The organism is Aromatoleum toluvorans, assembly GCF_012910905.1.
Lineage (GTDB): Bacteria > Pseudomonadota > Gammaproteobacteria > Burkholderiales > Rhodocyclaceae > Aromatoleum > Aromatoleum toluvorans.
In genome coordinates this window covers 112,646-162,614 of the sequence record NZ_WTVN01000006.1, presented here as the reverse complement: position 1 = coordinate 162,614, position 49,969 = coordinate 112,646, and the positions used below count along the sequence as shown (strand labels likewise).

Here is a 49,969-nt window from a genome sequence, read left to right as displayed (position 1 = left end):
ATGCTGGGGAGGGAATCGGTGTTCATGGTCGCGGGCATTGTATTCAGAGATCGCGTGCCGTCGTTCGGTTCAATCGGGCAAGGGGAGAGAGGCAAGGGATTGGCGAGCGCATCACGCGTGCCGCATGCCGACGAGCGCGGCGTCGCGGCGCACCTCGTCGAGCAGCCAGGCGCGGAATGCTGCGGTCGGCAGGGCGTCGGGGACGGCGTCTTGCGTGACCAGGTAGTACGCGAAGCGCCGCCGCACGCTGATCGCGAAGGGCACGACGAGCCGGCCGGCCGCGACTTCAGCGGCGACGAGCGGCTTCGACAGCAGCGCGATGCCGAGCCCGTCGAGCGCCGCGGCGATCGCGAGGCCGGAGTCGCCGAAATGCAGGCCGGCGGTGCGGATGCCGGCGACGCCGGCGGCGGCGAGCCACTCGGACCAGGTCGGCCGCTCGCGCGTGTCGGGCACCGTGTCGTCGTAGATCAGCGTGCGGCGTCTCAGGTCGGCGGGCTCGCGCAGCGGCAGCTTCGCGCGCAGCAGCGCCGGACTGCAGACGGCCGTGTATTCGGGCTCGACGAGCAGCTCGCTGCGGTAGCCGGGGTAGCGGCCGGAGCCGAAACGGATCCACAGCTGCGCCCCTTCCGCGCGCGGCGCCGGCGGGTCGATGCCGAGACCGCCCGCTTCGACACCGTCGATCGCCCGGGTGGCGCTCGCCAGGTGCAGCTCGACCTGGGGATGCGTCTCGGCGAAGCCCTGCAGCCGCGGCACGAGCCAGCGCGACGCGAACGACGGCGGCGCCACGACCGACAGCCGGCTGACCGGCCGCATCGCGCGCACCGTTTCGACCGACGCGGTGATCGCGCTCATCGCCTCGCGCAGCTTGGGCAGCATGGCCTCGCCTTCGGGCGTCAGTTCGAGCGCACGCGTGAGGCGCCGGAACAGCGGCACGCCGAGGTCGTCCTCGAGCCCGCGGATCTGGTGGCTGATCGCAGTCGGCGTGACCGACAGCTCCTCGGCGGCGAGCTTGAAACTAAGGTGTCGCGCGGCGATCTCGAAGGCGCGCAAGGCGTTGAGCGGGGGAAGGCGGACCGGCATACGGATGAATTTTTCTAAGGCATCGCATGATGAACGATCGTTTGTTGCGACGCAACAATATCCGTACAGTCGCGTCCATGCCCACACGACGGGCTGCAACGCCAAGGAGCCGCAAAATGGACAAGGATTACTTCTTCTATCAAGGCTACATCCGCGAAGCGCAGCGCCTGCGCAACGAAGCCTTGGGCCAGATCCTGGCCGACGGCTGGCACGGCACGAAGCGTCTCGTCACCCGCCTCGCCAACGCCGTGCTCGACCTTCTGATCGGCTCCAGCCCCCAACCCCACTGAGTCACGAGCTGAGTATCAGCGCCCCACGAGGGCGCTGATCAATCGGTCGCCCTGCGCCGCTGTCGACGCAGGGCGACGATTCCGTACACCGCCACGTTGACCGCCACGACGGCGAGCCCGAGCACCACCTGCACCGCGGGCGTGAGCCCTGGCGGATAGATCAGCGCGACCAGGTACTGCTCGATGAATCCCCCCTGCAGGTCGACGCCGTCGCCTCCGGCCCGCCGCAATGCGTTCTCCAGCGGCGTCAGCGGGCAGGTCCAGCCGATCATCTCGATGGCCACCCCGTACACCGCAGCGGGCAGATGCACCCACGCCGCGCGCGGCCAGTGAATGGTCAGCAGCCCGCCGAGCAGCACGAAGGCGATGAAAAGGGCGTGCACCAGCACGACGAAATCGGCCGCCATCAGAGCAAACACAGTCTTCTCCCTCGAAATCCGGTCAGGCCGGACGGAACACGCGCACCCCCAACAGCACGCCGACAATCAGCAGCACGATACCGGCCGCCTCGCCCGCGCTGGGCCAGCGCCCGTACCACAGGAAAGCATAAAGCAGCGCCGCCAAAGTTTCGAACACGATGAGCTGGCCGGCAAGCGCGGGCGGCAACAGGTGGCTCGCGCGGTTCCACAACAGGGTGCCGAGCCAGGATGCGGCCAGGCCCACGAGCAGCATCAAGCCGACGAAAGCCACCGGCCGCGGGCCGAAAGGCCAGTCGAACATGTCCGCCGGCGCAGTGACGCCCTGCCACAGCGCGAAGCCGGCTGCGCCAAGGAGCGCGAGCGGCAACGTCACGAGCCCCTGCGCGGTCGCCCACGGCCGTGCGAGCCCCGGCTCGCGCGCGCGCAACCAGCGGGCGTTGCGGATCGGGTACCAGGTCCACGACGCCACCGCCGCGACGCCGAGCAGCAGCCCGAGCGCGTAGCGCGGCCCGTCCTGCGCCGCGCCCCCCGCCGCTGCGGCCGCATGCGCGGCCGGATCGAAGTGCACCACCAGCAGCCCGCCGAGGATCACCGCGAGCGGCAGCGCGATGCGCCGCCACGCGACCGCCCCCGCGGCGTTGCCCGCGCGGCGCTCGCCGAGGTTCGCGCAGATCGCGATGACGACCGGCAGCGTGCCGATCATCAGCGTCGGCACCGGCGCACCGGCGAGCTGGATCGCGCTCGCGAGCGTGGAGTAGTAAACCAGGTTGCCGATCAGCGCGAGCTTGCCGGCCTCGATCCAGTCGGCGCGCGTGAGGCGCACCAGCGCGGCACGATCGAACCATGCCAGCGCGAGCGCCAGCACGCCGAACGCGATGTAGCGGCCGAACGCAAGTGCGATGCCGGGGTAATCCCCGAGCATCAGCGGCACGACGAACACCAGTCCCCACATCAACCCCGCACCCAGCGCGGCGAGCAAACCAGCCAGCATGAACCCGATCCCGAAACGAAGCGCGCAGTGTGCCACGCATGGCGCCCGAGGGCACGGGTGGCGGCGCATGGCATCGGGAAAACCCTGAGCGCGGTGAACGGTCCGGCACCAGCTGCTATGCTGCGAGGCACATGAATCAGGCTCATCGCAGCGCTGAAAATCCCTCGCGGCGCGGCGCGGCGGCCCCTGTTAACATCGCGCCACCTATCCCGAACAAGAAGCGGAGACCTCCCACATGACCGAAACGCCCACCCGCGGGCCGCGCGTCGGACTGTTCGCCACCTGTCTGATGAACGTATTCCGTCCGAACGTCGGATTCTCGGCGGTGAAGCTGCTCGAAGACGCCGGCTGCACCGTCGAGGTGCCGGCGAACCAGACCTGCTGCGGCCAGCCGGGCTACAACAGCGGCGACTACGACGCCGCCCGTGCGCTCGCGCGCCAGGTGATCGAGGCCTTCGAGCACTACGACTACATCGTCGGCCCGTCCGGCTCGTGCATGGCGACGATCCGCCACGACTACCCGGTGCTGTTCCAGAACGACGACGTGTGGCGACCGCGCGCGCAGGCGCTGTCGGAGAAGAGCTGGGAGCTGCTGTCCTTCCTCGCCGACGTGCTGCACGCCGCGCCCGCCGACGCCCGCTACGACGGCACCGTGACCTACCACGACTCCTGTTCGGGCCTGCGCGGGCTGGGCATCAAGGGCCAGCCGCGCGCGCTGCTGGGCGAGGTCGACGGCCTCAAGCTCAAGGAGATGGAGGACAGCGAGGTGTGCTGCGGCTTCGGCGGCACCTTCTGCGTGAAGTACCCGGAGATCTCCGAGAAGATGGTCGAGGACAAGGTCAGGAACATCCTCGCCTCGGGCGCCGACACGCTGGTCGGCGGCGACCTCGGCTGCCTGATGAACATCGCCGGACGCCTGAAGCGCATTCACGCGCCGGTGAAGGTCTTCCACACCGCGGAAGTGCTCGCGGGGCTGGCCGACGGCCCCGGCCTCGCGGGCGCGGCGAAGGAGGCCGACTGATGGAGATCCGTTCGAAGGAATTCAAGGACCGCGCGGTCTTCGCGATCCACGACGCGAGCCTGCAGCAGGCGCTGGGCAAGGCGCGCGGCGGCTTCGTCGGCAAGCGCGCGCAGCAGGCGGCGGAACTGCCGGAGTTCGAGCAGCTGCGCGAGGAAGCGAAGAACACCAAGAACCACATCCTCGACCACCTCGACCACTACCTCGAACGCTACGAGGCGGCCGTGACGGCCGCGGGCGGCCACGTGCATTGGGCGCGCGACGCCGAGGAAGCGAGGAAGATCATCCTCGACATCTGCCAGCGCGTCGATGCGAAGACCGTCACGAAGGGCAAGTCGATGGTGTCGGAGGAGATCGGCCTCAACGAAGCGCTGATCGACAACGGCATGGAAGTCATCGAGACGGATCTGGGCGAATACATCATCCAGCTCGCGCACGAGCCACCGTCGCACATCATCGCGCCGGCCGTGCACAAGACCAAGGACCAGGTCTCGGATCTCTTCGAGGCCGCCCACGGCGGACCCAGGAAGACCGAGGTGCCGGACCTGGTCAACGAGGCGCGCATGGTGCTGCGCGACAAGTACTTCCGCGCCGACGTCGGCATCACCGGCGGCAACTTCCTCGTCGCCGAGACCGGCTCGTCGATCATCGTCACCAACGAGGGCAACGGCGACCTGACGCAGACGCTGGCGAAGGTGCATATCGTCACGTCCGGCATCGAGCGCGTCGTGCCCACGCTCGACGACGCGACGCTGTTCCTGCGCCTGCTGGCGCGCAGCGCGACCGGCCAGGAGACCGAGACCTACACGACGATCTCGACCGGCCCGCGCCGCGCCGACGACCTCGACGGCCCGGAGGAGTACCACGTGGTGCTGGTCGACAACGGCCGCTCGAAGATGCTCGCCGGGCGCTTCAAGGACATGCTGCGCTGCATCCGCTGCGGCGCGTGCATGAACCACTGCCCGGTGTATGGCGCGGTCGGCGGCCATGCCTACGGCTGGGTGTATCCCGGCCCGATGGGCTCGGTGCTGACGCCGCTGATCAAGGGGCTCGACAACGCCTACGACCTGCCCAACGCGTGCACCCTCAACGGACGCTGCGCCTCTGTGTGCCCGGTGAAGATCCCGCTGCCGGATCTGCTGCGCGAGCTGCGCCACATGCAGCATCAGCAGGACCTCACGCCGGTGATGCAGAAGCGCGCGCTCAAGGTGTGGCGCTACGTCGCGACGCGGCCGAAGCTCTATCACGCGCTCGAACAGGTCGGCGCGCGCGTCCTGTCGGCGATCGCCAGGAACGGCAGCATCCGCCGCCTGCCGCTGGCGAGCGGGTGGACCGACGTGCGCGACCTGCCGGCGCCGGCGGGGCGCACCTTCCTCGAACTGTGGCAAGGCAAGCGAGGCCAGAAATGAGTACCAGCAATGCAAGGGACGCGATCCTCGGCTCCGTCCGCAACGCGCTCAGGCGCGGTCCGCTCGACGACACGCGGCGCGCCGAGCTCGACGCCCGTGTCCCGCGCCACACCCGTCCCGCGCAGGGCGAGGACCTCGTCGCGCGCTTCATCCGCAAGTTCGAGAGCCGCGCCGGCACGACCGCACGCGTCGCTAGCCGCGCCGACGTGCCGGCCGCCGTCGAAGCCTACCGCGCCGGCAAGGGCCTGCCTGCGCGCGCCGCGGTCGGCGCCGCGCTGCAGGACCTGGCGTTTCCCGGCCTTGAGATCCACCACGGCGCGGCCGGCGTCAGCGAGATGCTGTCGGTGTCGCAGGCGCTCGCCGGTATCGCCGAGCCGGGCAGCCTGATGATGGCATCCGGTCCGGCGAGCCCGATCACGCACAACTTCGTCCCGGACGACCACGTGGTCGTGCTCGACGCGGGCGCCATCGTCGGCCACTTCGAGGAGGCGTGGGCAGTGCTGCGCGCCCGCGCCGAAGGCATGCCGCGCGCGACCAACATCATCTCCGGCCCGTCACGCACGGCCGACGTCGAGCAGACCATCCAGCTCGGCGCGCACGGCCCGCGCCGCGTCCATGTGATCATCGTCGGCTGAGGCCGGCGTGCTCGTCCGGGGGCAGCCTCATGCCCCCGGCTTAGCCTCCTTCATGCATATTCGCTTACAACTCGGCGACAACGTCTGCGGCCGATCTCGCGTTTAATGCGCATGGGGATAGCGGTGCGCGCTGCGTGTCGGTGTCCGGTCCGCCAGGAGAACAACCATGAAATCGAAGACCCTCAAACTGCTTGCCGCAATGATCGCCGGGGGCGCCCTGATCGCTGCCACGCCGGCCCATGCCGACCGTGACGGCTGGCGCGGGGACGGCTGGGGCGAAGGCCACCGTCACGGCCATTACAAGAAATTCCGCGACGAGCGCGTCGTGATCCGCGAGCGGATCGTCGAGCGCCGCCCGATCGTGCGCGAGTATCGCTACTACGAGCGCCCGATCGGCTATTACGCACCGGCGCCGGTATATGCCCCGGTCTACGCGCCGCGCTACTATCCGCGCGACCCCGCGATCACGATCGGCGTCGATATCCCGCCGCTGGTCATTCCGTTGCGTTAACGCAACACCCTCGCAACACCCTCGCAACACACCGCGACACCGTCAGCCGGGTCCGCGCCGGGCCCGGCAGTCCGCGGCGAACGCCTCGGCCGCCGCGATGAACTCGAAGAAATCCGCCTCGAAGCCGGCATAATCGGCGAGGAGTTCGGCGCCGCTGCCGGTCAGCGGATTCTCGCGGCGCAGCCGCTGCGCCATGCGGTCGAGCGCCATGCCGATGACGTCGGCCGAGCGGTAACTCCCCAGCCAGTCCGATTCGCGCATGCGCGGCAGGATCGCCGCCAGCCGCGGCGGCAGCAGCCCGCCGTTCGCCTCCATCAGCGCGTACATCGCCGCGCTGAAATGCTCCAGCGGCACGCCGTGGAAGCGGTCCCAATGCAGCGCGAGGAAATGGTCGTAGAACATGTCGACCATCACCCCCGCGACGCGACGCCGTTCGGGCGAAACCCGCGCACGGCTGCGCTGGAAGGCGGGATGGGTTTCCGCGAACACGTCGATGCGGCGATGCAGGCGCACCCCTTCCGCGACGTCCGGGGGCAGGCCCGCGGGCAGCATCCCCTTGACGAAGTCCCCCATCAGGCCACCCAGGCGGTCTGCGGGTAATTCTCCGGCAAGCCAGGCGTGGGCGAGAAAGTTCATGCTTGCGCCCCTACCCGAATGCCGCCGCGAGCCAGTCGATGAATTCCTGCACCGCCGCGCGCTTGCTCTGCGCGGGCGTCGTGACGGCGTAATAGGTGAAGGGTGCCGGCGCACACACACCGAAGAGCGGCACCAGTCGTCCCGTCTCGACCCACGCCGCCGACAGGCGCCGCGTGCACACCGCCGCCCCCAGGCCGGCCGCGGCGATTTCCAGCAACATGCCCAGGTCGTTGAACACGGCGCCGCGCTCGGGCTCCGCCCAGTCGAGCCCGGCGGCGGCAAAGCACGGCCGCCACGGCAACAGCGGCGAACGCAGCAGCTCCAGGCCGGCGAGCTCCGCCATGCCCGCCGGCGCGTGCGCGGCGATCCATGCGGGCGCGGCGAGCGGCACCATCGTGTCGTCGAAGAGCTTGCGCACGACGCGGTCGGGGTAGTCGCCCGCGCCCCAGCGCACCTCGACGTCGGCCGCCTCGGCGGTGACGTCCTGCAGCGGGATCGACAGGTGCGCCTCCAGCTCCACCTCCGGGTGCGCGCGCAGGTACTCGGGCAGGCGTGCCATCAGCAGCTGGCGCGCGAAAGTCGGCGGCATCGACACGCGCAGGCGCTCGCGTTCGGGCTGCAGCACGGCGCCCGCCTGCGCGAGCTTGTCGAAGGCCTCGCGCACGCTGTCGAGATACAGCCGCCCGGCGGTGGTCGGCCGCACGCCGCCCGCGGCGCGCTCGAACAGCGCCGTGCCGAGCTGGGTTTCGAGCTGGCGGATGCGGTGGCTCACGGCGCTGGGCGTCACGCACAGCTCCTCGGCCGCCTGCGCGAAGCCGCCCAGGCGCGCGGCCGCCTCGAAGGCTGCCAGCGCATGCATCGGCGGCACGCGGCGCAGCGGCGCGCTCAAGCGCATCCCCGCGTGCGTGCGAGCGCGGTCACGGCGTCGTGGCGCGGGCAGCTCACGACATGGTCGTTGGTCATCCCCGCCGCCTGCATCAGCGCGTAGCAGATCGTGCTGCCGACGAACTTGAAGCCGCGCGCCTTCAAGGCCTTGCTCATCGCGTCGGACTGCGGCGTCGTCGCGGGGATCTCCCCGAGCGCGGAAAAAGCGTTCTGCACCGGCTGGCCGCCCACGAAGCTCCACAGCCAGGCGACGGGATCGGTGCCCGCCTCCTGCAGATCGAGCCAGGCGCGCGCATTGACGATCGCCGCGTCGATCTTCGCGCGGTTACGGATGATCCCCGGATCGGCGAGCAGTTCCGCCTTCTTCGCGTCGCCGTAGCGCACGATGCGCTCAGGGTCGAAGCCGTCGAACACGGCGCGGTAGCGTTCGCGCTTGCGCAGCACGGTGATCCACGACAGCCCGGCCTGCGCGCCTTCGAGGACGAGGAACTCGAACAGCGTGCGCGCGTCGTCGGTCGGCACGCCCCATTCGGTGTCGTGGTAATGGATGTACAAGGGATCGCTTCCGGCCCACGCGCAACGCTGGGTCATGCTTCCTCCAACAGTCGCACACGTGCGACCGACGATTCGATTCGCGAAGTGTAGCCGCACCGCGGTCCCGCCGCCCCAAAGGCATGCCCCGACGCAGTCCCCTTACGGGCGCGTTTCGTGTCGAGGCGTCCGCCACGCGCCAACGAGGCGCGAAACACGCCCGCAAGGGGGCGGATTCGTCGCCACGGACGCGCGGGGGGTATTCAGCCGAACAGCGCCGCCACCGCCGCCGGGTCCGACGGAAAATAGAAATGCACGTAGGACGCCGTGAGCCGCCCCTGCCGGTAGATCGCCTCGCCTTCGCGCCCGTCCGGCGTCTGCGCGCGCACGAGGGGCGCGAGCGGCGTGTCGCTCTTCGAATAATGGAAGGTGTGGCCGGCGAGCCGCCCTTCGGGCAGTTCCGCCACCTGCATCCCGAGCGCCGCCAGCCGTTGCTGCATCACGGCGCGTCCCGGCAGCAGGCCGGCGAAGGCGTGCGCCTGCCCGGCCTTGTCGACGACCGTCTCGAACAGGCTCATCATCCCGCCGCACTCGGCGAGCAGCGGCTTGCCGGCTGCCGCGTGCGCGCGCAGGCCGGCGAAGAACTGCGGGTTGGCCGCGAGCGCCTCGCCGTGCAGTTCCGGATAGCCGCCGGGCAGCCACGCGGCGTCGCAGTCGGGCAGCGCGTCGCCGGCGAGCGGCGAGAAGAATGCGAGCCGCGCGCCGAGCCCGCGCAGGGTATCGAGGTTCGCGGGGTAGATGAAGCCGTAGGCGGCGTCGCGCGCGATCGCGACCGTGCGCCCGGCCAGCAGCGGCGGCAGTTGCGGCGGCTGCGCGGCGGAAAATTCGACCGGCTCCGGGAGATCGGCCGCGCCGGTCGCCGCGATGCCGTCGGCGAAACGGTCGAGGCGCGCTTCGAGATCGGCGATCTCCGCGGCCTGCAGCAGGCCCAGGTGGCGCTCCGGCAGCCCCGCCTGCACGTCGCGCGACAATGCACCGTACCAGCGCATGCCCGCGGGCAGCGCCGCGCGCAGCATCTCCGCATGACGCGCGCTGCCGACGTGGTTCGCCAGCACGCCGGAGAACGGCAGCCCCGGCTGGTAGTGCGCGAGCCCGTGGGCCACGGCGCCGAAAGTCTGCGCCATCGCGCGTGCGTCGATCACCGCCATCACCGGCAGGCCGAAGCGGCGCGCGATGTCCGCCCCGGACGGGTTGCCGTCGTAGAGGCCCATCACCCCTTCGACGAGGATCAGGTCGGCGTCGCGCGCGGCCTCGTACAGCCGCCACGCCGCGTCGGCCGCGCCGCACATGCCGAGGTCGAGGTTGTACACGGGCGCGCCGCTCGCGACCGCATGGATCTGCGGGTCGAGGAAATCGGGTCCGCACTTGAACACGCGCACGCGCCGCCCCTGCCGCGCGTGCAGGCGGGCGAGCGCCGCGGTGACCGTGGTCTTGCCCTGCCCCGACGCGGGCGCGGCGACGAAGAGCGCCGGGCAGCGGACAGCATCCGCCACGGCGCCGCTCATTCCGGCTTCCCACCGGGATGCACCGCCGTGCAGCCCGCATGCGGCGGATGCGCGGCCGGCGCGTTGTCGGGCGAGAACCATGCGAGCCGCGGATACAGGCCGACGACGTCGCCGACGATGGTGAGCGCCGGCGGGCGGATGCCCTCCTCTTCGACCACCTGCGGCAGGTTCGCGAGCGTGCCGACGGCGACGCGCTGCGCCTGCGTCGTACCGCGCTCGACGACGCCTGCCGGCGTGTCCGCCGGCAGGCCGTGTGCGACCAGTTCGCGGCAGATGTCGGGCAGGCGCGAGATGCCCATGTAGATCACCAGCGTCTGGCCGCGCCGCGCGAGCATCGGCCAGTCGAGATCGAGCGCGCCGTCCTTGAGGAAGCCGGTCGTGAACACCACCGAGCGCGCGTGGTCGCGGTGCGTGAGCGGGATGCCCGCATAGGCGGCGATGCCCGCCGCGGCGGTGACGCCGGGCACGACTTCGACGGTGACGCCGGCCGCGACGAGGACTTCCATCTCCTCGCCGCCGCGCCCGAAGATGAAGGGGTCGCCGCCCTTCAGGCGCACGACGCGCTTGCCCGCCTGTGCGAGCCGCACCAGCAGCTGGTTGATGTCTTCCTGCGGCAGCGTATGGTCGGCGGCCTTCTTGCCGACGTAGTGGCGTTCGGCCGACGCCGGCGCCAGATCGACGATGGCCGGGCTGACGAGATTGTCATAGACGAGCGCATCCGCGCCGGCGACGAGGCGCGCACCGCGCAGCGTCAACAGCTCGGGGTCGCCGGGGCCGGCGCCGACGAGGTACACATGGCCGGCAGCGGGGCCGGGACGGGGATTGGGAAGTTCGGGAAGGGACATGCGGGTCTCTTCTGGATGATCGTTGAGTCTGGTTTTTGACAATACTAAGGGCGATCCGGCTTCAGAACCGCTGATTTGCCCCGAAACCGACCCCGACGGGGCGTGTCTCGCGCCTCGTTGGTGCGTGGCGGACGCCTCGGCACGAAACACGCCCCGCCGGGGGCTGCGCTTTCCTGTATGTCAGGGCTTGCACGAGTAATGGCTCCGCTCGTCAGAATTCCACGCCGGGCATCGCCTTCACGCCGGCGGCGAACGCATGCTTGACGACGCCCATCTCGGTCACCGTGTCGGCCGCTTCGACGAGTTCCGGCGGCGCGGCGCGGCCGGTCACGATCACGTGCTGCTGCGCCGGCCGCGCGCGCAGGTCGGCGACCACCGTCGCCACGTCAAGATAGCGGTATTTCAGCGCGATGTTGAGTTCGTCGAGCACCACCAGTCCGATCGCCGGATCGCGCAGCAGCGCACGCGCCTGTTGCCACGCGGCTTCCGCAGTCGCGACGTCGCGCGCGCGGTCCTGCGTGTCCCAGGTGAAGCCGTCGCCCATCACGTGCCACACGACGTCCGGCTGGCGACGGAAAAAGGCCTCCTCGCCGGTATCGGAGCGGCCCTTGATGAACTGCACGACCCCCACCTTCATGCCGTGGCCGAGCGCGCGCGCGACGACGCCGAAGGCGGCGCTCGACTTGCCCTTGCCGTTGCCGGTGTTGACCAGCAGCACGCCGCGCTCGACCTGCGCCGCGGCGATCTTCTCATCGACCACCGCCTTCTTGCGCTGCATGCGCTCGGCGTGGCGGGTGTTCCTGTCCTTGTCCTGTTCGTCCATGTTCAGTCCGGAATGAAGAGTGTCCGCCCATCTGCGTCGAGGCGGCGGATCGGGTGATCGAAAGCGCGGCCGAGGTGCTCCGCCTGCAGGATCTCCGCGCTCGTGCCGGCGAGCACGCCGCCCTTGCCGTCGAGCAGGATCACGTGGTCGGCGAAGCGCGCCGCGAGGTTGATGTCGTGCAGCACCATCACGACGCCCCGCCCCGCGCCCTTGAGGCGAGCGAAGAGATCGAGCACGGCGATCTGGTAGTGCAGGTCGAGGTGGTTGGTCGGTTCGTCGAGCAGGAAGAGCTGCGGGGCCTGCGTCAGCAGCGTCGCGATCGACACGCGCTGCCGCTCCCCGCCGGAGAGGTTCAGGATGTCGCGCTCGGCGAAATCGGCGAGGCCCAGTTCGCCGAGCGCCGCCCGGGCGAGGGCGACGTCCGCGGCGCTCTCCCAGCCCCAGCGTCCGAGATGCGGGTGCCGGCCGATCAGCGCGGTCTGCAGCACCGAGGCGGAGAAGTGGTCGGGCTGCTGCTGCGCGAGAAGCCCGCGGAAACGCGCGGCGGCGAGGCTGTCCCACTCCGCGTAGGGACGGCCGCCGAGGCGCACCGCACCCACCGTGGGCGCGCGCAGGCCGGCCAGCGTATGCAGCAGCGTCGTCTTGCCGGCACCGTTGGGCCCCAACAGCACGAGACATTCGCCGGCGGCGAGGCGCAGGCTGAATTCGCAGCACAGCCAGCGTTCGCCGACCTGCAGCGCGAGGCGCTCGGCTTCGAGCAGGACGAGGGAAGCATCCGGCGCAGCCATCACGCCCTCCGGGCAAGGTCGGTTGCGGGCACGGGGCGCACCATCTCAGCGCGGATTCCGCGACAGCAGGAAGAGGAACACCGGCACGCCGATCAGCGCGGTCAGCACGCCGACCGGCAACTGCTCCGGCGCGACCACCGTGCGTGCGGCGGTGTCGGCGAGCGTCAGCAGCGTGCCGCCCGCCAGCGTCGCCGCAGGCAGCAGCAGGCGCTGGTCGTTGCCGACGGCCAGGCGCATCAGGTGCGGCACGATCAGGCCGACGAAGCCGACCGAACCGACCAGCGTGACGGCGGCGGCCGTCAGCAACGAGGCGAGGATGTACAGCAGGTAACGCAGCCGCTGCACGCGCACGCCCAGCGCCTGCGCCGCGATCTCGCCGCGCGCGAGCACGTTGAGGTCGCGCGCGACGGGCATCACGACGACGAGGCCGACGAACAGCACGCCCAGCGCCGGCCACGGCCGGGTCGCCCCGCTCGCGTCACCCATCAGCCAGAACAGCATCGACTGCAGGCGCGTGTCGGTGACGAGCGACAGCATCAGCGTCACCGCCGCGCCGCAGCCGGCGGCGACGATCACCCCGGTGAGCAGGAGCCGCGTCTGCGTCCACGAACCGTCGCCGTGCGCAAGCCCGAACACCAGCAGCGTCGCCGCCAGCGCGCCACCGAAGGCCGAGGCGTCGACGAGCCAGGGCGCGAGGCCGACCAGGATCGCCAGCAAGGCCCCCACCGCCGCCCCGCCGGAGATGCCCAGCACGTAGGGGTCGGCGAGCGGATTGCGAAGCAGCACCTGCATCAGCGCACCGGCGAGCGCGAGCAGCCCGCCGCACACGAAGCCCGCCACCGCGCGCGGCAGGCGCAACTCGCGCACGACGTCGGCCGCCATGCCGTCGGCGCCGCGGAAGAGCGCAGCGAAGACCTCACGGAAGCCGATCGGGAGGTCACCGGCGGACAGGGCCCAGCCGAAAGCGAGCCCCGCCGCGACGAGCAGCGCGGCGAGGACGAACGCCGCACGCCGCCACCCAGCCATCAGAAGAGCTTCCCCCACTGTGGATAGGCCGATTTAGCGCGGCGCGTAGCGCACACCGATGAAGGCGGTTCGGCCTGCCGTCGCGAAAACGGTGTTCTGGAAACCCAGAGCCAATGCGTAGTCCTTGTCTCCGGCGTTCTTGATCTGCGCATCGAGCGTCCAATCGCGATCGATGCGGTACTGGGCGAACAGATCGACCAGTCCGTACCCCCCCATCCGCTGCGTGTTCGCGGAGTCTTCATAACGCGCGCCGACCGCACTCCACTGCCCCCCCACGGTCCATTGGCCGGCGGTGTAGTCGAGCCCGGCGACCAAGCGCTCACGCGCCCGCCGCCGCAAGATGTTGTCGGTATCCTCATCACGCGGATCGAGGACATCGACGGCCAGATTCCAGTGCCAGCGATCCAGACGCCCCGCATAGCTCGCCGTCACCCCTGCGATCTTCGCCTTACCCACATTTTCGGGGGTGTTCTCGAAAACGATCAAATCCTTGATACGGTTAAGGAAATAAACGATCTTCGCTTCCTGCCCCGCCTCCTCCCAGGCCAATCCGATCTCACGGTTACGTGAAGACTCCGGCTTCAGATCCGGGTTACCGCCGAAACAGCCGAAGATTGGAAAGCATGTAGTCGGAAAGTAGAGGTCATTAAAGCTCGGGGCCTTGAATGCCGTGCCCATCGACGCAAAACCACGAATCGAGTCCGAGAACTGATAGCCGTAACCAAGCGACCAAGTGTTCTCGGCGCCAATATGTTCGACGTCGTCGCGCCGGATGTTCGCCTGCAACCGATTCGCTCCGAAACTGCCGGTCCACCCGGCAAAGCCGGAACGGAACGTACGCGAATCGACCACCAGTTCGCCACTCGTATCGACATTCTGGCGCTGTTCCTCCAAGCCGACGATCCAGTCGCCCCAGGTCGTACGAAGATCGTTTTGCCATGCGATCAGACGCGTGCGGGTATCGAAGGTATCGATTGCCCCAACCCGATGGCTGTCGGACAGATTCGCCGATTCGCCCACGCGCAGCGTCGAGGTCCAGAAGTCGCTCAATCGGTTCCGCGAATACACGCTCCAGCTCAGGATATCGTTCTTGGTCCGGTTATCGAAGTTCAGGTCGCCGTCGGTGTGGTTTTCATCGTCGGACTTGAGCAGCGTCACCCCCAACTCGTGCCCCGGAGCCAACCGCCACTGAAGACTCCCGGACATCGATTCGCGCTCGTAGCCGTCGTCATCGAAATTAGACAACGGTCCGCGGGTTGAGTTAATGCCATCAGTCTTGAACTTGCTCGCAGACAGGGCGAAGGAAAGCTGCTCACCGCCACCGGAAATGTTCGCCTGCGCATCACGGGTGTTGTGGCTGCCATACCGCAACGCGACCTGCGGCCTGACCGGGCCTTGACCACGACGGGTGAACACCTGAACCACCCCGCCGATCGCCTCGGATCCATATAGCGCGGAGGCAGGGCCGCGCAGGATCTCGATGCGCTCGATATCCGATGCCGGAATCAGTTCGAACGGCGCCTGCCCCAGCGTGGCCGAAGTTACCGGCATGCCGTCGATGAAGAGCAAGACATGCCCTCGATTGGTTCCCCGCACGAAGACGGCGGCATCCTTTCCGGGCAACCCGCCGTCGGTGACGAACACCCCAGGCGTGGCCGACAGGATCTGTGACAAGGTGCTGTGGCCAGCGCGTTCGATCTCATTGCGCGTGACGACTGTCGTATCGGCAAGCAATTCGTCGGACCGCGTCGGCTGCCGGGTAGCCGTCACGATGACGGTCTCCCCCGTCACCTCGTCGGCGGCAAAGGCGGTATTCGCAAACGGGAATGCGGCGGCCACCGCGACGGCGGCAGCGGACAGGCGGATGTTCATCTGGGTTATCTCCCTGCGCCAGCGGTCGCGTCCCCGCGCCGCTGGTCATCTTCACAAAGGAAGCGCCGCCCGGGAAAACACGCCGTGAGCCGCTGCGCAGCACGCCCGTCGCCGCCTCCCCGCGGCACTTCCGCCATCTCGTGTCCGGGCCGGTATCCGGGCTCGTGGGCTGGCCGGGACTCCATCGTGGAGAGCCGGACCGGTCGCATCGCCTTCCCGGACTCTCGTCCAGTGGCGGTTGGATGCGCCTTGCGTCCACTTACCGTTGCGGGGGCAGCACAGGCATGGCGTCGATGGCTCGGCGAGCCGTTCGCGCACCTGTTTCCCGTTTAACCCTCGGGCGAGAATCGCCGTCGGGCACCTGAAAACACGTCGCGCCCAAAACCGGGCGCGACGCGGATAATAGCGCGTTCCGCGATTTCGCGCAGCGCAAAAAATCCAAGCAATTCCAAAGACATGCCCGCACACCTGATCCTCGGCGGCGCCCGCTCGGGCAAGAGCCGCCACGCCGAAAGTCTCGCCGCCGCGAGCGGACTGCCCGTGACCGTGATCGCAACGGCCGAAGCCCTCGACGATGAAATGGCGGCGCGCATCCGGCGCCACCAGGACGACCGCCCCGAAGGCTGGCGCACGGTGGAGACGCCGGTCGCCCTCGCCGCGACGCTGCAGCGCGAGGCGAGCGCAGGCCGCTGCGTGATCGTGGACTGCGTGACCTTGTGGCTGACGAACCTGATGGCCGGTGCGGAGGACCTGCCCGCGCCGGCGGACGCCGGCCGCCTGCCGGCCCTGCAGGCCGAACGCGCGGCGCTGCTCGACATCCTCCCGACGCTGCCCGCGCAGGTGTTGCTGGTCGCCAACGAAGTCGGCCTCGGGCTGGTCCCGGAAACGCCCCTCGGACGCCTCTATCGCGATGAAGCCGGGCGGCTCAACCAGATGCTCGCAGCCGTCTGCGAGCGCGTCACCTTCGTCGCCGCCGGCCTGCCCCTCGCCCTCAAGGGCGCGGCCTGAGCCCGGCATCGCCACCGGATGTTCCAGCGACGCGGACAGCCGCAACAATGCGACACTTCGGTGCACATCCAGGCGAGTACCCGGGAGCACTTATTCACACAGGGTGCAATAGCCTCTTAGAATGAAGGAACGTGACGAATTGCACGACAGGGACTTCATGGGCGCAGCGACACCACCGTCGAACGCAGCAGGCAGCGATCGTTTCACGTTCGATGCCGCGCGTCCGCGCCTCGCGCTGGCGGCACTGCTGGCGATTCCGCTCGCCGCATCCGCCCAGGGCAGCGGGAATGCCGACGCGGACGGCCTGCTGACGAATCTGCCGGTCACGCTGTTCTACGCCGGCTTCGCTGCGGCCCTGCTGCTCTACAGCCTGCTGCAGTTCGCGCGCAACAGGGACCGCGACTACCTCGAATATGCCGGATTCGCGTTCGGAACAGGGCTCGGGCACGTCGCGGTCGGGATCGCCCATGGCTTCGCGCCGGACGTTCAGGCCGACAACTGGGCGACGGTTGCGGAACCGGCGGGACTTGCCCTTGCCGGCGTCAGCGCGGCGATGTTCACGCGCGAATTCCTGCGCACCTCGACGCTGGTGCCGCGCATCGACATCGCGCTGAAGACCTTTGCCGCCCTGTTCGGTATCGCGTTCGCGGGTGTCTTCGCGCTGCCCGACAGCTATCCGGACACCCTCGTTGCCGGCATCGGCCCCGCCTTCGCCCTTCTCGCGATCGGCTGCGGCCTGCACTGCCGGCAGCTGCGCGCGCCCGGCGCGACGCTGCTCGTCGCCGGCTGGTCGGCAATGCTGGTCGCCGCGGTGCTGTACCTGCTCGCACATTCAGGCGCGCTTCGCGCCGAGGGGCTGACCACGCATGTGATGCAGTTCGCGTCGGCACTGGGTATGCTGACACTGGCGCTCGCGCTGGACGAGCGCACCGGCGCGAACTGGCGCGAGCGCGCCATGCGTTACGCCGACGAAATCGCGAGTCTGGAGCACACGATCGAAGCGCTGCAGGCGTCGGAGCAGCTGCTGACGCAGGGCATGGCACGGCGCAGCCTGGAAATCGATGCGCTCACGGAGCGCCTGCAGGAAGGCGAGCAGCGCTTCCAGGAGACGTCGCATTTCGACCCGCTCACCGGCCTCGCCAACCAGCTCCTGCTCACCGACCGCATCGACCAGGCCATCATCCGCGCCAAGCGCCACAACACCCGCACCGGCGTCGTGCTGCTGGATCTGGACGAGTTCACGGCGATCAACGACACCTACGGACGGGAGATCGGCGACGAGCTCCTGAAGACGGTCGCCCAGCGGCTGCGCAGCACCGTGCGCGAACAGGACACCGTCGCCCGCCCCGAGAACGACCAGTTCGTCATCGTGCTCGAGGAAGTGTACGACATCGACGACCTGCAGCGCGTCGCGAACGCCGCGACCACGGCGATCGGCGAGGTCGTCCTTGTCAAGGAACAGACCTTCGTTCTCGATGCGGCGATGGGCTGCGCGCTCTCCTCGAACGACGCCTGCAACGCCACCACGCTGCTCAAGCAGGCGGGCAAGCTGATGCGCCGTGCGAAGGAAGGCAAGCGCCTGCACCACCGGGACGGCGCGCACGGCATCCGCCAGGCCTGAGGCGGGCGTCCCGGGCCGCGTGCTAACATCGCAGCCCTTTCAGGCCAGAAGCATCGCGCAATCATGACATTCCGGATTCACGCGCCCGAACGCACGCTCGCGGACCAACTCCAGCAGCGCATCGACCAGAAGACCAAGCCGCAGGGGGCGCTGGGCCGCCTGGAGCCGCTGGCGCTGCAGCTTGGCCTGATCCAGCAGACGCTCACCCCCGAGATCCGCCAGCCGCACATCATGGTCTTCGCCGGCGACCACGGCGCCGCGCGCGCAGGCGTCTCCGCCTTCCCGCAGGACGTGACCTGGCAGATGGTCGAGAACTTCCTTGCAGGCGGCGCGGCGATCAACGTCTTCAGCCGCCAGCTGGGCCTGGGGCTCACCGTCATCGACTGCGGCGTGAATCATGAATTCGGCACGCGTCCGGGGCTCATCAACGCGAAGCTCGGCCCGGGCACGGCGAACTACCTGGAAGAACCGGCGATGAGCGCTGCGCAATGCGAGGCGGCGCTCGCGCGCGGCCGCGAACTCGCGCATGCGCTGGCCGCGAACGGCTGCAACGTCGTCGGCTTCGGCGAGATGGGCATCGGCAACACCGCCGCGGCCTCGCTGCTGACGCACTGCCTGATCGGCGAGGGGGGCAACGGCGGCGGCGCCGACCTCGTGACCGTGACCGGCCGCGGCACCGGCCTCGACGATGCCGGCCTCGTGCGCAAGCGCGAACTCCTCGGCCAGGCGCTCGCGCGCGGCGGCCGGCCGACCGACCCGCGCACGGCGCTCGCCGAATACGGCGGCTTCGAGATCGCCGTGATGGCCGGCGCGATGCTCGGCGCGGCCGAAAAGCGCATGACGCTCCTGATCGACGGCTTCATCGTCACCTCCGCCCTGCTCGTCGCGCACGCGATCGCGCCCGACATCCTCGGCTACTGCGTGTTCGCGCACCGCTCGAAGGAGCCGGGCCACACCGCGCAGCTCGCGCACTTCGGCGTCGATCCGCTGATGGAACTGGACCTGCGCCTGGGCGAAGGCACCGGCGCCGCGCTCGCCTTCCCGCTGCTGCAGGCGGCGGCGAACTTCCTCAACGAGATGGCGAGCTTCGATTCGGCCGGCGTCAGCGGGAAAGACCACTAACAGGCAACCGAGGGCGCTACCTTCACGCAAATGCGCTACCAGCTCGAACTCTTCTTCACCGCGCTCGGTTTCTTCACGCGCCTGCCGGTGCCCGCCTGGGTACCGTGGTCGCCCGAGCGCCTGAACCACGCCGCACGCTACTTCCCGCTCGTCGGCTGGGTCGTCGGCGGCATCGGCGCGGCGAGCTGGCTCGCGCTGGTGCAGGTCTTCCCGCCCAGCATCGCGGTGCTGCTGTCGATGGCGGTGACGATCCGCGCCACCGGCGCCTTCCACGAGGACGGCTGGGCCGACGCCTGCGACGGACTGGGCGGCGGCTGGGACAAGGCCCAGGTGCTCGCGATCATGAAGGACTCGCGCATCGGCAGCTACGGCACCGTCGGCCTGCTGCTGATGCTGCTCACCAAGGCCGCCGCACTGATCGAGCTCTCGGCCACGGACGATGCCGCCGTCGCGACCGCGCTGTTCGTCGCGCATCCGCTGTCGCGGCTCGCCTCGACCAGCCTGATCCACACGCTGGCCTACGTGCGCGAGGACGAAACCGCCAAGGCCAAGCCGCTCGCGCGCCGGCTCTCCAGCCCGGAACTCGCGATCGCCGCGGGCTTCGGCGTCCTGCCGCTCGCACTGCTCGCACGCCAGGAAATCGCCGCGGTGCTCGTCGCCACCATCGCCGTGACCTGGTGGTCTGCGCGCTACTTCGTGCGCCGCCTCGGCGGCTATACCGGCGATCTGCTGGGCGCCACGCAGCAGGCCACGGAACTCGCCGCCTACCTCGCGATCCTCACGGCATGGAACTTCACCTGATCCGCCACCCCCGGCCCGACGTCGCGGCCGGCGTGTGCTACGGGCAGGCCGATGTCGGCCTCGCCGAGGCGGCCGACGCCGTCGCCGCGCGCCTGCGCCCCGTCCTGCCCGGACGCTTCGCGCTGCACGCGAGCCCGCTCGCCCGCGCGCGCCTGCTCGCCGCCGAGCTCGGCACCCCGGCGCTCGACGACCGCCTGAAGGAGATGCACTTCGGCGAGTGGGAGTTGCGCCCCTACGCCGAAATCGGCGCCGCAATCGATGCCTGGGCCGAGGATCCGCTCGGTTTCCGCGCCCCCGGCGGCGAGTCAGCGCACGAGATGGCCGCGCGCGCGCTCGACTGGCTCGACGGCCTGCTCGCCGCGGCGCCGCGCGAGCCGGTCGTCGTCGTCGCCCACGGCGGCCCGCTGCGCGCGATCGCCGGGCATCTGCTGGGCTTGCCCGCCGAGCGCTGGCTCGCGCTGGACTTCGCCTGCGGGCATGTCACGCGCATCGACGTCGAGGACTGGGGCGTCGTGCTGAAGTGGTTCAATCGCTGAAACGTCGCGCGATCCCCGGTTCGTGGGATAATTGCAGACTTTTCAACGCGCTATCCATCCCTTCTTGTCCTCCCCGATACTGCCTTCCCTGCCCGATTTCTCCGCGGGCCGCGTCCTGATCGTCGGCGACGTGATGCTCGATCGTTACTGGCACGGCTCGACGACGCGCATCTCGCCCGAAGCGCCCGTGCCGGTCGTGAAGGTCGAAGGGGATGAATACCGCGCCGGCGGCGCCGGCAACGTCGCGCTCAACGCCGCCTCGCTCGGTGCCGGCGCGGAACTGGTCGGCCTGGTCGGACGCGACGAAGCCGCGCGCCTGCTGCGCGAGCGGCTCGAAACGGGTGGCGTCGCGTGCCGCCTGCTGGAAGCGCCCGAGCACCCGACGATCACCAAGCTGCGCATCATCAGCCGCCACCAGCAGCTGATCCGCCTCGACTTCGAGGACAGCTTCGCGGTGCTGGAAAGCGCCGGCATCGAACAGGCCTTCGCGGAGGCGGTCGGCACGGCCGGCGCCGTCGTGCTGTCGGATTACGGCAAGGGCACGCTCGCGCAGATCGGCAGCCTCATCCGTGTTGCGCGCGAGCACAAGGTGCCGGTCGTCGTCGACCCGAAGGGCATGGACTTCGGCCGCTACTGCGGCGCGACGGTGATCACGCCGAACCAGGCCGAGTTCGAGGCGGTCGTCGGGCATTGCGCCGACGAGGCCGCGCTGCGCGGCCGCGGCGAGGCGCTGCGCGAAGCGCTGGACCTCGAGGCGCTACTCATCACGCGCTCCGAGCGCGGCGTGACGCTGCTCCAGAAGGGCCGCGAGCCGCTCGACCTGCCCACCCGCGCGCGCGACGTGTTCGACGTCACCGGCGCCGGCGACACGGTCGTCGCCGTGCTGGGCGCCGGGCTCGCCTGCGGCCTGTCGCTGCCCGAGGCGACCGCGCTCGCGAACGTCGCCGCCGGCGTCGTCGTCGGCAAGCTCGGCACCGCGACCGTGAGCCGCGCGGAGCTGCAGGACGCGCTCGCGAGCACGCATTGAGCAAGGACCCATCATGTACATCGTGACCGGCGGCGCCGGCTTCATCGGCAGCAACATCGTGCAGGGGCTCAACGCCCGCGGCATCAGCGACATCCTGGTCGTCGACGACCTCACCGACGGCCGCAAGTGCCTGAACCTCGCCGACGCGAACATCCGCGACTACCTGGACAAGGACGACTTCCTGCGCCGCATCCAGGCGGGCGAGGATTTCGGCACCGTCGAGGCGGTGTTCCACGAGGGCGCGTGCTCCTCGACCACCGAATGGGACGGCCGCTTCGTGATGGCCGTGAATTTCGAGTACAGCAAGGCGCTGCTCGGCTGGTGCGTCGCGCGCGGCGTACCCTTCCTGTACGCCTCGTCGGCCTCGGTCTACGGCATGGGGCCGACCTTCCGCGAGGCGCGCGAGTTCGAGCGCCCGCTCAACATGTACGCGTACTCGAAGTTCCTGTTCGACTGCCACCTGCGCCCGCAGCTCGCCGCCATCCCGAGCCAGGTCGCCGGGCTGCGCTACTTCAACGTCTACGGCCCGCGCGAGCAGCACAAGGGCAGCATGGCGAGCGTGGCCTTCCACTTCAACAACCAGCTGAACGAATCCGGGCGGCTGCGCCTCTTCGACGGCTGCGACGGCTACGGCCCCGGCGAGCAGCTGCGCGACTTCATCCACGTCGATGACGTCGTCGCGGTGAACCTGTGGCTGCTCGACAACCCGCAGGTGCGCGGCATCTTCAACGTCGGCACCGGCCGCGCCCAGACCTTCAACGCGGTCGCACGCGCGGCGATCAACTGGCACAAGGGCGGCGGCATCGACTACATCGCCTTCCCCGACCACCTCAAGGGCCGCTACCAGAGCTTCACCGAAGCCGACATCGGCGCACTGCGCGCCGCCGGCTACGACAAGCCCTTCATGCCCGTGGAGGACGGCGTGCCGCGCTACCTCGACTGGCTCGCGCAGCGCGCGTGAACACGCTCCCTCTTTCGATGACGACAACGTTTCCGACTCCGCAGGCGCGGCTGCGTGCATGGCTCAACATGCACATCGTCGACCACGGCTTCTTCCGTGCCGCATACAACAACTTCCACGACCTCGGCGGCGGCATGTACCGCTGCAGCCAGCCGAGCCCGGCGCAGATCCGCAAGTATCACAAGCGCTACGGCATCCGCAGCATCGTGAACCTGCGTGGCCACAGCGAATACGGCTCCTACGCGCTCGAGCGCGACGTGTGCCGCGAGCTCGGCATCACGCTGCACGACATCCGCCTGCATTCGCGCATCCCGCCGAGTGCCGAGCGCGTCGCCGAGCTGCGCGAGCTCTTCGAGACGATGGAGTACCCGGCGCTGATGCACTGCAAATCGGGCGCCGACCGCGCCGGACTCGGTGCAGCGCTGTACCGCATCTTCCGCCTCGGGCATCCGGTCGCCGACGCGCTCGAAGAGCTGTCGTGGCGCTACGGCCACTTCAAGCAGGCGCGCACCGGCGTGCTCGACTTCTTCCTGATGAGCTACCTCGCGTACAACGCGCGCACGCCGATCGACTTCATGGACTGGGTCCGGACGGTGTATGACGATCGCGCGCTGAAGTCGCAATTTCGCGCCGAAGGCTGGGCGAGCCTCGTCGTCGACAAGGTGCTGCACCGCGAATGAAGGATTCGATCGCCCTTTACCGCCGCCTGCTCGCGACCATCCTGCCCTACCGCAGGGTCGTCGCGATCTCGGTGATCGCGATGATCGCCGCGGCGTCGCTCGAGCCGGTGATGCCGGCACTCCTGAAGCCGCTGGTCGACAAGAGCCTGATCGCGAAGGAACACGCCGCGCAGTGGCAGGTGCCGCTCTTCCTGATGCTCGCCTTCCTCGCGAAGGGCCTCGCCGAATACGCCGCCAGCGTGTCGAGCCAGTGGGTCGCGAACAAGGCGATCACGGACCTGCGCCAGCGCGTCTATCGCCACCAGATGCACCTGCCGCTGTCCGTGCACCAGGCCGAGGCGCAGGGCCGCATGATGTCGCGCATCCTGTACGACATCCCGCAGGTCGGCAGCGCCTTGTCGAACGCGTGGATCATCGTCGTGCGCGACACGCTGGTGATCATCGGGCTCGCGGGCTACCTGCTGTGGACGGCGTGGGAGCTGACCCTGCTGCTCCTCCTGATCGCACCGGTCGTCGCCTGGGCGATCCGCAACGCGAGCCGCAAGCTGCGCGGCGGCAACCGCGCGATGCAGGAGACCGCCGCACGCATGACCGGCACCGTCGGCGAGAGCCTCACGGGCATCCGCGAGATCAAGCTCTTCGGCACGCACGCGCACGAGGACAGTCGCTTCGCCGACATCTCCGAGCGGCTGCGCAAGGAAACGATGCGCACGGTGCGCATCTCCTCGGTGAACGTGCCGCTCGTGCAGGTGCTCGCGGCGACCGCCGTGTCGATCGTGATCTGGGCGGCCTCGGCGCTGTCGGCGCAGGATCGGCTGACGCCCGGCACCTTCGTCGCGTTCGTCGCCGCAATGGCGATGCTGTTCGAGCCGATCCGCCGCCTCACCAACGTCAATACCGTGATCCAGAAGGGCCTCGCCGGCGCGCAGAGCATCTTCGAGCTGCTCGACCGCGAGCCCGAACCCGACGCCGAGGGTGCCGACGGCCCGCGCGCGCGCGGGGCGCTGCGCTTCGAGCAGGTCCGCTTCCGCTACCCCGGCCAGACCGAGCCCGCGATCCGCAACTTCACGCTCGACATCCCGCCCGGCAGGACGATCGCGCTGGTGGGCGCCTCGGGCAGCGGCAAGACGACGACGATCCAGTTGATCGCGCGTTTCTTCGAACCCGAATCCGGCCGCATCCTGCTCGACGGCGCACCGATCGGCGAAGCCCCGCTCGCGTGGCTGCGCGCGCAGATCGCGTGGGTGGGTCAGCAGGTCGTGCTGTTCGACGACACGGTGGCCGCGAACATCGCCTACGGCCGGCCGGATGTTGCAGAAGAAGACGTCATCCGCGCGGCGCGCCACGCGCACGCGATGGAATTCATCGACAAGCTGCCGCAGGGCCTCGCGACCCGCGTCGGCGCCAACGGCAGCCAGCTCTCGGGCGGCCAGCGCCAGCGCATCGCGATCGCGCGCGCCTTCCTGAAGGACGCGCCGATCCTGCTGCTGGACGAGGCGACCTCGGCGCTCGACAACGAGTCCGAACGCGCGGTGAAGGACGCGCTCGCCGAGCTGCGCCAGAACCGCACCGTGCTCGTCGTCGCACACCGGCTATCGACGATCCGCGACGCGGATCTCATCGTCGTCATGGAGCACGGCCGCATCGTCGAACAGGGCAGCCACGCCGAGCTGTCGGCCGCGGGCGGCGCCTATGCACGGCTGCTGGCGAGCGGCGAAGGCATCGCGCCGGAAACCGAGGCGCTGCCGATGGAGCCCGCTCCGGCGCCGCGCTCCTGAGCGGGCAACCCGCGCCTTACTGCGGGTCGAAGGTGTAGCCGAAGAGCTCGATGTCGGGCGCGAAGCGCTCGCCGACCAGCGCGGCGAGCTCGTCGGTGTAGTAGCTGCGGTAGTCCTTGCCACGATCCGTCGCCTGGCGCTTGTGCGGCAGCTCGGGCGCCCGGATGCCGATGCGGCGGCACGCTTCCTCGAAGTCGTCGTGCAGGTTCTCGTAGCGGCCGATGAAATCGACCAGCACCTTGCCGTGCAGGTCGATCACGTAATCCGACTGCAGGTCGATGCTGGTGTCGACGTGGTACTGGTAGGGCCGCTCCGGGTCGAGCTTCCAGCGGATGAACTCCTCGAAGGTCTCGACGTGGCTCATCAGGTGCGGGCGTTCGCGGCGGATGTGGTGGAAGGAGCTGACCTGCAGGTCCCACGGGTTGCGCACGAACACGAACTTGAACAGCTTCTCGAACAGCTCCTGCGGCAGCATCTCCTGCGCGGCGATGATCTTCGAATGGCGCGGGAACTTGATGCCGAGGCGATGGCCCGAGAGCGCCGACAGGCGCGAGCACAGGAACTGCACCGGATACCACGGATCGCGGAAACGCAGCGGACTGAGCGCGTCGCGCACCGAGGTGCCGCCGGTCTTGGCGGTGTGCACGAAGAGGAAGTTGTATTTCAGGGACAGCAGCATCTTTCAGCCTTTCAAGGGCAATTCGTTGTTCGGGGTGACGCCGAGGCGCGCAAGGTAGGCCGCAGCGGCAGCGTCGCGCGTGTAGGCGGAGACCGCCGCACGCAGCACGTCCGGCGGCTGCGGCGCGTCGAGCGTCGCGGCCATTGCGGCGGCGAGGCCATCGGCGTCGCCGACCGGCACCAGCGGCCCCCAGCGTCCGCCGGCGAGCACTTCGCGCGGCCCGCTCGGGCAGTCGGTGGACACGCTCGGCACGCCCAGCGCCAGCGCTTCGGTCAGCACATTGGGCGAGCCCTCCCATGCGGAACTCAGCACGAACAGGCGCGCCTTCGTCATCCACGCGTAGGGGTTCGGCGTGAAGCCGGGCAGCGCGACGTCGCCGGCCACGCCGAGTTCGGCGGCGAGCTGTTCGAGGCGGCTGCGCCCGCGGCCGTCGCCGAGGATCACGAGCCGGGCCGGCCGCGTCGCACGCAGCTTCGCGAAGGCGCGGAGCAGCGTCGGGAAATCCTTCTGCTCGGTCAGCCGGCCGGCGCCGAGGATCAGCGGCACGCCGGTGTCGGCGATCCAGGGGTGCTCGGGTACTTCCTGCGCAAGCGTCGCCAGCCGCGGCGTCACGACCGGATTGCGCACGACGGACAGGCGCTCGCCGTCGAGGCCGGTCAGGCGCGCCGCGTCCTCGCGCACACCATCGGAGACGCACACAACGTGATCGACATGCGGATAGAAGAGCCGCATCGGCGCCACGCGCAGCCAGCGCGCGAGGCCGCTGCGCCCTTCCAGCGCCGCCGACAGGTTGGTGCCGAGGCGGCCGACGATGCGGCAGGGCACGCCGGCGAGCGCACGCGCCGCCACCGCCGCACGGATCGCACGATCCTTCGCCGCCAGCAGCGCCACGGGACGCGCCCGGCGCAGGTAGCGCGCGAGCGGGCCGATCGCGAGCGCACTGTGGCGCACGCCGAGGTCGATCAGCTGCACGCCGGGCGGCAGGGAGCCCAGATGCGCGCTGTCGGCACGGATCGCGAGCAGGTCGACACCGATGCCACGCGCGGCGAAGCCCTCGACGAGGTTCAGCACCATGCGCTCGACGCCGCCCTCGCCGGAGAAGGAGATCAGGACTGCCAGCCTTGTCATCTGCCGATACTCATGCGAATTCCCGGAAGCCGAGCGCGGCGAGGTAGGCGCGCGCGCTGCCTTCGTCGGTGTAGCCGGCGACCGCCGCCTGCGAGGCGGTGCGCGACGCCGGCGTGTCGAGCTGGGCCGTGAGCGCGTCGGCGAGCGCCGCGTCATCGCCGACCGGCACGAGCGGCCCGACACGTCCGCCGTCGAGCACCTCGCGCGGCCCGCTCGGGCAGTCGCACGCGACCGCAGGCGTGCCCAACGCAAGCGCCTCGATCAGCACGACCGGCATACCCTCCCAGCGCGACGTGAGCGCGAACACCGCGGCACGCGCCATCGCGGGATAGGGGTTGGCGATGAAGCCGGGCAGCGCCACGTCGCCGGCCACCCCCAGTTCGGCCGCGAGCTGCTCCAGTTCGCCGCGCCGCCGCCCCTCGCCATGGATCAGCAATCGGCAGGGACGGGTCGCGCGCACGCGGGCAAAGGCGCGCACGAGGCACGCGAAATCCTTGCGCTCGGACAGTTCGCCGACGCCCAGGATCACCGGCGCACCACCGTCGCTCAGCCAGGGATGCTCCGGCGCCTCGGCCGCGAGCGTGCGCAGCCGGGCCGTGATGATCGGGCTCGGCACGACGCTGATCGACTCTCGCGGCAGCTTCGCGTGCGCCGCGAGGTCGTCCGCCGCGCCGGCCGAGGGCACGAGCACGGCGTCCGCCGCGGGGTAGACCCAGCGCATCGACGCGGTCTGCACCAGACGCTCCCACGCGCCGCGGCTCGCGAGATTCACCGACACCGTGGTGCCCAGCCGCACGCCGACGCGGGTCGGCACGCGCGCGGCCCAGCGGGCGAAGATCGCGGCGCGATTGACCCGATCCTTGTCCGACAGCAGCGCGGCCGGACGTTCGCGGCGCAGGTAACGCACCAGTGCCGGCAGCGCCGAATTCACGTGACGGGCACCGAGCGGCACGCGGCGCACGCCATCCGGCACCGATTCGAACGTCGGGCCGTGACCTGCGACGCCGAGCACGTCGACCTTCAGCCCCAGCCGGGCGATCGCCGGCACGAGGTTGCGCAGCACCCGGTCTACGCCGCTGTGACCCGACGTGGCAGCGAAGACGGCGAGATCGGCGCTCACGCCCGCGCTCCTTCCTGTTCGAGCAGGCGCTGGAACAACGCCTGATAGCGTCCGGCGCAGGTGTCGACGGTGTACTCCTGCACGGCCGCGCGGCGCAGTCCTGCATCGCCCGGCGCATCGAGGGCGCGCTCCATCGCCGCGGCGAGCGCCGCGACGTCATCCACCGGCACGATGGGCGCGACCTTGCCGTCGGCCAGCAGCTCGCGCGGGCCCGACGGGCAGTCGGTGGCGACGACCGGGGTGCCCAGCGCGAGCGCCTCGGTCAGCGCATTGGGCGAACCTTCGCGCCGCGACGACAGCACGAACAGCGCCGCGCGCGACAGATAGCGATAGGGGTTGGGGTCGAAGCCGGGCAGCGCGAAATCCTCCGCGACGCCGAGCCTGGCCGCCTCGGCCTCGAGCTCGGCACGCAGCCGTCCTTCGCCCAGGATCATCAGCCGGCACGCGCGCCGCCGCCGCACGCGGGCAAAGGCCTGCAGCAGCACATCGAAGCCTTTCACCTGCCCCAGCCTGCCCACGCCCATGACCAGCGGCGGCTCGCCGGCCCCGAACCACGGATGCTCGAGCGGTGCCGCCGCCTGCTGCGCGAGCCGCGCCGTCACCACCGGATTGCGGATCAGATGCACGCGTTCCGGCGCCAGGCCGGCCACCGCCGCGATGTCCGTGACGATGTCGGCGGAATTGCCGACCACCGCCGCCGCGGCACGATGCGTGATGCGGATCAGCCAGCGCTTGCGCCACCGGCTCCACGGGCTCGACTCGGCAAGGCGCGCGGAGAAATTGGTGCCCGGCCGCATGACCAGCCGGCTGCGGCCACCCACGAGCGCGCGCGCGAGCAGGAAGGCAAGCGCCGCCCTGTCCTTGCCGCACAGCACGAAATCGGGCTTCGCCGCGCGCAGATAGCGCTGCAGCACCGGCTGGATGCCGACGAGGCCGCTGCGCCCGGTCTCGACGAGCCTGACGCGCGAATCCAGCGCCTCCAGATAAGGCTCGGCGCGGCGCCGGGTGACGAAATCGACCTCGACCCCCCGATCGGCGAGCCCTCCCGCCAGATTGACCAGCATGCGCTCGACACCACCGTCGCCGAACGATGGCATGAAAATCGCAAGCCGCATGCACACACTCCGAACGAAGGGGCCGATTATAGCCGAACGTCCTCGAAAGCCGCGGGAAGACCGCAAGCGCGGCGTATAATCCGCGCCTGTCACGAATGCACCCAGGGACGATGGCGCTCGACCTCATCTATCTCGCGCGCGGTCGGCCCCAGCGCCCGCGTGCCAACCTGATCCAGACCCTGCATACGGTCGAAGCCCTGACGCTCGCGGGCGCGCATGCCCGTTTGTACCTCCCGCCGGTACCCCGGACCTTCGACTTGCGGTCCTTCCTGTCGGGCATGGGCGTCCATGCGCCCATCGACATCCGCCCGCGCGCTTCGCTGCACAGCAAATGGGGCGGCTGGCCCTTCGTCCTGCTGCATCGAAACGAGCTGAAGAAGGCAGCGGCCGTGTATACCCGGGTGCCGGACTTCTCCCTGCTGCTTGCCAGAACGGGATGCCCCCACTACCTCGAGGTGCATGACACGGCGGAGCTGGAAGACGCGGGCATGGTGGCGCCGCTGCTGGGCGCACAGGCGAAGGGCGTGCTGCGCGGCTTGACCGTGATCACGCAGGCCGGTCGGGATGCCTTGGTGGCCATGGGTTTCGACGCGTCCCGGATCATCGTGCTGCCGAGCGGCGTCGATCTGTCCGCCTTTTCGCGCTTGCGCGCGCTCGAAGCGGGCGATTTCGCCGATCCCCATTGCCTGTACGTGGGACGCATCAGCCGCGACCGCGGGCTGCCGCTGCTGGAAGGCATTGCGGCGGCCGGCATCGAGGTGACCCTGATCGGCCCGCGCGACGACGAACCGCACACCCGCCCCCCCGCGCTGCACATCGAGCCCGCCGTCCCGCACGCCGCGGTGCCCGATGCGCTGGCGCGCGGGAGCATCGCGCTGATGCCCTACCAGGCCGATCTGCGCCATGCGGCAACCATCAGCCCGATCAAGCTGTTCGAAGCGATGGCGGCCGGCCGCCTGGTGCTGGCATCCGACCTGCCGCCGATCCGCGAGGTGGTCTGCGACGGCCAGAACGGGCTCCTGCTGCCGCCGGACGACCCCGAGGCGTGGGTAGCGGCAATCCGGCAGGTCCGCACCCAGCCCGAGCGGGCGGCCGAGATGGCACAGGCAGGTCGCGCCACGGCACAGCGTTTCGGGTGGAGCGAGCGCGCACGCAAGCTCCTGGAATTCCTCGAAGTCAATCATTCATGAATCAACAGCTATCGAACTGGACGCGGCAACTCGGCGTGATCGGCCTGGGCCTGTTCGCCCTGAGCAGCGTCTTCCAGACAGCGCCGGGGCACATCGGGCTGGCCCTGTGCCTGCCGTCGGCGCTGAGCGCAGCCTGGGACAAGCGCCGGCAACGCATGGACACCGTTACCGCGCTCGCGCTCCTGATCGCGCTGTGGCTGCTCGTGCGCTATGCCCTGCAGGTCGGATGGGGCGTCGGCGATCCGGCACTGCTGAAGGTGCGCAACGTGTTCGTGGACTGGCTGTTCGTGCCGCTGTTTGCCGTTCTCGCCCTGCTGCCGTGCGCAGACCCGCTGCAGCGCATCCGGCGCTTGTGGCTGCTGTCGATGCTCGGCTTTTCACTCGGCATCATCGGCTTCCTCTACCGCACGGGTATCGGTGTCCTGTGGTCGGGCGAACGCCTCGGCTTCCATCTGGAGCGCCCGCTGGGCATCGGCCTCTATGCCGGCTGCTTCCTGATCGCGCTGGTGACGACGTGGCGCCAGTGGTGGTTCGCCCCCCCTCCCTGGCGCTGGCCGGCGCGCGTCGCCGGCATCGCATTCACCGCCCTGTTCGCACAGGTGCTGATTGCGACGCAGAACCGGAGCACCTATCTCGGCGCGGCCATCGTGATCGGCGTCGCCGGTCTAAGTTTCGCGATCAGGCTCGTGCGCGGCGGCGCGAAGGGAATATCCGCGCGCACGATCGCCGTGGCCGGCGTCGCCGTCGCATTGATTGCAGCCGTGGTCGCCACCAACTTCAATGCGGTTGCCACGCGCCTGCAGGCGGAACACACCATCGTCAGCGGCGTTGCCGCCGAGGGCCTTGCGCAGGCCCCGACCTCATCCATCACCATACGTCTGCGCCTGTGGCAGTACGCACTCGAACGCTTCCCCGACGCCCCCCTGATCGGCCAGGGATTCGGCGAGGTCGGCGGCGTGATCCGGCGCGATCTCGTGCCGCGCCTTGCCCCCGACGCCACTAGCGACGGCAATCTGGTCTATACGCAGGACCACCTGCACAACAGCTACCTGCAGACCTTGTGGTCGCAAGGCCTGCTCGGCGTGATGCTCTGGGGCGCGCTGATCGTGCTGCTGGTCCGCGATGCGACGCGGGCCGCCAAGGACAATCCCGCCTGCCGGGCCCTGATGCCCGCGATGTGGGGCATGCTGATCTTCATCGCCGTCTGGGCGCTGACCGACTACCGCCTGAGCCACCCGGACATGCGCTTCTTCACCCTCCTGTCCCTGCTTTCCCTGCGGCTGCTCGGCCTGGGCGCCACCGACGGGCGGCGACGCCCCGACGCCGAGCCCGGAGCCGCCGGATCACTGGCATGAACCGCATCCTCATCGTCCGCACCTCCGCGATCGGCGACATCGTGTTCGCCTCGCCCTTCCCCGCCGTGCTGCGCAAGGCCTACCCGGACGCGCACATCGCGTGGCTCACCGAACCGGGCCTTGGCGCGCTGGTCGCCGACGACCCGGACGTCGACGCCGTGCTGCCCTGGCCCAAGGCCGAGTGGGCGAAACTGTGGCGCGAGCGCCGCTTCGTCGCGCTGTGGCGCTCGGTGCGCGAATTCCGGCGGATGATGCACGCCGAACGCTTCGACCTCGCGCTCGACATGCAGGGCTTGCTGAAGAGCGGCATCGCGACCTGGCTGTCGGGCGCGAAGCGCCGCGTGGGACTGGGCTCGCGCGAAGGCAGCCGCTTCCTGATGACCGAAGTCGTGCCCAAGGGCGGGATCATCGAACGCATCAGCTCGGAATACCGTTTCCTCGCCGAACAGCTCGGCCTGCCGGCGGGCGATTTCGTGCCCTTCCTGCACGTCAATCCGGCCGCGGAGGAACGCGCGCTCGCGCTGCTCGCCGAACATGGCCTCGCACCCGGCCGCTACGCGGTCTTCGCCCCGTTCACGACACGCCCGCAGAAACACTGGTTCGAGGACGCCTGGCAGGCGCTGGGACCGAAGGTCGCCGCCGAACTCGGCCTCACGCCGGTGATCCTCGGCGGCCCCGGCGACCGCGAAGCGGCCGCGCGCATCGCCGCGCCCGGCACCGGCATCCTCAACCTCGCCGGCGCGACCAGGCTCCCGGAAGCGACTGCGGTCGTCAAGCACGCCGGCCTCGTCATCGGCGTCGACACCGGCCTCACGCACATGGGCATCGCGTTCGCGCGCCCCACCGTGTCGATCTTCGGTTCGACGCGCCCCTATCTCGACACCGGACGGCCCAACGCGCGCGTGATCTGGCTCGGACTGACGTGCTCGCCGTGCAAGCGCAGCCCGACCTGCAACGGCGCCTTCACCTGCCTGCGCGACATCAGCGCCGAGCGCGCGCTCGCCGAAGCGCGCCTTGCGCTCGCCGCCGGGGCCGGCGCGTGAAGGTGCTGCACGTCGAAGCCGGCAAGCACTTCTACGGCGGCGCGCGCCAGGTCGCGTTCATCCTCGAAGGGCTGCACGCGCGCGGCATCGACAACGTGCTCGCGTGCCCGGTCGGCAGCGACATCGCGACGGCCGCCGCCCCCTTCGCGACCGTCGTGCCGATGGCGATGGGCGGCGACGCCGACATCGCGCTCGCCGGAAGGCTGAAGACGCTGATCCGCACCGCGCGCCCCGACGTCGTGCATCTGCACAGCCGCCGCGGCGCCGACCTGTGGGGCGGCGTCGCCGCACGCCTCGCGGGCGTGCCCTGCGTGCTGTCGCGCCGCGTCGACAACCCCGAGCCGCGCTGGCTGGTCATGCTCAAGTACCGCCTCTACGACCACGTGATCACGATCTCGGAAGGCATCCGCGACGTGCTCCTCGCCGAGGGCCTCGCGCCGGAGAAGGTGAGCTGCGTGCGCAGCGCGCTCGATGCGACGCCCTGGCTCGTGCCGGTCGACCGCGCCGCGTTCTGCCGCGAATTCGACCTGCCTGCCGACGCGCTGACGATCGCGATGGCAGCACAGCTGATCCCGCGCAAGGGCCACCGTTACCTCCTGGACGCCCTGCCGCCGCTGCTCGCCGAATTCCCGGCGCTGCATGCCGTGCTCTTCGGCAAGGGGCCGCTCGAAGCCGAACTGCGCGCCGAGATCGCCGCCCGCGGCCTCGCCGATCGCGTGCGCCTCGCCGGCTTCCGCGACGACCTGCCGCGCTGGCTCGGCGGCGCCGACATCCTCGCCCATCCGGCCGACATGGAAGGGCTGGGCATCGCGCTGCTGCAGGCCTCCGCCGCCGGCGTGCCGATCGTGACGAGCCGCGCCGGGGGGCTCCCCGAGGCGGTCGCCGACGGCGTCAGCGGCCTGCTGATCCCGCCCGGCGATGTCGATGCGCTCGGGGCCGCGCTGCGCCAACTCCTCGCCGACCCGGCCCTGCGCCGTCGGCTGGGCGACGCGGGCCGCGCGCGCATCCTCGCGGAGTTTTCCATCGACGCAATGGTCGAGGGCAACCTCGCCGTCTATCGCCAAGTGACCGGGAACCGACCCTCATGACGATTCCGTCGCTCCACATCATCGGCAGCCGCGAAATGGGCGGCGCCGAACGCTGGTTCGTGCGCTTCCTGCGCGCCATGCAGCGCGCCGGCCTGCCGGTGCAGGCGCTGGTGCGCAGCGGCGGCGACCTCGCCACCCGCCACCTCGCCGGCATCCCGACGCACGAGCTGCCGATGCGCACCGTGTGGGACCCGCTCTCGCGCTGGCAGGTGAGCGCCTACGCGCGCGCCGCCCGCACGCCGATCGTGCAGACCTACATGGGCCGCGCCTCGCGCCTCACGCACCTGAAACCCGGCCGCGGCCAGATCCACGTCGCGCGCCTCGGCGGCTACTACGCGCTGCATCCCTTCCGCCACGCGCACGCGTGGATCGGCAACACGAAAGGCCTGTGCGACTGGATGATCCGGCACGGCCTGCCGGCGGAGCGCGTCCATCACATCACGAACTTCGCCGATGCGCCGATCCCCGTCGACACGGCAAAGGTCGCGGCGCTGCGCGCGCAGATCGGCGCCCGCGACGACGACTGGCTGCTGCTGCACCCGGGGCGCTTCGTCAAGGTCAAGGGCCATGCGACGCTGCTCGCCGCCTTCGCGCGCCTGCCCGCCGAGATCGCCGGTCGCCGGCCGCGCCTGATCCTGATGGGCGACGGCCCGCTGCGCGAAGCCCTCGAAACGCAGGCGCGCGAGTTCGGCATCATGGACCGCATCGTCTGGGCCGGCTGGCAGCATGAGCCCGCCCAATGGTTCCACCTCGCCGATGCGGTTGTCTTCCCGTCGCGCGACGAGGAGACGCTCGGCAACGTCGTGCTCGAAGCCTGGGCCTACCGCAAGCCGCTCGTCGCGACCGCCTTCCGCGGCGCGCGCGAGATCGCCCGCCACGGCGAGGACAGCTGGATCGTGCCGTGCGACGACCCGGCCGCGCTCGCCGCCGGCATCGAAGGGCTGCTCGCCGATGCCGCGCTGCAGACCGCCTTCGTCGCGCAGGGCGTACGCCGCGTCACCGACGACTTCGGCGAAGCCGCGATCCTCGCGCGCTACCAGGCACTCTACGCGCGGCTCGCCGGCGGCTGACGCCGCGTCATCGTGCGACAATGCGCCCTGAGTTCCCGCCCGCCCCCGCCATGAACCACGGCATCAACATCCTGATGTACCACCAGATCGGCGATTTCGCACCGATGCAGGCGCACCGCTCGACCTACTGCCGCGTCGACCGCTTCGCCGCTCAGATGGCGTGGCTCGCCCGCTTCGGCTATCGCGTGCTGTCGATGGACGAGGTGCTCGCGTGCGTGAAGGGCGAGATGGCGATCCCCGAGCGCGCGGTCGCGCTGACCTTCGATGACGGTTACGAGAACTTCTACGAGCACGCCTGGCCGATCCTGCAGCGCTACCAGTTTCCGGCGATGGTCTACCTGATCGCCGGACTGATCGGCAAGCCCTCGGAATGGTTCGCGCGCGACGGCCGCGACACGCCGCCGCTGATGAGCGCCGAGCGCATCCGCCAGCTGCGTCGCGAAGGCTGCGACTTCGGCGGCCACTCGGTGAACCACGTCAAGCTCGCCGAGCAGGACACCGCGACGATCCGGCGCGAAGTCAGCGACTGCAAGGCAATGTTGGAAGACCTGCTGGGCGAAGCCGTGCCGCACTTCTGCTATCCCTACGGCAGCCACGACATCCGCGCCGTCGAGGCGGTCGCCGAAGCGGGCTACGCGTGCGCGACGACCTGCCTGCGCGCGCCGGCGACCGCCGCCGACGACCCGCTGACGCTGCCGCGCAAGGCGGTCTCCTACGGCGACACCTTGGTCGGCGTGCTGTGGAAGATGCACCTCAAGAACACGCCGAAGCAGCCGCCGATCCGGCGCGCGGCGTTCGCGCTGCCGGCCTGAGCCTGCGGGACGGCGGCGTCCCGCACCGCCCCTGTGCCCGTCAGTGGGCCTCGTCCCAGTTGTTCCCCGCCCCGACCTCGACCAGCAGCGGCACCGCGAGCTCGGCCACCCCGCCCATGCGCGCGGGCAGTTCGCGGCGGATCAGCTCGAGCTCGTCGCGCGGCACTTCCAGCACCAGTTCGTCATGCACCTGCAGGATCAGGCGCGACTTCAACCCCGACGCGCCGAGCCAGCCGTGCACCGCGATCATCGCTTTCTTGATCAGGTCTGCCGCCGTACCCTGCATCGGCGCGTTGATCGCCGCGCGCTCGGCCCCCTGGCGCCGTCCCACCTGCTGCGCGCGGAGGTCGGGCAGATACAGCCGGCGCCCGAACACCGTCTCGACGTAGCCCTTCGCCTTGGCCTCGCCCTTGATGCGCTCCATGTAGTCGGCGACGCCCGGATAGCGCGCGAAATAGCGGTCGATCCAGCCCTGTGCGGCCGCGCGGTCGATGCCGAGGTTCTTCGCCAGCCCGTGCGCGCTCATGCCATAGATGAGGCCGAAGTTGATGACCTTGGAATAGCGGCGCTGCTCGCTGGTGACTTCCGCGGGGGTGACGCCGAACACTTCCGAGGCGGTCGCGCGATGCACGTCCTCGCCGTGCGCGAAGGCTTCCAGCAGGCGCGCGTCGCCCGACAGGTGGGCCATGATGCGCAACTCGATCTGCGAATAGTCGGCCGACACGATCACGTGGTCGCGCGGCGCGATGAAGGCCGCGCGGATGCGCCGCCCTTCGGCGGTGCGGATCGGGATGTTCTGCAGGTTCGGTTCCGAACTCGCCAGCCGGCCGGTGACCGCGACCGCCTGCGAGAAGCTCGTGTGCACGCGCCCGGTCTTCGGATTGACCATGCGCGGCAGCTTGTCCGCGTAGGTGCTCTTCAGCTTCGCGAAGCCGCGGTGCTCGAGCAGCAGCTTCGGCAGCGGGTAGTCGTCGGAGAGCTGGACGAGCACCTCCTCGTCGGTGGAGGGCTGGCCGGTCGCGGTCTTCTTGACCACCGGCAGGCCCAGCTTGCCGAACAGGATCTCGCCGAGCTGCTTGGGCGAACCGAGGTTGAACGGCTGCCCGGCGAGCTCATGCGCCTCGCGCTCCAGCGCCATCAGGCGCCGCCCCAGCTCCTCGCTCTGCTGCGCGAGCAGGAAGTCGTCGATCAGCACGCCGGTGCGTTCCATGTCGAACAGCACCTGCATCGCCGGCATCTCGACGTCGCGATACAGCGCGGCCAGCGCCGGCACCGCTTCCAGCTGCGGCCACAGCGTCCGGTGCAGGCGCAGCGTGATGTCGGCGTCCTCGGCGGCGTATTCGCTCGCACGCTCGAGCGCGACCTCATCGAAACCGATCTGCTTCGCGCCCTTGCCGCACACGTCCGTGTAGGGAATCGTCGTCAGACCCAGATGGCGTTTCGCCAGCGAATCCATGTCGTGCGACTTGTCGCTTTCCAGCACGTAGGACTCGAGCAGCGTGTCGTGCGCCATGCCGGCGAGGCGGATGCCGTGGTTCGCGAGCACGTGCGCGTCGTACTTGAGGTTCTGGCCGAGCTTCGCGTGGGCGTCGGATTCGAGCCACGGCTTGAGGCGCGCGAGCACCTCGGCGAACGGCAGCTGCGCCGGCACGTCCGGCCCGCGGTGCGCGAGCGGCAGGTAGGCCGCCTCGCCCGCGACGGTCGCGAACGACATGCCGACGAGCTGCGCCGCCATCGGGTCGAGGCTGGTCGTCTCGGTGTCGAACGCGACCAGCGCGGCGGCATCGAGCTTCGCCAGCCAGGCGTCGAACGTCGCCCAATCGAGGATCGTCACGTAGCTGCCGCGATGCGCACCCGGCGCCGCGGGCGGGTCCGTCGCCTCCACGGCGGCGACCGCGCCCGATGCCTCCGGCGCAGCGGCGTTCGCCGACCGGGCGCCGCCCCCGTCCTTGCGCACCGGCGCCGACCCGCCCGGCCCGTCCAGATCCTTGAGCCAGCCGCGGAACTCGAAGCGCTCGTACAGCGCGCGCAGCGCCGCCTTGTCGTCCCCGCGCGCGGGCAGCGCGTCGAGTTCCAGCGGCAGCGCGACGTCGGTCGCCACCGTCACGAGCTTCTTCCCCAGCGGCAGGAAGTCGAGATGCTTGCGCAGGTTCTCGCCGACCTTGCCGCCCACCTTGTCGGCGTTCGCGACGAGGTTGTCGAGCGTGCCGTACTCGGTGAGCCACTTCACCGCCGTCTTCGGCCCGCACTTCTCGACACCCGGCACGTTGTCCACGGCATCACCGACCAGCGCGAGGTAATCGACGATGCGCTCGGGCGGCACGCCGAACTTTTCCTCCACGCCGGCCTCGTCGAGCACCTCCTCGCTCATCGTGTTCACCCACTTCACCCCGGGGCGCACGAGCTGCGTCAGGTCCTTGTCGCCCGTCGAGATCACGACCTCCCAGCCGCGCTCCTGCGCCTGGCGCGTGAGCGTGCCGATCACGTCGTCCGCCTCGACCCCCTCGACCGCCAGCAGCGGCCAGCCTTCCGCCTGCACCGCCGCATGCAGCGGCTCGATCTGCGCGCGCAGGTCGTCGGGCATGGGCGGGCGATGCGACTTGTATTCCGGGTACAGCTCGTCGCGGAAGGTCTTGCCCTTGGCGTCGAACACGCAGGCACGGAATTCGGCCTTGTAGTCGCTTTCGAGCCGACGTAGCATCGACAACACACCCCGAATCGCCCCGGTCGGCTCGCCCTGCGACGTGCGCAGATCCGGCAACGCGTGGAAGGCGCGATACAGATAGCTGGAACCATCGACGAGCAACAGGACGGGCATCAGGCAGATTTCCTTGCGGGGATCCGGGGCGCAGCCCGGAATCAGAAGACGCCGGCTCACGGACCGGCAGAACGACAAGACGAGAACAACATGGCCGCGAAAGAGAAAATCCCCCCCAGCGCCCCGAGCAGCACCGCGCCGCGCTTCAATGCGCGCGAATCGTGGCGCATCTTCGGAATTATGGCAGAGTTCGTCGAGGCGACCGAACGGCTCAACGCGATCCGGCCGGCGGTGTCGATCTTCGGCAGCGCGCGCATCCCGCCCGACCACATGTACTACCTCCTGACCGAGCGCATCAGCCGCCTGCTCTCCGACGCCGGCTTCTCGGTGATCTCGGGCGGCGGCCCGGGCATCATGGAAGCCGCGAACAAGGGCGCCTACTTCGGCAAGAGCCCGTCGATCGGCCTCAACATCCAGCTGCCGATGGAGCAGAGCTCCAACCCCTACCAGGACATCTCGCAGACCTTCCAGCACTTCTTCGCGCGCAAGTTCATGTTCGTGCGCTTCGCCTCGGCCTACGTCGTGATGCCGGGCGGCTTCGGCACGCTCGACGAGTTGATGGAAGCGCTCACGCTGATCCAGACCGGCAAGGGCCGCAAGATCCCGATCATCCTCGTGCACGGGCCGTTCTGGAAAGGCATGATCGACTGGTTCCGCGATCGCCTGGTCGCCGAGCGCATGATCAACCCGGAGGACCTCGACCTGATCCAGGTCATCGACACCCCCGAGGAAGTCGTCGAGGCGATCTTCAAGCACTACGAGCACCGCGGCTTCCTGCCGCTGCCCGAGGAGCATGAACTGCTGCTCAACCTGTGAGGACGGACGCACGGCGCGGGTCCTGCTAGAATCCGCGCATATAAGGAGAGCACAATGCGCCGCAAACTCATCGTGCTGCTGATGGCCATCGCGACCCCGGTCGCGGCCCAGCAGCCCCCCAAGCTCGAACCGATTCCCGAACCGCCGCCGATGCCGGCCGGCGATCCGTCGATGGACCCGGAAGTCACGATCGTCAAGCGCGGCCAGGACACGGTCCAGGAGTACCGCATCCGCGGCAAGCTCTACATGATCAAGGTCACGCCCCCGCACGGCGTGCCCTACTACCTCATCGACCACGAAGGCAACGGCATCATGTCCCGCCAGGACGTGCTGCCGTCGCTCTCCGTGCCGATGTGGGTGATCAAGTCCTGGTAATGCCATTCCGGCCCGCGGGCCACTGACTCACCGCCTATCCTCACATGTCCGTTTTCACCGCCGTTGCCCCCGAGACGCTGTCCCGCTGGCTCGGCCACTATGCCATTGGCCGCCTCGTCGAGCTGCAGGGCATCTCGGCCGGCGTCCAGAACAGCAACTTCTTCGTCACGACCACGCTCGGCCGCTACGTGCTGACGCTGTTCGAAGCGATCCCGCGCGCCGAGCTGCCTTTCTACCTGCACCTGATGGCGCATCTCGCGCGCCACGGCCTGCCGGTGCCCGCACCGATCGCCAACCGCGACAACGAATACCTCGGCACGCTCAGCGACCGGCCCGCCGCGCTGGTGATGCGCCTGTCGGGCAAGTCCGAGATGACACCGGGCGCGCCGCACTGCGCACGGGTCGGCGCGATGCTCGCCGGCCTGCACCTCGCCGGCCTGTCCTACGGCCGCAAGCAGGACAACCCGCGCGGCGCGGCGTGGCGCACCGCCGCCGCCGCCCGCGTACGCCCCTTCCTGCCCGCGGACGAACAGGCCCTGCTCGACGCCGAGCTCGCCTTCCAGGCCGCCGTGGACTACGCCAGCCTGCCGCAGGGCGTGATCCATGCCGACCTTTTCCGCGACAACGTGCTGTGGGACGGCGACCACGTCGGTGGCGTGATCGACTTCTACTTCGCCGGCCACGATGCGCTGCTCTTCGACGTCGCCGTCACCGTGAACGACTGGTGCACGACCGCCGACGGCGAACTCGACCCGCAGCGCAGCGCGGCGCTGCTCGACGCCTACCATGCCGAACGCCCCTTCACCGCTGCCGAGCGCGCAAGCTGGCCGGCGATGCTGCGCGCGGCCGCACTGCGCTTCTGGCTGTCGCGCGCCGAAGACTTCCACCTGCCCAAGCCGGGCGAGATGGTGCTCGTGAAGCCGCCCGCCGAATACCGCGACATCCTGCGCCTGCGCATCGCGGCGGCGCCTTCCCTGCCGCTCTGAACGATGAACGAACCGCATTCGACCCACTCCGCGCACCATTCCGCCGATCCGGCCGGACACGGCGCGCCGCATCGCCGCCATCCGCTGCCGCCGCCCGGTGACGTCACCCCGGCCGACACCCTGAAATGGATCGTCGCGGGCTGGAAGACCTTCACCGCCAGCCCTGGCATCTGGGTCGTCCAGACCCTGGTGCTGATCGTCGCCCTCAGCGCCCTGGGCCTCGTGCCCTTCCTCGGCTGGGCGCTCGCGCCGCTCGCCTTCCCGGTCCTCGTCGCCGGCATGCTCTCCGGTGCCCATGCGCTGGCGCAGGGCGAGCCGCTGCGCGTCGACCACCTCTTCGACGGCATCCGCCGCCATGCAGGCAATCTCCTCATGATCGGCGGCTTCCACCTGCTCGGCGCCCTGCTCGCAGCCCTCATCGCCGCGGCCGTCGGCAGCAGTGCGGCCCTGACCGGCATGCTGGTCGGCGCCTTCGCCGGCATGAGCCTCGCGGCCGGCGGGGTGATGCTCGCCGTCGCGGTGTTCACGGTGCTGTGGGTGCTGCTGCTGATGGCGCTGTGGTTCGCGCCGGCCCTCGTGATGCTGCAGGGCGTCTCGCCGCTCGACGCGATGAAGCTCTCGGCGCGCGCCTGCCTCGCCAACCTCACCAGCTTCATCGTGCTCGGGTTCATCCTCTACGTGCTGGTGTGGATCGCGATGCTGCCGGCCGGGCTCGGCATGCTGGCCCTGGTCCCGGTGCTGGCCGGCGCCCTGCACGCCGCCTGGAAAGACACCTTCGCCCCCGATCGCCCGCAGCCGGCTCCGGCGCTGCTCGCCCCCATCGACACCGCCGACGAGTAGCGCATGCAAGCACGACAACTCCCGTCCGGGCGCGGCTTCGCGTGGCTCGGCGAAGGCCTGCAGATCTGGCGGCGCAACCCGGCGCTGCTCACCTTCGCGTCATTCGGCTACCTGCTGCTGCTGATCCTCGTTTCCGTGGTTCCCTTCCTCGGCCAGATCATCGCCTCGCTGCTGATGCCGATCCTGTCGCTGGGCGTGCTCAACACCTGCCAGGCGATCGACAAGGGACGCAAGGCGGGGCCGGACGTGCTGTTCTCCGGCTTCCAGCAGAACCTCCCCGCGCTGGTGACGATCGGACTGATCTACCTTGCCGGCAGCCTGCTCGTGTTGCTGCTGACGTCGCTCGCCGACGGCGGCACGCTGCTCAAGGTGATGACCAGCGGCGGCAAGATCGAAGCCGAGGTCGCCACCAGCACCGGCTTCACCCTCGCGCTGCTGATCGCAATCACGCTGTCGACGCCGGTCATGATGGCCTACTGGTTCGCGCCGCTGCTCGCCGGCTGGTGGAAGCTCTCGGCCCCCAAGGCGATGTTCTTCAGCTTCTACGCGTGCCTGCGCAACTGGCGCCCCTTCCTCGCCTACTCGATCGCACTGGCGCTGTTCGGCGCGGTCCTGCCCGGCATCCTGCTCGGCATCGTCGGCCTGGCTTCGCCGATGCTCGCGACCCTGCTGTCGGTGCCGCTGCCGCTGCTGCTCATCCCCATCGTCTTCGCCAGCTTCTACGCCAACGCGCGCGACATCTTCGGCGAACCCGGGAATGCCTTCGAACAACCCTGACACGGGTGCGCTGGGCCTGCTGGGCGGCACTTTCGACCCGATCCACTTCGGCCACCTGCGCCTCGCCGAGGAAGCGCGCGAGGCGCTGAACCTGGCGCAGGTCGCGCTGATCCCCGCCGGCCGGCCGCCACACCGCGGCGCACCGCAGTCCCCGGCGGTCGACCGGCTGGAGATGGTGCGGCTCGCGAGCGCCGGCAACCCCGGGCTTGTCGTCGACGCCGGCGAAGTGTTCGCGCACAGCAAGAGCTACACCGTGCTGACGCTGGAACGCCTGCGCGCGCAGCACGGACCGGACCGCCCGCTCGTGCTGATCCTCGGCGCCGACGCCTTCAACGGGCTGCCTAGCTGGCACCGCTGGCAGGACCTCTTCGCCCTCGCCCACATCGCCGTCGCCAATCGCCCCGGCTTCGCACCGCACGGCCGGCGCTGGCCGGGCACCCTGTCGCCGGAACTCGACGCCGCCTGCGCAGGTCGGATTGACACCGACCCGACCGTCCTGCACCAGAACCCTGCCGGACGGGTCGTCCCCTTCGACATGACGCCGCTGGCGATTTCCGCATCGCTGATCCGTGACCTCATCCACGGCGGGCACAGCGCCCGCTATTTGCTGCCCGATCCGGTTCTCGACTATATTGGGTTGCACCACCTCTACCGCAAAACCTGATGGACACCTGCACACTCGAAGAAACCGTCGTTGCCGCCCTCGAAGACATCAAGGCCAAGGACATCGAAGTCATCGACACCACCAGGCTGACCTCGCTGTTCGACCGCATCATCATCGCCACCGGCGATTCCAACCGCCAGACGCGGGCGCTGGCGCGCAACGTGCATGACAAGGTTCGCGAGGCGGGCGCCCCCGTCGTCAGCATGGAAGGCGAAGAGACCGGGGAATGGGTGCTGGTGGACCTCGGCGACATCGTCGTGCACATCATGCAGCCGGCGATCCGCAGCTATTACAACCTCGAAGAACTGTGGGCCGCCCCCTCGACCCTGCGGCGCGGCCGCGCGGCCGCGAGCGTCGCGGCGCAATGACAGCTTCGCTGCCGCCGGCCATCGGCCGGCGGCAAACCCGCCACCCGCTCCCGTGAAGCTCTCGGTCGTCGCCGTCGGCACGCGCATGCCCGCGTGGGTCGAGGCCGGATTCGACGAATTCGCGCGCCGCATGCCGCGCGAGCTGCCGCTGCAACTCGTCGAGGTGAAGGCCGAGCCGCGCACGACCGGCAAGACCGTCGAGGCGATGATGACGGCCGAGGCCGCGCGCATCGAAGCGGCGCTGCCGCCGCGCTGCCGCCGCGTGATCCTCGACGAGCGCGGCGCCGACCTCACGACAGTCGAACTCGCGCGCCGGCTCGAAGCCTGGCAGGCGGACGGCAGCGACGTCGCGCTGATCGTCGGCGGCCCCGACGGCCTCGCACCGGCGCTGAAGGCGAGCGCGCACGAACGCCTCCGCCTGTCGAGCCTCACCCTCCCGCACGCCCTGGTGCGCCCCCTGCTGGCCGAGGCCCTGTACCGCGCCTGGACGGTACTGAAGAACCACCCCTACCATCGCGAGTAGGGCCGGCGAAGCCTCACTGGTCCGAATCGGGCCACCTGCGCGGCCATTCGCGGCAATCGCTTGCAGGAAGGGTAGAATCCGCCACATCAACCGCGGCATCCCGCCTCCCATTTCCCGGCACTCATGTCCAGTCTCCAAGCCCGAATCTACCTCGCCTCGCGCAGCCCGCGCCGGCGCGAACTGCTGCGCCAGATCGGCGTTCCCTTCGACCTGCTGGTGTTTCGCGGCGGCGAACGCGGCGCGGATGCGGACGTCGACGAAACACCGCTGCCGGACGAGGATGTCGAGCACTACGTCGAACGCATCGCACTCGTCAAGGCCGAAGCCGGCTGGCGGCGCCTGCAGTGGCGCACCCTGCCGCTCTACCCGGTGCTGTCGGCCGACACGACGATCGAGCTCGACGGCGAGATCATCGGCAAGCCGGCCGATGCGGCCGATGCCGCGGAGATCCTGCGCCGCCTGTCGGGGCGCACGCATCGCGTGCTGACCGCGGTGGCGATCAGCGACGGCACGCAGACACGCAGCCGCATCAGCACCAGCGACGTGCGCTTTCGCGCGCTCACCGACCTCGAGATCCGCCACTACATCGCGACCGGGGAGCCGATGGACAAGGCCGGCGCCTATGGCATCCAGGGGCGCGCGGCGATCTTCATCGAGGAGATCCGCGGCAGCTACACCGGGATCATGGGGCTGCCGCTGTTCGAAACCGCGCAGCTGCTCGACGCCTTCGGCTATCCGCTGTAAGCTCGGGCGGCTCCCGCCCCCGGGCGTCGGGCCGCGCCCTCGATGGGCAATGCGCAATCGGTGCCTCACGTCTGCGCTTGCGCATTTCCCATTGGCAGCTATTCCATGAGCATCGAATTCCTCATCAACTTCACGCCGCAGGAGACGCGCGTCGCGATCGTCGAACAGGGCGTGGTGCAGGAACTGCACGTCGAGCGCACCGCCAGCCGCGGCATCGTCGGCAACATCTACCTCGGGCGGGTCGTGCGCGTGCTCCCGGGCATGCAGTCGGCCTTCATCGACATCGGCCTCGAACGCACCGCTTTCCTGCACGTCGCGGACATCTGGAGCGACCGCCACAACGGCGACACCGGCAAGCCGATCGAGCGCATCCTCACCGAAGGCCAGAACCTCACCGTGCAGGTGCTGAAGGACCCGATCGGCACGAAGGGCGCGCGCCTGTCGACGCAGGTCAGCATCGCCGGGCGGCTGCTCGTGTACCTGCCCCAGGAAAAGCACATCGGCATCTCGCAGCGCATCGAGGACGAGGCCGAGCGCGAGGCGCTGCGCGAGCGGCTCACGCGCCTCGTGCCCGAGGACGAGGCCGGCGGCTTCATCGTGCGCACGATGGCGGAATCGGCCTCCGACGAGGAGCTCGCGGCCGACATCGCCTACCTCCGCAAGCTGTGGGGCGAGATCCGCAACAGCGCGACCGGCCGCTTCCCGCCGAGCGTGCTGTACGAGGACCTCGGCCTCGGCCAGCGCGTGCTGCGCGACCTCGTCAACGACGACACCACGCGCATCCTCGTCGACTCGCGCGAAAACTTCCAGAAGCTCACGAGCTTCGCTTCGGAATACAGCCCCAAGGTCCTGCCGCTGCTCGAACACTACGGCGGCGAGCGCCCGCTCTTCGACCTGCACAGCGTCGAGGAGGAGATCCAGAAGGCGCTCGCGCGGCGCGTCAGCCTGAAGTCGGGCGGCTACCTGATCATCGACCAGACCGAGGCGATGACCACCGTGGACGTGAACACCGGCGGCTTCGTCGGCGCGCGCAACTTCGACGACACCATCTTCAAGACCAACCTCGAGGCCGCGCAGACCATCGCGCGCCAGCTGCGCCTGCGCAACCTCGGCGGCATCATCATCATCGACTTCATCGACATGGAAAACCCCGAGCACCGCGACATGGTGCTCGACGAGTTCCGCAAGGCGCTCGCGCGTGACCACACGAAGATGACCGTCAATGGTTTCACCGCGCTGGGTCTGGTCGAGATGACCCGCAAACGCACGCGCGAATCGCTCGCCCACCTGCTGTGCGAGCCCTGCCCGACCTGCGGCGGCCGCGGCGAGGTGAAGACCGCGCGCACGGTGTGCTACGAGATCCTGCGCGAACTGCTGCGCGAGGCGCGCCAGTTCAACGCGCGCGAATTCCGCGTGCTCGCCGCCCCGAACGTGATCGACCTCTTCCTCGACGAGGAGTCGCAATCGCTCGCGATGCTGTCGGACTTCATCGGCAAGAAGATCTCGCTGCACCCGGAGGCGAGCTACTCGCAGGAACAGTTCGACATCGTGCTGCTGTGACGCCCCCCGCGACATCCCGCGGCGGGGAGCCGACGAAGCAGCGTTTCGGCAGCGCGCCGCTGCGCTACTTCGCGGCGACGCGGCCCGCTTTCCTCTCCGTCACGCTGGTCGGCTGCCTCATCGGGCTCGCCGCCGCGCGCGCCGACGGCATCGCGCTCGATGCGTTGCGCGCGCTCGTGACGGTGCTGTTCGCGCTGCTCGCGCATGCCGGTGCGAACGTGCTCAACGACTACCACGACGCGCTGAGCGGCGCTGACGACGCGAACGCGGACCGGCTCTACCCCTTCACCGGCGGCAGCCGCTTCATCCAGAACGGCGTGCTGACAACGAACCAGACCGCACGCTTCGCCTATGCGCTCTTCGGCCTGGTCGTGCCCGCGGGACTGTGGCTCGCCTACGGTTCGGGGGGCGGCCTGATTGCGATCGGGCTCGCGGGACTCGTCCTCGGCTGGGCTTATTCCGCGCCACCGCTCAGGCTCGCGAGCCGCGGGCTGGGCGAATTCGCGATCGCCGGCGCGTGGCTGCTGGTCGTCGTCGGGGCGGATTTCGTGCAGCGCGGCACCTTCGCGTGGACGCCGGTCGCGGCGGGCGTCTCGTTCGCGCTGCTGGTCGCGGACCTGCTCTTCATCAACCAGTTTCCCGACCGCGCCGGCGACGAAACCGCCGGCAAGCACACGCTGGTCGTGCGCCTCGGCGCCGACACCGCGAAGTGGGGCTACTTCGCGATCGCGCTCGCGGCCTACGGCTGGCTCGTACTGCAGGTCGGGCGCTACAACCTGCCGCAGGCCTGCGCGGCCGCGGCGCTGACGCTGGTGCTGTCCTTCCATGCGGCGCGCCAGCTGCGCGAGCACGCCAATGAGCCGGCCGAGCTGCGCCCGGCGATCAAGCTGACGATCGCCGCAGCGAACCTGCACGGCCTCGTGCTCGCCGCGACGCTCGCGTTCGCGCGCCACGCCTGACCCAACCTTCGGATCTGAACACATGATCGGACGCATCGCCGGCCACCTGCTGGAAAAGAACCCGCCCCAGATCGTCGTCGACGTGCACGGCGTCGGCTACGAGATCGACGTGCCGATGAGCACCTTCTACGGCCTGCCGGCGACCGGCCAGCCGGTGTCGCTGTTCACGCACCTCGCGGTGCGCGAGGACGGCCACTTCCTCTACGGCTTCGCCAGCGCCGACGAGCGCGCGGCCTTCCGCCAGCTGCTCAAGGTCTCCGGCATCGGCGCGCGCACCGCGCTCGCGGTGCTGTCCGGCCTGTCGGTCACCGACCTCGCGCAGGCGGTCGCGCTGCAGGAGGCGGGCCGGCTCGTGAAGATTCCGGGTATCGGCAAGAAGACTGCGGAACGCCTGCTGCTGGAGCTGCGCGACAAGCTCGGCAAGGCGTTGCCGACGCTGGGCGCGACCGTCACAGCGGGGATTGCCGCGCCCGCCCCCGACGCGCGCAGCGACATCCTCAACGCCCTGCTCGCGCTCGGCTACAACGAGAAGGAAGCGCTCGGCGCGTTGAAATCGGTGCCCGAGGACAGCGGCGTCTCGGATGGCATCCGCCTCGCGCTGAAGAGCCTGTCGAAGGGCTGAAGCACCGCGAGTCGCAGGGCGGATGAGCCGAAGGCGTTATCCGCCGCACGTTTTTTCCGATCGGCCTGCGGCGGAAGGCGCTTCGTTTTTCCGCCCTGCGCCGGAACGCCTGAATTCGGGGGCACCCCCCAGGCTTTCGCAGTAAACTCGCGCCATGATCGAAACCGACAAGCTGCAGGCCCCGCGCCTGATCTCCGCGCAGCCCGCCGACCGCCAGGAAGACGCCGTCGAGCGCGCGCTGCGCCCGAAGCGGCTCGCCGAATACGTCGGCCAGGCGAAGATCCGCGAACAGCTGGAGATCTTCATCGCCGCGGCGCGCCAGCGCAGCGAAGCGCTCGACCACGTGCTGCTGTTCGGCCCGCCGGGGCTCGGCAAGACCACGCTCGCGCACATCGTCGCCGCCGAAATGGGCGTGAACCTGCGCCAAACTTCCGGCCCGGTGCTCGAACGCGCCGGCGACCTCGCCGCGCTGCTGACCAACCTCGAGCCGCACGACGTCCTCTTCATCGACGAGATCCACCGCCTGTCGCCAGTCGTCGAGGAGATCCTGTACCCGGCACTGGAAGACTTCCAGATCGACATCATGATCGGTGAAGGTCCTGCCGCGCGCTCGGTGAAGCTCGATCTGCCGCCCTTCACGCTGGTCGGCGCGACGACCCGTGCCGGCATGCTGACCAACCCGCTGCGCGACCGCTTCGGCATCGTCGCGCGGCTCGAGTTCTACACGCCGGAGGAGCTCGCCTTCATCGTCGGCCGCTCGGCGCGCCTCCTCGACGTGACGATCGACGACGACGGCGCCTTCGAGATCGCGCGGCGCTCGCGCGGCACCCCACGCATCGCCAACCGCCTGCTGCGCCGCGTGCGCGACTACGCGCAGGTGAAGGCCGGCGGCGACATCACCGCGAAGGTCGCCGACGCGGCGCTGCGCATGCTCGACGTCGACCACCTCGGCCTCGACCTGATGGACCGCAAGCTCCTCGGCGCGATGCTGGAAAAATTCGCCGGCGGTCCGGTCGGCCTCGACAACCTCGCCGCGGCGATCGGTGAATCCTCGGACACCATCGAGGACGTGCTCGAACCCTACCTCATCCAGCAGGGCTACCTGCAGCGCACGCCGCGCGGGCGCATTGCCACTGCCGCCATCTGGGAGCATTTCGGCCTCGCGCGACCGGGACGCGGCGACGGCGACCTGTTCGGCGCCTAAGCCGGCACGATGCGCACCTTCATCGCCTTCACGATGGCGCTGTGCCTGCTGGGCGGCGCCTGGCTGCTGCAGGGCCCGGCCTTCTTCTGGCCCGACCAGCTCGACCCCTCGCGGGGCGTGCTGCTCGGCGGCCTGTCATCGCAACTCCTCGGCGCCGGGCTGCTGACGATCGCCGGCCTCGGCGCGATGGTGATCCGGCGTGCGGCCCGCGGTGTCCGCAGCGTGCCGACGCGCGGATGGCAGCTCCGCTACTTCCTGCTGATCCTGCTCGCGCTGGGCCTCGTCAGCGCGGCCTTCACGCTCGGCGAACGCGGCCCGAACCCGGACTGGCGCGCGCCCGGTAGCGCCGCCGATCCGACGTAGGGCGGAAAAGCCGAAGGCGCCTTCCGCCGGATGCTTCCAGCCGCGGGAATCCCGTACAGGCCATACGGCGGAAGGCGCTACGCTTTTCCGCCCTACGTCCGGAGCTCCCGTCGGACGCCGATCAGCCGACCTGGACCGCCAGCCCCTTCAGGTATTCGCCCTCCGGCACCGCCAAGCCGATCGGGTGATCCGCAGCGGCGGACAGCCGGTGCAGGATGCGCGCGTCGACGCCCGCATCGCTCGCCGCCCCGGCGACGATCTTCTGGAAGAGCTCCAGGCCGATGCCGCCCGAGCACGAATACGTCATCAGGATGCCGCCCGGGTTGAGCAGGCGGAAGCCGAAGAGGTTGATGTCCTTGTACGCCCGCGCGGCGCGGTCGGCATGCGCGGCCGACGGCGCGAACTTCGGCGGATCGAGCACGATCAGGTCGAAGCGGCGCCCGTCGGCCTTCAGCGCACGCAGCGCCGCGAACACGTCGGCCTCCAGCCACTCGGCACGCCCCGCGTCGAGATGCGGATTCAGCGCGACGTTGCGGCGCGCGACGTCCAGCGCCGGCCCGGACGAGTCGATCGACAGCACCGAGGCTGCGCCGCCCGCGAGCGCCTGCAGCGAAAAGCCGCCGGTGTAGCAGAAACAGTTCAGCACGCTGCGCCCGTTCGCGAGCAGCCCGGTCAGCTTGCGGTTGTCGCGCTGGTCGAGATAGAAACCGGTCTTGTGGCCGGCGACGACGTCGACCTCCATGCGCACGCCGTTCTCGACGATGGTCAGGACTTCCTGCGGCATCTCGCCATGCACGCAACCCGTTGTCGGCTCCAGACCTTCGAGCTTGCGCACGTCGGAGTCGGAACGTTCATACACCGCCTTGCAGCCGGTGGCCTGCACCAGCCCGGC

Annotated in this window: 52 protein-coding genes and 1 riboswitch (1 of these 53 only partly in view); of the genes, 34 read left to right on the top strand and 18 right to left on the bottom strand. The window is 69.8% G+C overall.

Translation table 11 applies throughout. The features are described from left to right. Positions 1–111 precede the first annotated feature (111 nt). A complete protein-coding gene (gcvA, locus tag GPA22_RS06385; RefSeq protein WP_169255253.1) occupies positions 112–1,080 on the bottom strand; it encodes a transcriptional regulator GcvA in 969 nt (322 codons plus the stop codon). Between the two features lie 116 nt (positions 1,081–1,196). On the opposite strand from gcvA, the gene GPA22_RS06380 reads away from it, so the two are divergent. Then, the gene (locus GPA22_RS06380) at positions 1,197–1,370 is read left to right on the top strand and encodes a hypothetical protein (RefSeq protein WP_169255252.1); all 174 of its coding nucleotides are present in this window, start codon (positions 1,197–1,199) and stop codon (positions 1,368–1,370) included. Between the two features lie 38 nt (positions 1,371–1,408). Here the strand turns inward: GPA22_RS06380 and GPA22_RS06375 are convergent, their stop codons facing one another. Continuing rightward, positions 1,409–1,789: a DUF2784 domain-containing protein gene (locus GPA22_RS06375; RefSeq protein ID WP_343035962.1), complete on the bottom strand. Its 381-nt coding sequence runs from the start codon at positions 1,787–1,789 to the stop codon at positions 1,409–1,411. Between the two features lie 22 nt (positions 1,790–1,811). Further along, positions 1,812–2,780, bottom strand: a complete 969-nt coding sequence (locus GPA22_RS06370) for a DMT family transporter (protein ID WP_169255251.1) — start codon at positions 2,778–2,780, stop codon at positions 1,812–1,814. Between the two features lie 235 nt (positions 2,781–3,015). On the opposite strand from GPA22_RS06370, the gene GPA22_RS06365 reads away from it, so the two are divergent. The 4 genes from GPA22_RS06365 (at position 3,016) to GPA22_RS06350 (ending at position 6,353) form a co-directional block, all read left to right on the top strand. Further along, positions 3,016–3,801: a (Fe-S)-binding protein gene (locus GPA22_RS06365; protein WP_169255250.1), complete on the top strand. Its 786-nt coding sequence runs from the start codon at positions 3,016–3,018 to the stop codon at positions 3,799–3,801. Continuing rightward, on the top strand, positions 3,801–5,207 hold the full coding sequence (locus GPA22_RS06360) for a LutB/LldF family L-lactate oxidation iron-sulfur protein (RefSeq protein ID WP_169255249.1): 1,407 nt from the start codon (positions 3,801–3,803) through the stop codon (positions 5,205–5,207). Before GPA22_RS06365 ends, GPA22_RS06360 begins: the two co-directional genes overlap by 1 nt. Next, a complete protein-coding gene (locus GPA22_RS06355) occupies positions 5,204–5,842 on the top strand; it encodes a LutC/YkgG family protein (RefSeq protein ID WP_169255248.1) in 639 nt (212 codons plus the stop codon). Before GPA22_RS06360 ends, GPA22_RS06355 begins: the two co-directional genes overlap by 4 nt. Before the next feature lie 166 nt (positions 5,843–6,008). Next, complete coding sequence (locus GPA22_RS06350; RefSeq protein ID WP_169255247.1) at positions 6,009–6,353, top strand: hypothetical protein; 345 nt, start codon at positions 6,009–6,011, stop codon at positions 6,351–6,353. Positions 6,354–6,395: 42 nt separating this feature from the next. Here the strand turns inward: GPA22_RS06350 and GPA22_RS06345 are convergent, their stop codons facing one another. The 9 genes from GPA22_RS06345 to GPA22_RS06305 form a co-directional block, all read right to left on the bottom strand. Next, a complete protein-coding gene (locus tag GPA22_RS06345) occupies positions 6,396–6,989 on the bottom strand; it encodes an acyl carrier protein phosphodiesterase (RefSeq protein WP_169255246.1) in 594 nt (197 codons plus the stop codon). A gap of 10 nt (positions 6,990–6,999) precedes the next feature. Beyond that, positions 7,000–7,878 (bottom strand): LysR substrate-binding domain-containing protein, encoded by an 879-nt coding sequence (locus GPA22_RS06340; RefSeq protein WP_246264114.1) that lies wholly within the window; start codon positions 7,876–7,878, stop codon positions 7,000–7,002. Then, positions 7,875–8,465: a DNA-3-methyladenine glycosylase I gene (locus tag GPA22_RS06335; protein WP_169255245.1), complete on the bottom strand. Its 591-nt coding sequence runs from the start codon at positions 8,463–8,465 to the stop codon at positions 7,875–7,877. Before GPA22_RS06335 ends, GPA22_RS06340 begins: the two co-directional genes overlap by 4 nt. Before the next feature lie 203 nt (positions 8,466–8,668). After that, positions 8,669–9,970: a cobyrinic acid a,c-diamide synthase CobB gene (locus GPA22_RS06330; RefSeq protein ID WP_169255244.1), complete on the bottom strand. Its 1,302-nt coding sequence runs from the start codon at positions 9,968–9,970 to the stop codon at positions 8,669–8,671. Then, on the bottom strand, positions 9,967–10,815 hold the full coding sequence (cobA, locus tag GPA22_RS06325; RefSeq protein ID WP_169255243.1) for a uroporphyrinogen-III C-methyltransferase: 849 nt from the start codon (positions 10,813–10,815) through the stop codon (positions 9,967–9,969). Before cobA ends, GPA22_RS06330 begins: the two co-directional genes overlap by 4 nt. 211 nt (positions 10,816–11,026) lie before the next feature. Beyond that, on the bottom strand, positions 11,027–11,638 hold the full coding sequence (gene cobO / locus GPA22_RS06320) for a cob(I)yrinic acid a,c-diamide adenosyltransferase (protein WP_169255242.1): 612 nt from the start codon (positions 11,636–11,638) through the stop codon (positions 11,027–11,029). Between the two features lie 2 nt (positions 11,639–11,640). Then, positions 11,641–12,426, bottom strand: a complete 786-nt coding sequence (locus tag GPA22_RS06315; RefSeq protein ID WP_169255241.1) for an ABC transporter ATP-binding protein — start codon at positions 12,424–12,426, stop codon at positions 11,641–11,643. A 45-nt stretch (positions 12,427–12,471) separates the two neighbouring features. Beyond that, a complete protein-coding gene (locus GPA22_RS06310) occupies positions 12,472–13,452 on the bottom strand; it encodes a FecCD family ABC transporter permease (RefSeq protein ID WP_169255240.1) in 981 nt (326 codons plus the stop codon). 33 nt (positions 13,453–13,485) lie between these two features. Beyond that, positions 13,486–15,324 carry a TonB-dependent receptor domain-containing protein gene (locus GPA22_RS06305; RefSeq protein WP_169255239.1) on the bottom strand — a complete coding sequence of 613 codons (1,839 nt, stop codon included), beginning with the start codon at positions 15,322–15,324 and terminating at the stop codon, positions 13,486–13,488. Between the two features lie 132 nt (positions 15,325–15,456). Next, positions 15,457–15,694: riboswitch (cobalamin riboswitch) on the bottom strand. An 86-nt stretch (positions 15,695–15,780) separates the two neighbouring features. Between GPA22_RS06305 and cobU the strand changes: the two genes are divergently transcribed. The 9 genes from cobU (at position 15,781) to msbA (ending at position 24,858) form a co-directional block, all read left to right on the top strand. Continuing rightward, positions 15,781–16,332: a bifunctional adenosylcobinamide kinase/adenosylcobinamide-phosphate guanylyltransferase gene (cobU, locus tag GPA22_RS06300; protein ID WP_169255238.1), complete on the top strand. Its 552-nt coding sequence runs from the start codon at positions 15,781–15,783 to the stop codon at positions 16,330–16,332. 139 nt (positions 16,333–16,471) lie between these two features. Beyond that, on the top strand, positions 16,472–17,953 hold the full coding sequence (locus GPA22_RS06295) for a diguanylate cyclase (RefSeq protein WP_211168966.1): 1,482 nt from the start codon (positions 16,472–16,474) through the stop codon (positions 17,951–17,953). 63 nt (positions 17,954–18,016) lie between these two features. Then, a complete protein-coding gene (cobT, locus tag GPA22_RS06290) occupies positions 18,017–19,075 on the top strand; it encodes a nicotinate-nucleotide--dimethylbenzimidazole phosphoribosyltransferase (protein ID WP_169255236.1) in 1,059 nt (352 codons plus the stop codon). 30 nt (positions 19,076–19,105) lie between these two features. Continuing rightward, positions 19,106–19,876 carry an adenosylcobinamide-GDP ribazoletransferase gene (locus tag GPA22_RS06285; protein WP_169255235.1) on the top strand — a complete coding sequence of 257 codons (771 nt, stop codon included), beginning with the start codon at positions 19,106–19,108 and terminating at the stop codon, positions 19,874–19,876. Further along, positions 19,861–20,412, top strand: a complete 552-nt coding sequence (gene cobC, locus GPA22_RS06280; RefSeq protein ID WP_169255234.1) for an alpha-ribazole phosphatase family protein — start codon at positions 19,861–19,863, stop codon at positions 20,410–20,412. The genes GPA22_RS06285 and cobC overlap by 16 nt, the downstream gene beginning before the upstream one ends. A gap of 76 nt (positions 20,413–20,488) precedes the next feature. Further along, positions 20,489–21,439, top strand: a complete 951-nt coding sequence (rfaE1, locus tag GPA22_RS06275) for a D-glycero-beta-D-manno-heptose-7-phosphate kinase (RefSeq protein ID WP_169255269.1) — start codon at positions 20,489–20,491, stop codon at positions 21,437–21,439. Positions 21,440–21,452: 13 nt separating this feature from the next. Further along, a complete protein-coding gene (gene rfaD / locus GPA22_RS06270; RefSeq protein WP_169255233.1) occupies positions 21,453–22,400 on the top strand; it encodes an ADP-glyceromanno-heptose 6-epimerase in 948 nt (315 codons plus the stop codon). Positions 22,401–22,417: 17 nt separating this feature from the next. Further along, positions 22,418–23,080 (top strand): tyrosine-protein phosphatase, encoded by a 663-nt coding sequence (locus GPA22_RS06265; RefSeq protein WP_211168965.1) that lies wholly within the window; start codon positions 22,418–22,420, stop codon positions 23,078–23,080. Beyond that, positions 23,077–24,858, top strand: a complete 1,782-nt coding sequence (gene msbA / locus GPA22_RS06260; protein WP_169255231.1) for a lipid A export permease/ATP-binding protein MsbA — start codon at positions 23,077–23,079, stop codon at positions 24,856–24,858. Before GPA22_RS06265 ends, msbA begins: the two co-directional genes overlap by 4 nt. 16 nt (positions 24,859–24,874) lie before the next feature. Here msbA and GPA22_RS06255 read toward each other — a convergent pair whose 3' ends face one another. The 4 genes from GPA22_RS06255 to GPA22_RS06240 are packed head-to-tail and all read right to left on the bottom strand — an operon-like array spanning position 24,875 to position 28,900. Next, positions 24,875–25,537, bottom strand: a complete 663-nt coding sequence (locus GPA22_RS06255; protein WP_169255230.1) for a sulfotransferase family 2 domain-containing protein — start codon at positions 25,535–25,537, stop codon at positions 24,875–24,877. Positions 25,538–25,540: 3 nt separating this feature from the next. Further along, on the bottom strand, positions 25,541–26,665 hold the full coding sequence (locus GPA22_RS06250; protein ID WP_169255229.1) for a glycosyltransferase: 1,125 nt from the start codon (positions 26,663–26,665) through the stop codon (positions 25,541–25,543). A gap of 10 nt (positions 26,666–26,675) precedes the next feature. Continuing rightward, positions 26,676–27,785 carry a glycosyltransferase gene (locus GPA22_RS06245; RefSeq protein WP_169255228.1) on the bottom strand — a complete coding sequence of 370 codons (1,110 nt, stop codon included), beginning with the start codon at positions 27,783–27,785 and terminating at the stop codon, positions 26,676–26,678. Beyond that, the gene (locus tag GPA22_RS06240; RefSeq protein WP_246264111.1) at positions 27,782–28,900 is read right to left on the bottom strand and encodes a glycosyltransferase; all 1,119 of its coding nucleotides are present in this window, start codon (positions 28,898–28,900) and stop codon (positions 27,782–27,784) included. The genes GPA22_RS06245 and GPA22_RS06240 overlap by 4 nt, the downstream gene beginning before the upstream one ends. A gap of 110 nt (positions 28,901–29,010) precedes the next feature. Here GPA22_RS06240 and GPA22_RS06235 point away from each other — a divergent pair, with 110 nt between their 5' ends. Genes GPA22_RS06235 through GPA22_RS06210 form a run of 6 tightly spaced genes read left to right on the top strand, consistent with a single transcriptional unit; the run spans position 29,011 to position 35,458 of the window. Next, positions 29,011–30,090 carry a glycosyltransferase gene (locus GPA22_RS06235; protein ID WP_169255227.1) on the top strand — a complete coding sequence of 360 codons (1,080 nt, stop codon included), beginning with the start codon at positions 29,011–29,013 and terminating at the stop codon, positions 30,088–30,090. After that, a complete protein-coding gene (locus GPA22_RS06230; protein ID WP_169255226.1) occupies positions 30,087–31,445 on the top strand; it encodes an O-antigen ligase family protein in 1,359 nt (452 codons plus the stop codon). The genes GPA22_RS06235 and GPA22_RS06230 overlap by 4 nt, the downstream gene beginning before the upstream one ends. Next, positions 31,442–32,488 carry a glycosyltransferase family 9 protein gene (locus GPA22_RS06225; protein WP_169255225.1) on the top strand — a complete coding sequence of 349 codons (1,047 nt, stop codon included), beginning with the start codon at positions 31,442–31,444 and terminating at the stop codon, positions 32,486–32,488. The genes GPA22_RS06230 and GPA22_RS06225 overlap by 4 nt, the downstream gene beginning before the upstream one ends. Next, the gene (locus GPA22_RS06220; RefSeq protein ID WP_169255224.1) at positions 32,485–33,576 is read left to right on the top strand and encodes a glycosyltransferase; all 1,092 of its coding nucleotides are present in this window, start codon (positions 32,485–32,487) and stop codon (positions 33,574–33,576) included. The genes GPA22_RS06225 and GPA22_RS06220 overlap by 4 nt, the downstream gene beginning before the upstream one ends. Next, the gene (locus GPA22_RS06215) at positions 33,573–34,646 is read left to right on the top strand and encodes a glycosyltransferase (protein WP_169255223.1); all 1,074 of its coding nucleotides are present in this window, start codon (positions 33,573–33,575) and stop codon (positions 34,644–34,646) included. The genes GPA22_RS06220 and GPA22_RS06215 overlap by 4 nt, the downstream gene beginning before the upstream one ends. A 50-nt stretch (positions 34,647–34,696) precedes the next feature. After that, entirely contained in the window at positions 34,697–35,458 is a 762-nt protein-coding gene (locus GPA22_RS06210; RefSeq protein ID WP_169255222.1) for a polysaccharide deacetylase family protein, read from the top strand. A gap of 40 nt (positions 35,459–35,498) precedes the next feature. On the opposite strand, the gene polA is transcribed toward GPA22_RS06210, so the two are convergent. Next, complete coding sequence (polA, locus tag GPA22_RS06205) at positions 35,499–38,276, bottom strand: DNA polymerase I (protein WP_169255221.1); 2,778 nt, start codon at positions 38,274–38,276, stop codon at positions 35,499–35,501. A gap of 90 nt (positions 38,277–38,366) precedes the next feature. Between polA and GPA22_RS06200 the strand changes: the two genes are divergently transcribed. The 14 genes from GPA22_RS06200 (at position 38,367) to GPA22_RS06135 (ending at position 49,077) form a co-directional block, all read left to right on the top strand. Beyond that, a complete protein-coding gene (locus GPA22_RS06200) occupies positions 38,367–39,092 on the top strand; it encodes an LOG family protein (protein ID WP_169255220.1) in 726 nt (241 codons plus the stop codon). 54 nt (positions 39,093–39,146) lie between these two features. After that, complete coding sequence (locus tag GPA22_RS06195) at positions 39,147–39,467, top strand: DUF2782 domain-containing protein (protein WP_169255219.1); 321 nt, start codon at positions 39,147–39,149, stop codon at positions 39,465–39,467. A 44-nt stretch (positions 39,468–39,511) separates the two neighbouring features. Then, positions 39,512–40,453, top strand: a complete 942-nt coding sequence (locus GPA22_RS06190) for a homoserine kinase (protein ID WP_169255218.1) — start codon at positions 39,512–39,514, stop codon at positions 40,451–40,453. Positions 40,454–40,456: 3 nt separating this feature from the next. Next, positions 40,457–41,293 (top strand): BPSS1780 family membrane protein, encoded by an 837-nt coding sequence (locus GPA22_RS06185; RefSeq protein ID WP_246264109.1) that lies wholly within the window; start codon positions 40,457–40,459, stop codon positions 41,291–41,293. 3 nt (positions 41,294–41,296) lie between these two features. After that, positions 41,297–42,070: a BPSS1780 family membrane protein gene (locus tag GPA22_RS06180; protein WP_169255217.1), complete on the top strand. Its 774-nt coding sequence runs from the start codon at positions 41,297–41,299 to the stop codon at positions 42,068–42,070. Continuing rightward, a complete protein-coding gene (gene nadD / locus GPA22_RS06175) occupies positions 42,051–42,734 on the top strand; it encodes a nicotinate-nucleotide adenylyltransferase (RefSeq protein WP_169255216.1) in 684 nt (227 codons plus the stop codon). Before GPA22_RS06180 ends, nadD begins: the two co-directional genes overlap by 20 nt. Further along, positions 42,734–43,102, top strand: a complete 369-nt coding sequence (gene rsfS, locus GPA22_RS06170) for a ribosome silencing factor (protein ID WP_169255215.1) — start codon at positions 42,734–42,736, stop codon at positions 43,100–43,102. Before nadD ends, rsfS begins: the two co-directional genes overlap by 1 nt. Before the next feature lie 52 nt (positions 43,103–43,154). After that, complete coding sequence (gene rlmH / locus GPA22_RS06165; RefSeq protein WP_169255214.1) at positions 43,155–43,625, top strand: 23S rRNA (pseudouridine(1915)-N(3))-methyltransferase RlmH; 471 nt, start codon at positions 43,155–43,157, stop codon at positions 43,623–43,625. Between the two features lie 123 nt (positions 43,626–43,748). Next, entirely contained in the window at positions 43,749–44,369 is a 621-nt protein-coding gene (locus GPA22_RS06160) for a Maf family protein (RefSeq protein ID WP_169255213.1), read from the top strand. Positions 44,370–44,474: 105 nt separating this feature from the next. Continuing rightward, positions 44,475–45,929, top strand: a complete 1,455-nt coding sequence (gene rng / locus GPA22_RS06155) for a ribonuclease G (protein ID WP_169255212.1) — start codon at positions 44,475–44,477, stop codon at positions 45,927–45,929. Continuing rightward, on the top strand, positions 45,926–46,888 hold the full coding sequence (locus GPA22_RS06150; protein ID WP_343035961.1) for a prenyltransferase: 963 nt from the start codon (positions 45,926–45,928) through the stop codon (positions 46,886–46,888). Before rng ends, GPA22_RS06150 begins: the two co-directional genes overlap by 4 nt. 22 nt (positions 46,889–46,910) lie before the next feature. After that, a complete protein-coding gene (gene ruvA, locus GPA22_RS06145; protein ID WP_169255211.1) occupies positions 46,911–47,510 on the top strand; it encodes a Holliday junction branch migration protein RuvA in 600 nt (199 codons plus the stop codon). 154 nt (positions 47,511–47,664) lie between these two features. Further along, entirely contained in the window at positions 47,665–48,714 is a 1,050-nt protein-coding gene (gene ruvB, locus GPA22_RS06140; protein WP_169255210.1) for a Holliday junction branch migration DNA helicase RuvB, read from the top strand. 9 nt (positions 48,715–48,723) lie between these two features. Continuing rightward, on the top strand, positions 48,724–49,077 hold the full coding sequence (locus GPA22_RS06135) for a hypothetical protein (RefSeq protein WP_169255209.1): 354 nt from the start codon (positions 48,724–48,726) through the stop codon (positions 49,075–49,077). A 121-nt stretch (positions 49,078–49,198) separates the two neighbouring features. Here the strand turns inward: GPA22_RS06135 and GPA22_RS06130 are convergent, their stop codons facing one another. Further along, positions 49,199–49,969, bottom strand: partial view of a class I SAM-dependent rRNA methyltransferase gene (locus tag GPA22_RS06130; RefSeq protein WP_169255208.1) — the 3' portion only. The gene runs 420 nt beyond the window's last position; 771 of the gene's 1,191 nt are visible here — the last part of the coding sequence; its start codon lies off the right edge, out of view; the stop codon is at positions 49,199–49,201.

Excerpts from the sequence above, each read along its gene's own strand:
- GPA22_RS06315 (WP_169255241.1), bottom strand. The coding sequence starts at position 12,426 with ATGGCTGCGCCGGATGCTTCCCTCGTCCTGCTCGAAGCCGAGCGCCTC.
- GPA22_RS06345 (WP_169255246.1), bottom strand. The coding sequence starts at position 6,989 with ATGAACTTTCTCGCCCACGCCTGGCTTGCCGGAGAATTACCCGCAGAC.
- GPA22_RS06365 (WP_169255250.1), top strand. The coding sequence starts at position 3,016 with ATGACCGAAACGCCCACCCGCGGGCCGCGCGTCGGACTGTTCGCCACC.
- GPA22_RS06335 (WP_169255245.1), bottom strand. The coding sequence starts at position 8,465 with ATGACCCAGCGTTGCGCGTGGGCCGGAAGCGATCCCTTGTACATCCAT.
- nadD (WP_169255216.1), top strand. The coding sequence starts at position 42,051 with ATGCCTTCGAACAACCCTGACACGGGTGCGCTGGGCCTGCTGGGCGGC.
- GPA22_RS06255 (WP_169255230.1), bottom strand. The coding sequence starts at position 25,537 with ATGCTGCTGTCCCTGAAATACAACTTCCTCTTCGTGCACACCGCCAAG.
- GPA22_RS06240 (WP_246264111.1), bottom strand. The coding sequence starts at position 28,900 with ATGCGGCTTGCGATTTTCATGCCATCGTTCGGCGACGGTGGTGTCGAG.
- cobU (WP_169255238.1), top strand. The coding sequence starts at position 15,781 with ATGCCCGCACACCTGATCCTCGGCGGCGCCCGCTCGGGCAAGAGCCGC.
- rsfS (WP_169255215.1), top strand. The coding sequence starts at position 42,734 with ATGGACACCTGCACACTCGAAGAAACCGTCGTTGCCGCCCTCGAAGAC.
- cobA (WP_169255243.1), bottom strand. The coding sequence starts at position 10,815 with ATGTCCCTTCCCGAACTTCCCAATCCCCGTCCCGGCCCCGCTGCCGGC.
- GPA22_RS06265 (WP_211168965.1), top strand. The coding sequence starts at position 22,418 with ATGACGACAACGTTTCCGACTCCGCAGGCGCGGCTGCGTGCATGGCTC.
- GPA22_RS06185 (WP_246264109.1), top strand. The coding sequence starts at position 40,457 with ATGAACGAACCGCATTCGACCCACTCCGCGCACCATTCCGCCGATCCG.
- GPA22_RS06195 (WP_169255219.1), top strand. The coding sequence starts at position 39,147 with ATGCGCCGCAAACTCATCGTGCTGCTGATGGCCATCGCGACCCCGGTC.
- GPA22_RS06135 (WP_169255209.1), top strand. The coding sequence starts at position 48,724 with ATGCGCACCTTCATCGCCTTCACGATGGCGCTGTGCCTGCTGGGCGGC.
- GPA22_RS06350 (WP_169255247.1), top strand. The coding sequence starts at position 6,009 with ATGAAATCGAAGACCCTCAAACTGCTTGCCGCAATGATCGCCGGGGGC.
- GPA22_RS06180 (WP_169255217.1), top strand. The coding sequence starts at position 41,297 with ATGCAAGCACGACAACTCCCGTCCGGGCGCGGCTTCGCGTGGCTCGGC.
- GPA22_RS06210 (WP_169255222.1), top strand. The coding sequence starts at position 34,697 with ATGAACCACGGCATCAACATCCTGATGTACCACCAGATCGGCGATTTC.
- GPA22_RS06160 (WP_169255213.1), top strand. The coding sequence starts at position 43,749 with ATGTCCAGTCTCCAAGCCCGAATCTACCTCGCCTCGCGCAGCCCGCGC.
- GPA22_RS06235 (WP_169255227.1), top strand. The coding sequence starts at position 29,011 with ATGGCGCTCGACCTCATCTATCTCGCGCGCGGTCGGCCCCAGCGCCCG.
- GPA22_RS06305 (WP_169255239.1), bottom strand. The coding sequence starts at position 15,324 with ATGAACATCCGCCTGTCCGCTGCCGCCGTCGCGGTGGCCGCCGCATTC.
- GPA22_RS06370 (WP_169255251.1), bottom strand. The coding sequence starts at position 2,780 with ATGCTGGCTGGTTTGCTCGCCGCGCTGGGTGCGGGGTTGATGTGGGGA.
- GPA22_RS06225 (WP_169255225.1), top strand. The coding sequence starts at position 31,442 with ATGAACCGCATCCTCATCGTCCGCACCTCCGCGATCGGCGACATCGTG.
- ruvA (WP_169255211.1), top strand. The coding sequence starts at position 46,911 with ATGATCGGACGCATCGCCGGCCACCTGCTGGAAAAGAACCCGCCCCAG.
- GPA22_RS06250 (WP_169255229.1), bottom strand. The coding sequence starts at position 26,665 with ATGACAAGGCTGGCAGTCCTGATCTCCTTCTCCGGCGAGGGCGGCGTC.
- GPA22_RS06215 (WP_169255223.1), top strand. The coding sequence starts at position 33,573 with ATGACGATTCCGTCGCTCCACATCATCGGCAGCCGCGAAATGGGCGGC.
- gcvA (WP_169255253.1), bottom strand. The coding sequence starts at position 1,080 with ATGCCGGTCCGCCTTCCCCCGCTCAACGCCTTGCGCGCCTTCGAGATC.
- GPA22_RS06360 (WP_169255249.1), top strand. The coding sequence starts at position 3,801 with ATGGAGATCCGTTCGAAGGAATTCAAGGACCGCGCGGTCTTCGCGATC.
- GPA22_RS06310 (WP_169255240.1), bottom strand. The coding sequence starts at position 13,452 with ATGGCTGGGTGGCGGCGTGCGGCGTTCGTCCTCGCCGCGCTGCTCGTC.
- GPA22_RS06190 (WP_169255218.1), top strand. The coding sequence starts at position 39,512 with ATGTCCGTTTTCACCGCCGTTGCCCCCGAGACGCTGTCCCGCTGGCTC.
- cobO (WP_169255242.1), bottom strand. The coding sequence starts at position 11,638 with ATGGACGAACAGGACAAGGACAGGAACACCCGCCACGCCGAGCGCATG.
- GPA22_RS06230 (WP_169255226.1), top strand. The coding sequence starts at position 30,087 with ATGAATCAACAGCTATCGAACTGGACGCGGCAACTCGGCGTGATCGGC.
- GPA22_RS06285 (WP_169255235.1), top strand. The coding sequence starts at position 19,106 with ATGCGCTACCAGCTCGAACTCTTCTTCACCGCGCTCGGTTTCTTCACG.
- msbA (WP_169255231.1), top strand. The coding sequence starts at position 23,077 with ATGAAGGATTCGATCGCCCTTTACCGCCGCCTGCTCGCGACCATCCTG.
- GPA22_RS06380 (WP_169255252.1), top strand. The coding sequence starts at position 1,197 with ATGGACAAGGATTACTTCTTCTATCAAGGCTACATCCGCGAAGCGCAG.
- polA (WP_169255221.1), bottom strand. The coding sequence starts at position 38,276 with ATGCCCGTCCTGTTGCTCGTCGATGGTTCCAGCTATCTGTATCGCGCC.
- rfaD (WP_169255233.1), top strand. The coding sequence starts at position 21,453 with ATGTACATCGTGACCGGCGGCGCCGGCTTCATCGGCAGCAACATCGTG.
- GPA22_RS06200 (WP_169255220.1), top strand. The coding sequence starts at position 38,367 with ATGGCCGCGAAAGAGAAAATCCCCCCCAGCGCCCCGAGCAGCACCGCG.
- rng (WP_169255212.1), top strand. The coding sequence starts at position 44,475 with ATGAGCATCGAATTCCTCATCAACTTCACGCCGCAGGAGACGCGCGTC.
- GPA22_RS06355 (WP_169255248.1), top strand. The coding sequence starts at position 5,204 with ATGAGTACCAGCAATGCAAGGGACGCGATCCTCGGCTCCGTCCGCAAC.
- GPA22_RS06330 (WP_169255244.1), bottom strand. The coding sequence starts at position 9,970 with ATGAGCGGCGCCGTGGCGGATGCTGTCCGCTGCCCGGCGCTCTTCGTC.
- ruvB (WP_169255210.1), top strand. The coding sequence starts at position 47,665 with ATGATCGAAACCGACAAGCTGCAGGCCCCGCGCCTGATCTCCGCGCAG.
- cobT (WP_169255236.1), top strand. The coding sequence starts at position 18,017 with ATGACATTCCGGATTCACGCGCCCGAACGCACGCTCGCGGACCAACTC.
- cobC (WP_169255234.1), top strand. The coding sequence starts at position 19,861 with ATGGAACTTCACCTGATCCGCCACCCCCGGCCCGACGTCGCGGCCGGC.